53 protein-coding genes and 1 tRNA gene (2 of these 54 running past the window's edge) are annotated in these 55,802 nt (G+C 71.3%); 27 read left to right on the top strand and 27 right to left on the bottom strand.

Annotation, left to right across the window (positions count from 1 at the left end):
• Positions 1-470, bottom strand: the 5' portion of a protein-coding gene (locus OG897_RS02040; RefSeq protein ID WP_266652268.1) for a phosphoribosyltransferase. 34 nt of this gene lie to the left of the window's left edge; the window shows 470 of its 504 coding nt (coding positions 1-470); the start codon lies at positions 468-470; its stop codon lies beyond the left edge, outside the window.
• 8 nt (positions 471-478) lie between these two features.
• Positions 479-1,054, bottom strand: a complete 576-nt coding sequence (gene dcd / locus OG897_RS02035; protein WP_266652266.1) for a dCTP deaminase — start codon at positions 1,052-1,054, stop codon at positions 479-481.
• A gap of 403 nt (positions 1,055-1,457) precedes the next feature.
• Here dcd and OG897_RS02030 point away from each other — a divergent pair.
• A tRNA-Gly gene (locus OG897_RS02030) sits at positions 1,458-1,531 on the top strand.
• 96 nt (positions 1,532-1,627) lie between these two features.
• Here the strand turns inward: OG897_RS02030 and OG897_RS02025 are convergent.
• Positions 1,628-3,151: an ATP-binding protein gene (locus OG897_RS02025; RefSeq protein WP_266652264.1), complete on the bottom strand. Its 1,524-nt coding sequence runs from the start codon at positions 3,149-3,151 to the stop codon at positions 1,628-1,630.
• Positions 3,152-3,307: 156 nt separating this feature from the next.
• Complete coding sequence (locus tag OG897_RS02020) at positions 3,308-4,714, bottom strand: NAD(P)-binding domain-containing protein (protein WP_266652262.1); 1,407 nt, start codon at positions 4,712-4,714, stop codon at positions 3,308-3,310.
• A gap of 114 nt (positions 4,715-4,828) precedes the next feature.
• Between OG897_RS02020 and OG897_RS02015 the strand changes: the two genes are divergently transcribed.
• Positions 4,829-5,191 carry a helix-turn-helix transcriptional regulator gene (locus tag OG897_RS02015; RefSeq protein WP_266652260.1) on the top strand — a complete coding sequence of 121 codons (363 nt, stop codon included), beginning with the start codon at positions 4,829-4,831 and terminating at the stop codon, positions 5,189-5,191.
• A complete protein-coding gene (locus tag OG897_RS02010; protein WP_266652258.1) occupies positions 5,188-5,682 on the top strand; it encodes a GNAT family N-acetyltransferase in 495 nt (164 codons plus the stop codon). Before OG897_RS02015 ends, OG897_RS02010 begins: the two co-directional genes overlap by 4 nt.
• A 45-nt stretch (positions 5,683-5,727) precedes the next feature.
• Here OG897_RS02010 and arsB read toward each other — a convergent pair whose 3' ends face one another.
• Complete coding sequence (gene arsB / locus OG897_RS02005) at positions 5,728-6,822, bottom strand: ACR3 family arsenite efflux transporter (RefSeq protein ID WP_266652255.1); 1,095 nt, start codon at positions 6,820-6,822, stop codon at positions 5,728-5,730.
• On the bottom strand, positions 6,822-7,127 hold the full coding sequence (locus OG897_RS02000; protein ID WP_266652253.1) for a helix-turn-helix transcriptional regulator: 306 nt from the start codon (positions 7,125-7,127) through the stop codon (positions 6,822-6,824). Before OG897_RS02000 ends, arsB begins: the two co-directional genes overlap by 1 nt.
• A 91-nt stretch (positions 7,128-7,218) precedes the next feature.
• Here OG897_RS02000 and OG897_RS01995 point away from each other — a divergent pair, with 91 nt between their 5' ends.
• On the top strand, positions 7,219-7,686 hold the full coding sequence (locus OG897_RS01995; RefSeq protein ID WP_266652251.1) for an arsenate reductase ArsC: 468 nt from the start codon (positions 7,219-7,221) through the stop codon (positions 7,684-7,686).
• 48 nt (positions 7,687-7,734) lie between these two features.
• Here OG897_RS01995 and OG897_RS01990 read toward each other — a convergent pair whose 3' ends face one another.
• Genes OG897_RS01990 through OG897_RS01970 form a run of 5 tightly spaced genes read right to left on the bottom strand, consistent with a single transcriptional unit; the run spans position 7,735 to position 15,125 of the window.
• On the bottom strand, positions 7,735-8,955 hold the full coding sequence (locus OG897_RS01990; RefSeq protein ID WP_266652249.1) for a type III PLP-dependent enzyme: 1,221 nt from the start codon (positions 8,953-8,955) through the stop codon (positions 7,735-7,737).
• A complete protein-coding gene (locus OG897_RS01985) occupies positions 8,952-10,826 on the bottom strand; it encodes an IucA/IucC family siderophore biosynthesis protein (RefSeq protein ID WP_266652247.1) in 1,875 nt (624 codons plus the stop codon). The genes OG897_RS01990 and OG897_RS01985 overlap by 4 nt, the downstream gene beginning before the upstream one ends.
• Entirely contained in the window at positions 10,826-12,115 is a 1,290-nt protein-coding gene (locus tag OG897_RS01980) for an MFS transporter (protein WP_266652245.1), read from the bottom strand. The genes OG897_RS01985 and OG897_RS01980 overlap by 1 nt, the downstream gene beginning before the upstream one ends.
• Positions 12,112-13,890 carry an IucA/IucC family siderophore biosynthesis protein gene (locus OG897_RS01975; protein WP_266656496.1) on the bottom strand — a complete coding sequence of 593 codons (1,779 nt, stop codon included), beginning with the start codon at positions 13,888-13,890 and terminating at the stop codon, positions 12,112-12,114. Before OG897_RS01975 ends, OG897_RS01980 begins: the two co-directional genes overlap by 4 nt.
• A 44-nt stretch (positions 13,891-13,934) precedes the next feature.
• Positions 13,935-15,125: an acetyl-CoA carboxylase biotin carboxylase subunit family protein gene (locus OG897_RS01970; protein ID WP_266652243.1), complete on the bottom strand. Its 1,191-nt coding sequence runs from the start codon at positions 15,123-15,125 to the stop codon at positions 13,935-13,937.
• A gap of 319 nt (positions 15,126-15,444) precedes the next feature.
• On the opposite strand from OG897_RS01970, the gene OG897_RS01965 reads away from it, so the two are divergent.
• Positions 15,445-16,314: a (2Fe-2S)-binding protein gene (locus OG897_RS01965; protein ID WP_266652241.1), complete on the top strand. Its 870-nt coding sequence runs from the start codon at positions 15,445-15,447 to the stop codon at positions 16,312-16,314.
• A 109-nt stretch (positions 16,315-16,423) separates the two neighbouring features.
• On the opposite strand, the gene OG897_RS01960 is transcribed toward OG897_RS01965, so the two are convergent.
• Entirely contained in the window at positions 16,424-17,443 is a 1,020-nt protein-coding gene (locus tag OG897_RS01960) for an ABC transporter substrate-binding protein (RefSeq protein WP_266652239.1), read from the bottom strand.
• A 156-nt stretch (positions 17,444-17,599) separates the two neighbouring features.
• Between OG897_RS01960 and OG897_RS01955 the strand changes: the two genes are divergently transcribed.
• The 6 genes from OG897_RS01955 (at position 17,600) to OG897_RS01930 (ending at position 23,179) form a co-directional block, all read left to right on the top strand.
• On the top strand, positions 17,600-18,670 hold the full coding sequence (locus tag OG897_RS01955) for an iron ABC transporter permease (RefSeq protein ID WP_266652237.1): 1,071 nt from the start codon (positions 17,600-17,602) through the stop codon (positions 18,668-18,670).
• Positions 18,667-19,722 (top strand): iron chelate uptake ABC transporter family permease subunit, encoded by a 1,056-nt coding sequence (locus OG897_RS01950; RefSeq protein ID WP_266652235.1) that lies wholly within the window; start codon positions 18,667-18,669, stop codon positions 19,720-19,722. The genes OG897_RS01955 and OG897_RS01950 overlap by 4 nt, the downstream gene beginning before the upstream one ends.
• A 1-nt stretch (position 19,723) precedes the next feature.
• Positions 19,724-20,569 carry an ABC transporter ATP-binding protein gene (locus tag OG897_RS01945; RefSeq protein ID WP_266652233.1) on the top strand — a complete coding sequence of 282 codons (846 nt, stop codon included), beginning with the start codon at positions 19,724-19,726 and terminating at the stop codon, positions 20,567-20,569.
• Positions 20,570-20,747: 178 nt separating this feature from the next.
• Positions 20,748-21,581 (top strand): PIG-L family deacetylase, encoded by an 834-nt coding sequence (locus OG897_RS01940; RefSeq protein WP_266652231.1) that lies wholly within the window; start codon positions 20,748-20,750, stop codon positions 21,579-21,581.
• 57 nt (positions 21,582-21,638) lie between these two features.
• Positions 21,639-22,508, top strand: a complete 870-nt coding sequence (locus tag OG897_RS01935) for a sulfurtransferase (RefSeq protein ID WP_266656494.1) — start codon at positions 21,639-21,641, stop codon at positions 22,506-22,508.
• A gap of 140 nt (positions 22,509-22,648) precedes the next feature.
• A complete protein-coding gene (locus tag OG897_RS01930; RefSeq protein ID WP_266652229.1) occupies positions 22,649-23,179 on the top strand; it encodes a hypothetical protein in 531 nt (176 codons plus the stop codon).
• Positions 23,180-23,227: 48 nt separating this feature from the next.
• Here OG897_RS01930 and OG897_RS01925 read toward each other — a convergent pair whose 3' ends face one another.
• Positions 23,228-24,778 (bottom strand): alpha/beta hydrolase, encoded by a 1,551-nt coding sequence (locus OG897_RS01925; RefSeq protein ID WP_266652227.1) that lies wholly within the window; start codon positions 24,776-24,778, stop codon positions 23,228-23,230.
• Positions 24,779-24,954: 176 nt separating this feature from the next.
• On the opposite strand from OG897_RS01925, the gene OG897_RS01920 reads away from it, so the two are divergent.
• From OG897_RS01920 to mnhG, 6 genes are read left to right on the top strand one after another with little or no spacing between them, the layout of a single operon-like run.
• Positions 24,955-27,933 (top strand): Na+/H+ antiporter subunit A, encoded by a 2,979-nt coding sequence (locus OG897_RS01920; protein WP_266652225.1) that lies wholly within the window; start codon positions 24,955-24,957, stop codon positions 27,931-27,933.
• A complete protein-coding gene (locus tag OG897_RS01915; RefSeq protein WP_266652223.1) occupies positions 27,930-28,532 on the top strand; it encodes a Na(+)/H(+) antiporter subunit C in 603 nt (200 codons plus the stop codon). Before OG897_RS01920 ends, OG897_RS01915 begins: the two co-directional genes overlap by 4 nt.
• Complete coding sequence (locus OG897_RS01910) at positions 28,529-30,115, top strand: Na+/H+ antiporter subunit D (RefSeq protein ID WP_266652221.1); 1,587 nt, start codon at positions 28,529-28,531, stop codon at positions 30,113-30,115. The genes OG897_RS01915 and OG897_RS01910 overlap by 4 nt, the downstream gene beginning before the upstream one ends.
• On the top strand, positions 30,112-30,822 hold the full coding sequence (locus OG897_RS01905; RefSeq protein WP_266652219.1) for a Na+/H+ antiporter subunit E: 711 nt from the start codon (positions 30,112-30,114) through the stop codon (positions 30,820-30,822). Before OG897_RS01910 ends, OG897_RS01905 begins: the two co-directional genes overlap by 4 nt.
• The gene (locus OG897_RS01900; protein WP_266652217.1) at positions 30,819-31,115 is read left to right on the top strand and encodes a monovalent cation/H+ antiporter complex subunit F; all 297 of its coding nucleotides are present in this window, start codon (positions 30,819-30,821) and stop codon (positions 31,113-31,115) included. Before OG897_RS01905 ends, OG897_RS01900 begins: the two co-directional genes overlap by 4 nt.
• Positions 31,112-31,459 (top strand): monovalent cation/H(+) antiporter subunit G, encoded by a 348-nt coding sequence (mnhG, locus tag OG897_RS01895; RefSeq protein WP_266652215.1) that lies wholly within the window; start codon positions 31,112-31,114, stop codon positions 31,457-31,459. The genes OG897_RS01900 and mnhG overlap by 4 nt, the downstream gene beginning before the upstream one ends.
• 167 nt (positions 31,460-31,626) lie before the next feature.
• On the opposite strand, the gene OG897_RS01890 is transcribed toward mnhG, so the two are convergent.
• Positions 31,627-32,676, bottom strand: a complete 1,050-nt coding sequence (locus tag OG897_RS01890) for a PRC and DUF2382 domain-containing protein (RefSeq protein ID WP_266652213.1) — start codon at positions 32,674-32,676, stop codon at positions 31,627-31,629.
• A gap of 352 nt (positions 32,677-33,028) precedes the next feature.
• On the opposite strand from OG897_RS01890, the gene OG897_RS01885 reads away from it, so the two are divergent.
• Positions 33,029-35,467: a LuxR C-terminal-related transcriptional regulator gene (locus OG897_RS01885; RefSeq protein ID WP_266652211.1), complete on the top strand. Its 2,439-nt coding sequence runs from the start codon at positions 33,029-33,031 to the stop codon at positions 35,465-35,467.
• A gap of 37 nt (positions 35,468-35,504) precedes the next feature.
• On the opposite strand, the gene OG897_RS01880 is transcribed toward OG897_RS01885, so the two are convergent.
• A complete protein-coding gene (locus tag OG897_RS01880) occupies positions 35,505-35,702 on the bottom strand; it encodes a hypothetical protein (RefSeq protein WP_266652209.1) in 198 nt (65 codons plus the stop codon).
• 176 nt (positions 35,703-35,878) lie between these two features.
• Here OG897_RS01880 and OG897_RS01875 point away from each other — a divergent pair, with 176 nt between their 5' ends.
• From OG897_RS01875 to OG897_RS01860, 4 genes are all read left to right on the top strand, one after another.
• Entirely contained in the window at positions 35,879-36,379 is a 501-nt protein-coding gene (locus tag OG897_RS01875) for an ATP-binding protein (RefSeq protein WP_266652207.1), read from the top strand.
• Positions 36,380-36,505: 126 nt separating this feature from the next.
• Positions 36,506-37,003: a cation:proton antiporter regulatory subunit gene (locus OG897_RS01870; protein ID WP_266652205.1), complete on the top strand. Its 498-nt coding sequence runs from the start codon at positions 36,506-36,508 to the stop codon at positions 37,001-37,003.
• 17 nt (positions 37,004-37,020) lie between these two features.
• On the top strand, positions 37,021-38,271 hold the full coding sequence (locus tag OG897_RS01865; RefSeq protein WP_266652203.1) for a cation:proton antiporter: 1,251 nt from the start codon (positions 37,021-37,023) through the stop codon (positions 38,269-38,271).
• Positions 38,272-38,404: 133 nt separating this feature from the next.
• On the top strand, positions 38,405-38,860 hold the full coding sequence (locus OG897_RS01860; RefSeq protein WP_266652201.1) for a tellurite resistance TerB family protein: 456 nt from the start codon (positions 38,405-38,407) through the stop codon (positions 38,858-38,860).
• A 141-nt stretch (positions 38,861-39,001) separates the two neighbouring features.
• Here the strand turns inward: OG897_RS01860 and OG897_RS01855 are convergent, their stop codons facing one another.
• The 3 genes from OG897_RS01855 to OG897_RS01845 form a co-directional block, all read right to left on the bottom strand.
• On the bottom strand, positions 39,002-39,667 hold the full coding sequence (locus tag OG897_RS01855; RefSeq protein WP_266652199.1) for a CatB-related O-acetyltransferase: 666 nt from the start codon (positions 39,665-39,667) through the stop codon (positions 39,002-39,004).
• 89 nt (positions 39,668-39,756) lie between these two features.
• Entirely contained in the window at positions 39,757-40,290 is a 534-nt protein-coding gene (locus OG897_RS01850; RefSeq protein ID WP_266652197.1) for an N-acetyltransferase, read from the bottom strand.
• Positions 40,291-40,327: 37 nt separating this feature from the next.
• Positions 40,328-41,470, bottom strand: a complete 1,143-nt coding sequence (locus OG897_RS01845; protein ID WP_266652195.1) for a M23 family metallopeptidase — start codon at positions 41,468-41,470, stop codon at positions 40,328-40,330.
• A 209-nt stretch (positions 41,471-41,679) separates the two neighbouring features.
• Here OG897_RS01845 and OG897_RS01840 point away from each other — a divergent pair, with 209 nt between their 5' ends.
• Positions 41,680-41,997: an NIPSNAP family protein gene (locus tag OG897_RS01840; RefSeq protein ID WP_266652193.1), complete on the top strand. Its 318-nt coding sequence runs from the start codon at positions 41,680-41,682 to the stop codon at positions 41,995-41,997.
• A gap of 27 nt (positions 41,998-42,024) precedes the next feature.
• On the opposite strand, the gene OG897_RS01835 is transcribed toward OG897_RS01840, so the two are convergent.
• From OG897_RS01835 to OG897_RS01815, 5 genes are all read right to left on the bottom strand, one after another.
• Positions 42,025-42,579, bottom strand: coding sequence for a hypothetical protein (locus tag OG897_RS01835; protein WP_266652191.1), 555 nt, complete (start codon positions 42,577-42,579; stop codon positions 42,025-42,027).
• 37 nt (positions 42,580-42,616) lie between these two features.
• Positions 42,617-43,333: a methyltransferase domain-containing protein gene (locus OG897_RS01830; RefSeq protein ID WP_266652189.1), complete on the bottom strand. Its 717-nt coding sequence runs from the start codon at positions 43,331-43,333 to the stop codon at positions 42,617-42,619.
• Positions 43,334-43,376: 43 nt separating this feature from the next.
• Positions 43,377-43,943, bottom strand: coding sequence for a Uma2 family endonuclease (locus tag OG897_RS01825; RefSeq protein ID WP_266652187.1), 567 nt, complete (start codon positions 43,941-43,943; stop codon positions 43,377-43,379).
• A 156-nt stretch (positions 43,944-44,099) separates the two neighbouring features.
• On the bottom strand, positions 44,100-45,107 hold the full coding sequence (locus OG897_RS01820; RefSeq protein ID WP_266652185.1) for a hypothetical protein: 1,008 nt from the start codon (positions 45,105-45,107) through the stop codon (positions 44,100-44,102).
• A gap of 163 nt (positions 45,108-45,270) precedes the next feature.
• Complete coding sequence (locus OG897_RS01815; RefSeq protein WP_266652183.1) at positions 45,271-45,765, bottom strand: ATP-binding protein; 495 nt, start codon at positions 45,763-45,765, stop codon at positions 45,271-45,273.
• A gap of 175 nt (positions 45,766-45,940) precedes the next feature.
• Between OG897_RS01815 and OG897_RS01810 the strand changes: the two genes are divergently transcribed.
• A complete protein-coding gene (locus OG897_RS01810) occupies positions 45,941-46,774 on the top strand; it encodes a helix-turn-helix transcriptional regulator (protein ID WP_266652181.1) in 834 nt (277 codons plus the stop codon).
• A gap of 5 nt (positions 46,775-46,779) precedes the next feature.
• A complete protein-coding gene (locus tag OG897_RS01805) occupies positions 46,780-47,037 on the top strand; it encodes a DUF397 domain-containing protein (protein WP_266652179.1) in 258 nt (85 codons plus the stop codon).
• Between the two features lie 56 nt (positions 47,038-47,093).
• Here the strand turns inward: OG897_RS01805 and OG897_RS01800 are convergent, their stop codons facing one another.
• The 3 genes from OG897_RS01800 to OG897_RS01790 all read right to left on the bottom strand — a co-directional run bounded on the left by OG897_RS01800 (position 47,094) and on the right by OG897_RS01790 (position 49,766).
• Positions 47,094-47,885: a class I SAM-dependent methyltransferase gene (locus OG897_RS01800; RefSeq protein ID WP_266652177.1), complete on the bottom strand. Its 792-nt coding sequence runs from the start codon at positions 47,883-47,885 to the stop codon at positions 47,094-47,096.
• A gap of 508 nt (positions 47,886-48,393) precedes the next feature.
• Entirely contained in the window at positions 48,394-49,200 is an 807-nt protein-coding gene (locus tag OG897_RS01795; RefSeq protein ID WP_266652176.1) for a hypothetical protein, read from the bottom strand.
• A 56-nt stretch (positions 49,201-49,256) separates the two neighbouring features.
• A complete protein-coding gene (locus OG897_RS01790) occupies positions 49,257-49,766 on the bottom strand; it encodes a SigE family RNA polymerase sigma factor (protein WP_266652175.1) in 510 nt (169 codons plus the stop codon).
• 312 nt (positions 49,767-50,078) lie between these two features.
• Between OG897_RS01790 and OG897_RS01785 the strand changes: the two genes are divergently transcribed.
• Together OG897_RS01785 and OG897_RS01780 are read left to right on the top strand one after the other, a co-directional pair.
• Positions 50,079-50,294 carry a type II toxin-antitoxin system VapB family antitoxin gene (locus OG897_RS01785; RefSeq protein WP_266652173.1) on the top strand — a complete coding sequence of 72 codons (216 nt, stop codon included), beginning with the start codon at positions 50,079-50,081 and terminating at the stop codon, positions 50,292-50,294.
• Positions 50,291-50,713 (top strand): PIN domain nuclease, encoded by a 423-nt coding sequence (locus tag OG897_RS01780; RefSeq protein WP_266652171.1) that lies wholly within the window; start codon positions 50,291-50,293, stop codon positions 50,711-50,713. Before OG897_RS01785 ends, OG897_RS01780 begins: the two co-directional genes overlap by 4 nt.
• A gap of 36 nt (positions 50,714-50,749) precedes the next feature.
• On the opposite strand, the gene OG897_RS01775 is transcribed toward OG897_RS01780, so the two are convergent.
• Positions 50,750-55,802, bottom strand: the final stretch of a protein-coding gene (locus OG897_RS01775) for a GEVED domain-containing protein (protein ID WP_266652169.1). It continues 17,276 nt past the right edge of the window; 5,053 of the gene's 22,329 nt are visible here — the last part of the coding sequence; its start codon lies off the right edge, out of view; it ends in the stop codon at positions 50,750-50,752.

Genomic DNA, 55,802 nt, shown 5'->3' with positions numbered 1-55,802 from the left:
ACCGGCTTCTCCACGGACCACGGGAAGTTAATCCACTCGTCGGTCCGCTTCCACACGTACTCACACTTCACCAAAGAGTGCGACTTCTCGTACACCACCGCACTGCGCACCTCCGCCACATGTTCCAGGCAGAAGTCGTGCACCAGCTTCAGCGTCTTCCCGGTGTCCGCCACGTCATCAGCGATCAGCACCTTCTTGTTGCTGAAGTCGATGACATTCGGAACCGGCGCCAGCATGACCGGCATTTCCAGAGTCGTCCCGACCCCGGTATAGAACTCGACATTCACCAGATGAATGTTCTTGACGTCCAGCGCGTACGCGAGCCCACCCGCCACGAACACCCCACCACGCGCAATACTCAGCACGATGTCGGGCTCGTACCCGTCATCCGCGATCGTCTGCGCCAGCTCGCGCACAGCGTGCCCGAACCCGTCGTACGTCAGATTCTCCCGCACGTCACTGTTACCCATACCGGCTATCACACCTGCGTCCGATGGAAATTGAGGAAGGACCGCGAGGCCGTCGGCCCACGCTGCCCCTGATAACGGGACCCGTACCGCTCGGACCCGTAAGGAAACTCAGCCGAGGAACTCAGCTGGAACAAACACAGCTGCCCGATCTTCATCCCCGGCCACAACTTGATGGGAAGCGTCGCCAGATTCGACAACTCCAGCGTCACATGCCCCGAAAAACCAGGATCGATAAACCCGGCCGTCGAGTGCGTGACCAACCCCAACCGCCCGAGCGAACTCTTCCCCTCCAACCGCGAAGCGAGATTGTCGGGCAGGGTAATCGTCTCGTACGTCGAAGCGAGCACGAACTCCCCGGGATGCAGGATGAACGCCTCGTCCCCCTCAGGCTCCACCAACCGCGTCAGATCGGCCTGCTCGACGGCAGGATCGATGTGCGGATACCGATGGTTCTCGAACACCCGGAAGTAGCGGTCGAGCCGCACGTCGACACTCGACGGCTGCACCATGGAATCGTCGAACGGATCAATACGTACGCGTCCGGCGTCGATCTCGGCCCGGATGTCCTTGTCTGAGAGAAGCACTCACCGAGGATACGCAGAGCGCGCGGGCCCGCCCCAATCGGACAACCCCACGCGCTCGACCAACTACCCACAGCTCCTACTTCTGACCCCCCACCGGCACGGCATGCCTGAGCCGCGCACACCGAGGACACCTGACCAGCCTCCCGGGCCCGATCCGCCCTTCACCGAGCTGCCGCAACGGGAACGAAGAGGTGCTGAACACGTGCCCTTCGGCACAGCGGACGACGGTGCGATCCATCAAGTCCCTTCCCCAAACCACGCGTGGACGAAGCTGCCACATTAGGGGATAAACAGGACCCCTCACCAAGCGGCACTCCGCACTCCACGGCAACCCCCTGGACACCGATCTCCCGACATGGGGTACAGTGTCCGACGATGCGGCAGAAGCTCAACAGCCGCTTCGGCGGGTGTAGTTTAATGGTAGAACATGAGCTTCCCAAGCTCAGAGCGCGAGTTCGATTCTCGTCACCCGCTCCACGCAGTACACGCGAAAGCCCCAGGCCAGTGGCCCGGGGCTTTGTTGTTGTCTGGACCGGATAAGGAACCGCTTCCCGCGCCGCATCTCGCGCTCGGTCAATGGAGCGGTGCGCGGAACGCCCCGCCGTAGAGCTCGTCGAGACCGATGAGCAGCACGCCGTCCTCGCCCTGCACTCCACGCGACACCTCGCGTCGCAACGAGTCGCTGAAGCCGGCCGCGCTGAAGCAGGCCAGCTGACATCGACTGGTGTCCATGCCTCGTGCGGTGAGTACTTCCCGTGCCCGAGCCAGCCTCTCCAGGTGGCTCAACCCCATGACGGTTCCCCACTTCGCCTCCCCAAGCAGGTGAACCGCTTGCTTGCTTCCCCCGGACCCGGGTTCCACCACGGCTACGTCGATCTGCGTCTGCCGCCGCGCCACGGGGTCCGTCACCACGCCACCGCCCACCTCCCCCAGGGAGGAGCGGAGCAGGGCCCGGCCCGGCCCGAGGATGTACTCGCGGCACATCGTCTCGAAGTGCGGTCCGGCCACCTGCGCCGCGAAGCGTTCCGCGGACTGTGCCCACACGTCTCGGGCCTGCCCGCTTTCAAGTCGCGCCCAAGCGGGTCGCATCACCGCTTCGTAAAAGTTGATCAGCGGCTCGGTGATTCGGTACTGGGACTTCCCGGCGCGGAAGACGTCCGCTTCCCGCGCCAGGAGGTGACTGTCCTCCAGGACGTGGAGGGGGTGTGAGATGTCCACCGACTTACGGCCGATGTACCCCGCGATCCCTCCACGCGTGGAATTCCCCTGCGCCACCGCGGCGAGGACCGAGTGGTACAAGGCCGTGTCCCGGATGTCCGCTTCCTCGGCCAGCAGGTACCGGGCTTCCCGGAAGAGAGGGCTGAAGGGCGAGAGGACCGTACGGCAGATCCAGTCGTCGAACTCCTCCAGCCCGGTGGGGACGTCGTCCGCGAGGAACTGCCGACGGTACGCAGGCGTGCCACCGAGCACCGCATGGAGACGGGCAGCGAGCGCGGGGTCATCCGCGACCCCCCAGAACTCAGCGGCCGCCCGGTACCCGAAGGGCCGTACGACAAGCTCCAGTTGAGCCCGCCCCCGCAAGGGTGCGGTACTCGCCAGCAGTCCGCCCATGACGGACATCGCCGACCCGCACAGGAGAAGCCGCATCCGGCTCTGCTCAACCTGGAACCGGTCGACCTCCCGCTGGATTATCGACGGAAGCTCCGGAGCGGTCTTCGCCAAGTACGGAAATTCATCAATGACCACAAGCAGTGGCGCCTGAGAACTTCGCGGCGAGGCCAGCCCGAACAGGTAGTAGATCGCGTCGTCCCAGGTGGCAAAGGAGAAAGGAACCGGCGACCCCACGTGCTCGGCAAGAGCCGCGGCGAACTGGCGCAGGGATTCCGTCTCCGTCGCCGCCGTGGCTCCGAAGTAGAAGCCCCCCTGCTGCTCCACCAGGGCACGCAGCAAGTAGGTCTTGCCCATCCGCCGCCTGCCGCTGACGATCCCGAGCATGGCGTGCGGCAGCGGCCGGCTCACGAAGGCGGCGAGGGCGTCCCACTCGACGCTCCGGTCGAAGACATGGACCGGCTTGGTCGGGTGTGCGGAACCAGGCACGAAGGCACTCCTTAGGAACGTACTCCTATGGAGTGTACTCCTAAGGATTGCGGCCGAGCTGGTCGATGCGGGATCGGGCGCATTGCCTCCGTCGGCACGGACCTACGGCCCAGGAGTGGCCCGGGGCTTCTTTGTTGTCTGGGTTGTCTGGGTCTCTCAGGAGCCGCAGCAGCCGCCCGGTGATGCTTCCTCCGTGAGGGGCGAGGGTGAGGTGTGGGGGGCGAGTTGCGGCAGTGCGGGGGCGGGGGCGCAGCAGGACCCGGTGGCGGGCTCTTCCGTCGGTGGGGGGTCGGAGAGGCCGGTGCCGCCGCACACTCCGGTTTCGGGGAGGGTGAGTTCGATCCGGTCGGCGGAGTCGGTGTGGCCCGCGAGGGCGGCGGCGATGGAGCGGACCTGTTCGTAGCCGGTCATGGCGAGGAAGGTCGGGGCGCGGCCGTAGGACTTCATGCCGACGAGGTGGATGCCGGGTTCGGGGTGGGAGAGCTCGCGGTGGCCGTGGGGGTAGACGGTGCCGCAGGAGTGCTGGTTGGGGTCGATCAGGGGGGCCAGTGAGATGGGGGCCTGGAGGCGTTCGTCGAGGGCGAGGCGCAGTTCGTCCAGGAAGGTGAGGTCGGGGCGGAAGCCGGTGAGGACGATGACCTCGTCGACCGGGTCCAGGCGGCGGCCGTCCTCGCCGACCAGGACGAGGCGGGCGGCGTCGTCGCGCTCGACGGCACCGGTACGGAAGCCCGTGACGGCGTCGGCGTGGCCGTTGTCGACGGCGGCCTTGGCGGCGAGACCGAGGGCACCACGGGCGGGGAGCTGGTCGGCCTCGCCGCCGCCGAAGGTGCTGCCGGAGATGCCTCGGCGCAGGACCCATACGCCGTGGGTGCCGGTGCCGTCGTCGGACGTCGCGAGGTCGGCGAGGTGGGCGAGTGCGGTGAAGGCGGAGGCGCCGGAGCCGATGACCGCGGTGCGCTTGCCCGCGTAGCGGGCACGGACGGCCGGGTCCCTGAGGTCGGGGACCCGGTAGGTGATGCGGTCGGCGGCACTCCTCTCGCCGAGGGCGGGCAGGCCGCTGCCGCCGGCCGGGCTCGGAGTGTTCCAGGTACCGGAGGCGTCGATGACCGCGCGGGCCAGGACGCGCTCCTCGCTGCCGTCCGTGCGGGTGAGGTGGACGACGAACGGCTGTGCCTCGCGGTCGGCGTCGACGACGCGGTCGCGGCCGGTACGGGAGACGCCGGTGACGGTGGCGCCGGTGCGGACCCTGTCGCCGAGGGCGTCGGCGAGGGGCTGGAGGTAGTGGTCGGCCCAGTCGCCGCCGGAGGGGTAGCCCGATCCGTCGGGGCGTACCCAGCCGGTGGGGGCGAGGAGCTTCTCGGCGGCCGGATCGACGACCTCGGACCAGGGGGAGAACAGACGCACGTGCGACCACTGGCGTACGGCCGCTGCGGCGGTGGAACCGGCCTCCAGGACGAGCGGCCGAAGCCCCTGCTCGACGAGTTGGGCAGCGGCGGCGAGACCGATCGGACCTGCGCCGATCACGACGACGGGCAGGGCTTCGGCAGAGGTGGATGCGTTCACGGCGGGCTCCCCTTGATTCGACGGTTGTCGATGTCTTGGTGAGTGCCACCATGGCGCTGTGTATTGGCGTTCGTCAATATAGACATCTGTCGAAGTTCTACGGATGATGGGGGCATGACGACGAAGATGCTGCCGCTGCTGGAAACGGGAGCCGTCACCCCGTGCTGCCCGCCGCTCTCCGAGCGCCCGCTGACGGCGGAGGAGGCCGAGCGGACCTCGGTCATGTTCAAGGCGCTGGGGGACCCTGTGCGGCTGCGGCTGTTCTCCCTGGTCGCCTCGCACGAGGGCGGCGAGGCGTGCGTGTGCGACATCTCCGACGTCGGCGTCTCCCAGCCGACCGTCTCCCACCACCTGAAGAAGCTCCGCGAGGCCGGACTGCTGACCTCCGAGCGGCGCGGGACGTGGGTGTACTACCGAGTGGAGCCTTCTGTACTGGCCGCCATGGGCCAGCTCCTCACCCGCGCGGTCCCCGCGTGAGCGTCACCGTGGTGCCGCTGACCGCCGTGCACGCGCAGGAGGTCCTAACGATCTACCGGGCGGGCATCGACGAGGGCAACGCCACCTTCGAGACCACCGCCCCGACCTGGGCGGAGTTCGACGCCGTAAAGCTGGACGCACACCGCTTCGCGGCGCTCGACGACGACGGCAAGCTGCTCGGCTGGGTCGCCGCCACCCGGGTCTCCGACCGCTGCGCGTACGCGGGTGTCGTGGAGCACTCCGTCTACGTCCACCCCGGCGCTCGCGGGCGGGGCGCCGCCGGTCAACTGCTGCTCGCTCTGGTGGAGTCGACGGAAGCTGCGGGGATCTGGACGATCCAGTCCGGGATCTTTCCCGAGAACGCCGCCAGCCTCGCCGTCCACCAGCGGGCCGGATTCCGGGTCATCGGCACCCGCGAGCGGATCGGCCGCCACCACGGCGTCTGGCGTGACGTGGTCCTGGTCGAGCGCCGCAGCCCCGTTCTCCGGTAGGAGAGGGGGAGATGGGGAGACGAGAAGGCCGTTGCGTCCGCGCCCTCAGGACGCCACCTTGTCGGGGGCGAACTTCCGGCGCCAGGCGAGCGCGACGTACACCAGGCCGATGAGGACGGGGACTTCGATGAGCGGGCCGACCACGCCGGAGAGGGCCTGACCCGAGGTGACGCCGAAGGTGGCGATGGCGACCGCGATGGCGAGCTCGAAGTTGTTGCCCGCCGCGGTGAACGCCAGCGTCGCGGTGCGGTCGTAGGCCAGGCCGAGGCTCTTGCCGAGGAGGAAGGTGCCGAAGAACATGACCGCGAAGTACACCAGCAGCGGCAGCGCGATGCGTACGACGTCCAGCGGCTGGGAGGTGATGGTCCTGCCCTGGAGGGCGAAGAGGACGACGATCGTGAAGAGCAGCCCGTAGAGCGCCCAGGGGCCGATCCTCGGAAGGAACGTCGCCTCGTACGTCTCGCGGCCCATCTTCCGCTCGCCGATGCGGCGGGTGAGGAAGCCCGCCAGGAGGGGGACGCCGAGGAAGACGATGACGTTCAGGGCGATGTGCCAGACGGACACGTCGAGGCCCTGGCCGTCGCCCAGGTGCAGCCAGCGGGGCAGCAGGTCGAGGTAGAGCCAGCCCAGCAGGCCGAAGGCGAACACCTGGAAGACGGAGTTGAGGGCGACGAGGACGGCGGCGGCCTCGCGGTCGCCGCAGGCGAGGTCGTTCCAGATGATGACCATCGCGATGCAGCGGGCCAGGCCGACGACGATCAGGCCGGTGCGGTACTCGGGGAGGTCCGGCAGGAAGATCCAGGCCAGGGCGAACATCACGGCGGGGCCGACGATCCAGTTGATGACCAGCGAGGAGATCACCAGCTTGCGGTCGCCGGTGACGCGGTCGAGCTGGTCGTAGCGGACCTTGGCCAGGACCGGGTACATCATCACGAGCAGACCGAGCGCGATCGGCAGGGAGATGCCGCCGATCTCGATCTTCGCGAGCGCGTCGTTCATGCCCGGGACCAGGCGTCCCAGTCCGAGCCCGACGGCCATGGCGAGCAGGATCCACACGGCGAGGTAGCGGTCGAGGGTGGAGAGCTTCTTGACGACCGACGCCTCACCGGGCGGTGCGGTGGTGGGTTCTGTGGCGGCCATCAGCAGGCCCTCTTGTTCTGGGCGGCACCTCGGGCGGAGGCGGCGAGCTCGGCGAACTGTGCGGAAAGGCCGTCCAGGACCTCGGGCTTGAGCTTGTAGTAGGTGAACCGGCCGCACGGCTCGGTGTCCACGATCCCGGCCTCGCGCAGCACCTTCATGTGGTTCGAGAGGTTGGTCTGCTTCGCTCCGGTCTCCTCGACCAGGTGTGTCGTGCAGAGCGTCTCGCGGGCCAGCAGGGTCACGATCTTCAGGCGGAGCGGATCGCCCAGCACCCGGATCACATCAGTGTCGACTGAAGTCAGCATGCGCTGATACTTTCACGTCACCGTCCGCTGACAGCGGCGGGGGATGATGCCGTCGGCAGTCGCGTGCCGCCTTGCGAGAGAGACCTTCACCATGGCCGACAAGCCGTCCGTCCTGTTCGTCTGCGTCCACAACGCCGGCCGCTCCCAGATGGCCGCCGCCTGGCTCGCCCACCTCGCCGGGGACCGTATCGAGGTCCGTTCGGCCGGTTCCGCGCCGGGGGCGGCCGTGAACCCGGCCGCCGTGGCAGCCATGGCCGAGGTCGGCATCGACATCTCGCGGGAGACGCCGAAGATCCTCACCGTCGACGCGGTGAAGGAGTCCGACGTCTGCATCACCATGGGATGCGGCGACACCTGCCCCGTCTTCCCCGGCAAGCGCTATCTCGACTGGAAGCTGGAGGATCCGGCCGGTCGGGGCGTCGAGGCCGTCCGTCCCATCCGCGACGAGATCAGGAGCCTGGTGGAGGGGCTGATCGCCGAGATCGCGACGGACACGCCGGACGCGCCGGACACGGCGGACACAGCGGACACGGCGGATATGCCGGACACGACTGTGTGAGCAGGGTGTGCCGCCGCACGTCGGAGTGCTGGTGCGCGTGAGGAGCGGTCAGGTCTGGGGCGTCCGGTCGAGGAAGTGGAAGGTCGGGCGGGGGTGCATCAGGAAGTCGTGGTGGGAGATGTTCCAGGCGTAGGCGCCCGCGAGGGCGAAGGCCACGCGGTCGCCCGCGCGCAGGCCCGGGGCCGGGACGTGACGGGAGAGGAGGTCCTTGGGGGTGCAGAGCTGGCCGGTGAGGGTGACGCGGGAGTGCTGGGCGGTCGGGCGCGGCCAGGGGTGGGGCCAGGCGTCGACCGGGAGGACGGTGCAGGGCTGGTCGTGGTTCTTGGTCGCGGGGGTGCGCAGGTGGTGGGTGCCGCCCCGGACGACGGCGAACTCCTCGCCGTGGCTGAGCTTCACGTCCAGCACCTGGGTGACGTACCAGCCGCAGTACGCGGTCAGGGCGCGGCCCGGCTCGATGCGCAGGGTGAGGTCGGGGTGGGCGACGGCGAGACGGGCGAGCCCGGTGCCGTAGGCGGCCCAGTCGAAGAGCTGGTCGGGGGCGGCGTAGTCGACGGTCATGCCGCCGCCGACGTTCACCTCGGCGAGGCGGACGCGGTGGCGGGCGGCCAGGTCGGCTGCCCAGGTGACGATGGATGCGGCGATCGCCAGTTGGGCGGGGGCGTGCAGGCCGCTCGCCAAGTGGGCGTGGACGCCGAGCAGCCGAAGGTGGGGGTGGGTGCCGTCGGTGAGGAGGCGGACGGCCGTGTCCGCGTCGGCGGGGTCGAGGCCGAACGGGGTGGGACGGCCGCCCATCGCCAGGGAGCTGTCCGCCAGCGAGTCGCCGGGGACGGGGAGGTTGAAGCGGAGCAGGACACCCACGTCGCGAACGTCCGCGCGCCGCGCCAGGGCTGCCAGTACGTGCAGCTCGTGGATGCTTTCCACGTGGAAGCGCGCCACGCCCAGTTCGAGTGCCGAGGCGATCTCCGCCGGGGTCTTGCCGGGGCCGCCGAAGGCCAGGGGGCGGTCGGGGGCCGCCTTGCGGACGTGGGCCAGCTCGCCGCCCGAGGAGACCTCGTAGCCGTCGACGTACGGGCCGAGCGCGGCGAGGATCTCCGGCTCGGGGTTGGCCTTGGCGGCGTAGTACAGCTCGATGGACGGTGGGAGGGCCGCGCGGACGGTGGCTGCGTGGGTGCGCAGGGCACTCACGTCGTAGACGTAGGCGGGCAGTTCGTGGGAAGGGAGGGAGAGGGTGCGGTCGCGCACCGCAGGGGTGGGGGCAGGGGTGGTCATCGGGTGCTCCAGGTGTCGTGGGCCGTCTCGGACAGCACGGTGTCGGACAGCAAGGTCTCGGACAGCAGCGTCTCGGACAGCAGGGCCTCGGCCAGCGGGGAGGGGAGGCGGACGTAACCCGCCTCGCGGTCGGCCTTGCGTTCCCAGCGGGTCAGCAGGTTGGCCTTCGCGGGTAGCGGCACCCCGGCGAGCAGCGCCGCGAGCCGTGGCGGGCAGCCGTACCGGTCGGCGTACGTCTGGAGGGTGGACCGGACCCGGGCCCACAGGGCGCGCTCGGTCTGCGGGTGCAGGTCGGCGAGGGCGGCGAGCAGTTCGGCGACGTGGTTGACCAGCAGGCAGTAGACGACCCGGTCCCAGCCGCGCTCGGCGTCGTACGTCATGGGGCCCGCGACCTCGGCGGGCAGTGCGGCCAGGGTGTCGGCGTGGTGCTCGGGGAGGAGCTTGGTGCCCTCCAGGTCGCGGAGGAGGAGCTGTGCGGGCATGCCCTCCTCGTCGACGCAGACGACGACGTTCTGGAGGTGCGGTTCCAGCACCAGGCCGTGGTCGAAGTAGGCGGCCAGGACGGGCGGGACGAGCAGAGTGAGGTACGCCGACCACCAGGCGAGGACGGTCTCGGGGGCCGCCCCGGCGAGCAGCCGGGAGACGTGTCCCGGGCCGGTCGGGTACTCGTCGGCGACGGCCGCCGCGAGCAGCGGGGTGGTGCCGGGCAGCAGCTTCTGGGCCAGGCCCTCGCGGACGATCACGCCGAAGCCTTCGAGCAGGGCGTGGTCCGGGGTGCCGTCGGGGCCCGGCAGGTGGAGGGTGCGGTAGGCGGGTTCGCGGAGCATCGCGGTGCCGGGGAAGCGGTCGGCCAGGTCGGTGAGGGCCGGTTGCAGGAGGCGGGTCAGGGCGACGGCCCCGGAGAGTTCGTAACTGGCGTTTTTGCGCAGGCAGTTGGTGATGCGCACGTTCAGGCTGAACTTCAGGAACGTGTCGCCGTCATACAGGGTGCGTACGGACGCGGTGGCGGCGAACGGCCTTCCGGCCAGGCCCAGGTCGAGGATGTCGCCCCGCTCGACGGCCTCGCGCAGCCGGGGGTTCTCGCTCAGCATCTCGTACTGCCACGGGTGGGCGGGCAGCAGCCGGTAGCCGTCCGGGACGTCGGGGCGCAGCCCGTCGAACACGTCGGCGGCGCCGGGCTCGGCGGTCTCCTGGCCGATCAGGTACTCGCGCACCGCGAGGTGGCGGAGGGGGAAGGAGGACCCGGTCTCGGGGGCGTAGGAGAGCCAGGAGGCGATGGAGCCGGTGCGGGCCTTCGGGGTGGGGTGGAAGCGGTGGCCGAAGAGGAGGGACTGTTCGGAGGAGAGGTAGGCGGCGAGACCGCCGTCCGTGGGGGCGAACGCGGGGTTCGTGGTGGCGTACGCGGGGTCCCGGACCGCTGATCCGCCGTCCGTGGCGGCGGTGTCGTCCTTGTCGGGGCGGGTGGCGCGTACGTCGAGGGCTGCCGTGATCGCCTGGTGGCTGGAGGCGATCTGGTCCAGGAACTCCTCGTTGTGCACGCCCGTACGCGACGACAGCTCGTCCTGCGTGTACACGGCGAGCCGACGCCAGTCGATCTCCGCCCAGTCGCCGCCCTGCTGCTCCCGCACCGGCCCGGTGAAGCGGTGGGCGCCCAGCAGCGACGTGCGGCGCAGCGCGACGCGCAGCAGGACGCCCCGGCGGGGCAGGCGCAGCAGCAGGTGGCCGTCGGTGACCGCGGTCTGGTGCTCGGGGCCCGACACCTCTCTCAGGAGGCAGTTGAGGAGGGTGTGGGCCACGGCGTCGTCAGCGGTGGGCAGCCCCCCGGGAGTGGCGGTGACGGAGGGGGTGACGAGTGAATCGGTCAGGGACATCAACGACTCCAGCGGATGCGCAGAGAGCGGAGCTTCAGGGAGCGGAGCTTCAGAGGGCGGAGCTTCAGGGACGAGAGGGCGACCGCGCACACGGTGAGCACGGCCACGGCGGTGCCGGTCAGCACGGGTGCGGCGGGGCCGAAGAGGCTGTTGCCCACGGCGGCGGCCACACCGGCGGCGACCGCACCGGCCTTGGAGAAGAACTCGATCGAGCCGAACAGCCCGCCGGGGGCCCGCCCCTCGGCGCACTCGGCCGCCAGCACCGACAGGCAGACCAGCCCGAGCGTCAGGCCCGCGCCCAGCAGCAGCCGTACCGCCGTCAGGGACAGCAGCGAGTCGGCCGGGCCGTGCCCGGCCAGACCGAGCGCGATGCAGGTGAATCCCAGGGCGATGCCGAGCCGGGGGCGGCGGTGGAAGGCCGAGTGCACCGCCATGGCGGCCAGCAGGTAGCACAGGTGGGGCAGCGCGAAGAGGACTCCGGCCAGGGCGGGCGAGGTGCCGGGAACGCGCTGCTCGATGAGCGTCATCAGGTACGGGAAGGAGATGACGGTGGAGAAGACGAACGCGAACTCCAGGGCGTACAGCGCGTACAGGGAGGTCCGAGGGGCAGCGGTCGGGGCTGCCGTGTCCTCGGCGGCCACCGGGTCCGCAGGCTGCCCGGTGCCCCGCTCCCTCGACCCCCGCGACTCCGGCAGCGCCGCGATCAGCAGGGCCGCCGTGAGCGGCAGCACGGCGAGCAGGGCGTACTGCCGGTGCGGTGACACCCAGGGCGACAGCGAGCCGACCACGATCGGGGCGAGGACCAGTGCGGCCCGCGCGGCCCCCTGCATCAAGGTGAGCGCCCTGGACAGGGCCGGTCCCTCCAGCGCCGCACCGAGGTAGCCGTTCGACGCGGCGAACGTGCCGCCGAGGATGCCCTGGAGCACCAGCGCGGCCGTGAAGGTGGCGATCGAGTCGGCCCACCCCGCGATCAGGAAGGACAGGGTGAGGCCCAACTGGGCGCGCAGCAGCAGCCGTTTGCGGCCGAAGCGGTCGGCGAGCCGCCCCCAGAACGGGGCGCCAACCGCCGCGAAGACGGTGGGGACGACGTAGAGCACTCCGGCCCACTGGGCGGTGCTGTCGCCGAGGCTCGGCAGGATCTCGGTGAAGTAGGGCGGCAGGCCGAGGGCGGCGAAGGACGCCACGAAGTAGCACCCGGCCACGGCGTGCACCTGGCGTCGCCCGAGGGGCTGCGGTGCGGCGGCGCTCTCTTCCGGGGGCCGGACCTCGGGGAGTACGGGGGCACTCATCGCGCGACCGCCGTCCGCAGCAGGTAGTTCGGGCCGGTGGTGTAGTGCTTGTTGATGTCGGCGGCGCCCGAACGCTCCTTGGTGAGCAGCGATCCGGCGCTGACCATCGCCTTGACCGGCAGCTGCGGGGCGTCCAGCACCCGGGCGCGCAGCACCGCGCCGGGCTCCCCCGCCCCGGTGCCGAGCCGCTCGACGGCTTCCGTGAGCCTGTCGCGTACGAGAGCGAGCAGCGTGTCCAGCGGGGCGCGGCCGCTGCGGGCCAGTCCGAAGGCGTACGCGCCCGCGCACAGGTGGACGGTGATGGTGGTGAACAGGTCGGTGACCGCCTGGTCGTCCGGGCCGAAGATCCGGGCGTCGTCGAAGTCGGACGGGTCCGGCGCGTCGGTCCCCAGGGTCGCGCGCATGCGGTCGGTGTGGATGCGCGGGCCGTCGTTGTCCTTGAGCAGCAGCCGCAGCCGGGTGCGGCCTTCCGCGTCGCGGTCCAGGACGACGGAGACGTTCTGCTGGTGGGACTCCAGCGCGATGCCGTAGCCGAAGAGCGTGGTCTGCCAGTCGAAGAGCAGGGTGAGGCAGGCGTCGAGCAGGGCGAGCGGATCGCCGCCGTAGAAGCGGTCGGCGAGGCGGTCGAGCACCGTCGCGCCGCCGGGAGCCTCGCTCAGCAGGGCGGCCATGGGGGTGATCACGGCGTCGTCGAGTCCGGCGGGGTAGCGGCGGGCGAGTACGGCGAGGAGTTCGTGCCCCGCGTGGGCGTACACCGTCTCGTCGGCGTGCAGGACCGTGTCGACGAAGCGCGCTTCGCGGGCGGTCACGGCTTCCAGCAGGCGCTGTCCCGCAGCCCCGTCGACGAGGGTGCCGGGCTTGATGGTCCGGCGGTTGCGCAGCCCCAACGTCGCGGTGGAGAGCGGCAGTTTGAGGTGGAGGTCGGGGTCGGAGGTCAGTGCGACGGTACGCATCGACAGGGTCGGTACGGCGTCCCGGTGCGGGTGTTCGGCAAGCACGGCCCGGCCGTCGAGTCCGGTGGCGCGCAGGGCCTCGGCCAGGGGCTCGCCGACCGTCAACGGGTGTACGGGGAGCGCGACATGGTGATGGAAGCGCTCCGGCAGGCCGAGCAGTGCGGGCGTGGGCCACTGGTCGGGCAGCCGGGCGTGGCCACCGGGCACGGTGACCGCGTCGCGCGGTACGGCCAGCCAGTGCAGTGCGAAGCGGGGGTGGAACTCCGGTGCGTACGCGCGCAGTTGGGGCTCGGTGAGGCCGGAGCGCCCTCGGGCGGCCGGGTAGACCGGGTGGTCGTGGCGGGCGGCGAGGGTGTCGTGGGCGAGCGCGCCGGTGAGGCCGGTCCAGTCGGCGGGGTCGGCGCCGTAGCGGTCGGCGAGGCGTCCGGTGACCTCGTCGCGGGTGCGGTCGTGCAGCCGCATGGTGGCGAGGGTCTGGCGGCACTCCTCGGCGAAGGCGTCGAAGCCGGGCCGGTCGGCGGGGTGGGCGAGCGCGGCCAGGGCGGTGAGCACGTCGTCGTGGGTGGTCAGCTCGCGGTCGTCCGACTCCCTTACGAGCAGGGGCAGTCGGGCGGTGTACGTGCTCTGGAAGCCGTCCTCGACGACGGGGAGCAGCAGGGCGCCGCCACCGCCTTCGGGGGCCAGCCGCAGCCAGCGGCCGTCCTCCCGCTCCACCTGCGTGGAGCGGGTGCGCAGGCCCACGACGTCCTCACGGAGCAGTGCGCCGAGCACGCGCAGCAGCAGGTCCGCCTCGGCGTCCACCGCCGTGGTGAGCGCCGTCACGGGCGGCTTCGCGGGCACCGGAACGCGCGGCGACACGGCCGCCGTCACGGGGTGATCACCCAGCGCTGTGCGGCGAGGAAGTCGTTCGCGACGCGGTCCACCGTCTCCTGGTCGGTACCGGTGGCCCGGAGCACGCCGACGTAGTCGCGGTTGGTGTGGTGGAGGTCGTGCCGCTCACCGACCTGGCGCAGCGGCCGGTACGTCAACCGCACCCCGTCCACGCTGAGTTCGGTGGCCTCGGGGGCGGACGTCAGCGTTCCCGCCCGGTCGACGCACGGGTACTCCAGCCGGGCGGCTCCGTCGGTGCGCAGCCCCAGGTCGGCGGGGAGCGGCTCGCCGAGGTGGGTGCGCAGGACGTGCTCGAAGAGCGGGATGTCCAGCAGCTCGGCCAGCAGCAGGTCGCACTGGTCGCCGATGGCGCGGTAGTTGACCTCGATGATGCGGGCCCGGCCCTCGTGCACCACGAACTCGGTGTGGCAGGCGCCGAACCCGACGCCGAGCGCGTCGAGTTGGGCGAGGATCTGCGCCACGACCGGCTCGGGGTGGGCGGGGACGAAGGCGAGGCGCTCCTCGATGAAGTACGGCGGGGCCGACACCTCGGTGTGGAAGCCGCCCAGGACGTGGCGGACGCGGCCGTCGCCCAGCGTTTCGAGGGTGTACAGCTCGCCCGCCAGGTACTCCTCGACGACCAGCGGGGCCTGCGGACGGCGGCCCTGGATCTCCTTGCAGCGCAGCACCAGGTCCTCGGGGGTGCCGACGAGCACCACGTCCTCGCTGGCCACGCCCTCGCGGGGCTTGACGACGCACGGGTACGGCACGTCGAGGCCCAGGAGTACGGCCGGATCCTGACCGGCGGCCAGCTCCGTCGACCACACCGTGTCGGCGCCCGTCGCGGTGAGGTGGCGGCGCAGGTGCGCCTTGTCCTTGGCGCGCAGCGCGGCCTGCCAGGGCTTGGCGGGCAGGCCGAAGTAGTCGGCGGCCAGGGCCGTCTGGGTCTGGAGGTGGTCGCTGTTGCTGAATACCGCGTCGGGCGCGTGATGGGTCGCGATCCGCGTGATGACCGCGCGGAAGTCGCGTACGTCGCACTCCAGGACTTCGACGTCCGGGTACGTGGCGCGGTGGGCCCCGGGCTGGTCGGTGAGGACGGTGACGTCGAGGCCGAGCCGGGCGGCGGCGGGGAGGAAGCCCTCGGTGACCGAGTCGGTGGGGTTCAGGGTGAGCAGGTACAACCGCATCGGCGGTGGCCCTTCCGGGTCGGGGGTGGGGCGGGAGCGGGTCGGGGGTGGGGCGTGAGCGGGTCGCGGGTGGGGCGGGAGCGGGTCGGGGGGTGAGGCAGGAGCAGGTCGTGGGTGAGCCGCGCGTGGGAACGAGCGGCGCATGGGGCACGACGGTGGCGGCGGGACGCCGGTTCACCTGTGGCCACATCGACGGCGGAAGCTTAGGTTAGGCAACCCTAAGTAATCAACTTCCGTTCGACGTGCGGGGAGTCCGCTGGACCGACGGCACCCCATCGTGATTAAGGTAAGCCTTACCTTTCCAGATCAAGGAGCGCGGATGACCCTGGCCATGGAGCCCACGACGGCCTCCCCCGCCACGTCCACGGAGCTCCCGCTCTCCGACGCCTACCTGCGCCTCACGGCGGCGTGCGCAGCGCTGGACGTACGTGTCCTGCACACGGAGCCCGCCCCGCACCCGGAGCCTGACGGGCGAGGACGCCTCGACGGGGCCGAACTCGCGTGCAGCGAGGAGGCGATGGCCGCCTTCGTCGACGCCGAGGCCGCCCGCATCGCGGCCCGCCACGGCCACGCCCCCCGCAGGGACGTCGCCGCCTCCCGCGCACTGCACGACTACCTCTGGTCCGTCAGCCTGCTGATGAGCGGCCCCTGGTACCTGGAACGGCGCGTTCCGCGCATCGCGCCGCAGGACGTCCGCCTCGTCCTGGCCACGGCCGCGTTCGAGCTCGTCCCGGGGGCGGACTTCGCCTGCCTCCCCGGCGACCCGGCGGCCGGGTCGCCCGGCGCACGGGTGGTGGCCGACGAGGAGGCGCTGCGGGCCGAGTTGCGCGCGGCGGTCGCCGACCACGTACGCCCGTTGCTGACGGCCGTACGACCGCACGCACGCCGGGGCCCGAGGGTCCTGTGGGGCATGGCGGGCGACGACCTGGTCTCCGGGATCTGGTACCTCGGCCGGATGCTCGGCCAGGAGGAGCGGGCCCTCCAGGCCGCCACCGAGCTGCTGCCGACCGCCGTCGCGCCCTTCCCCGGCGGTGCCGACTTCCGCAGGCTGACCACCCCCGACGGCCGACGGCACCCGACCCGTACCCGTATCGGCTGCTGCATGTACTACGCCGTCGAGCCCGACCAGGCGTGCGCGACGTGCCCCAGGACCTGTGACGCGGAGCGCCTGCGGAGGCTGACGGACTAGGACTCCCAGGGGGCCCGGAAGAGCCCCCTGGAAAGCCGTCGGGCCGCCAGCGGGGCGTACGGCTTCTCCGTACGCGTCCGGTGGCGGCCCGTCAGCGGTGGGGCGACGCCTACTTCGCCGCGTCGACCTGGAAGGTCTTCGCCATCTGGTCGAGGACGAGTTCCGCGCCCTGAAGCGAGACGGAGGTCATCCAGACCGCGTCGTCGACCTCGTGGACCTGGCCCTTCTGCACCGCGCCGAGCCGCTTCCACAGCGGGTTGGCGAGGAACTTCTTCTTGCGGTCCTCACCGCCGGAGAAGGTCGTCATGAAGATGTGGTCGGCGTCCGCCTGCCCGATCTGCTCCTCGCTGATCTCGATGTTGAACTCCTTCGGGTCCTGCTGGTTGGCAGGGCGCGCGAGTCCCATGTCCTTCAGGATGATGCCGCTGAAGGTGGCGGGCAGGTAGATGCGCGTGGGGCCGTCGACGAAGCGGACCAGCGAGAAGGTCGCGGGGGACTTGCCGTCCTTGCCCTTGACCTTGGCGTTGATCGCGTCACCGATCTTCTTGGCGCGCGTCTCGTACGCCGCCAGCTGGGTCTTCGCCTTCTCCTCCGCGCCCAGGACCTGGCCGAGGAAGCTGACGTTCTCCTTCCAGATCGGGCCCGTGGTCTTCACGAAGACGGTCGGCGCGATCTGGCTCAGCTGGGGGTAGAGGTCCTCGTGGCGGACGGTCGCCGAGACGATGAGGTCCGGCTTGAGTGCGGCGATCGCCTCCAGGTTCGGGGTGGCGATCGGACCGACGTCCTTGGTGTTCTTCACCGCGTCACCGAGGTACGGGGGGAAGCCCTTCTGGTCGCGGTACGAGCCGATGCCGCCGACCAGCGGGGCGTCCAGCGCGACGACGGCCTCGACCAGGCTGTTGTCCAGCGCCACCACGCGCTGGGGCTTGGCCTTGATCTCGGTCTTGCCCTTGTCGTGCGTGATCGTGCGCGGGAAGGAGCCGGCGGCCGCGGCGGGCTTGTCGGCCGCCGCCTTGTCGGCCTTGTCGGCCGTGTCGCTGCCGCAGGCGGCCAGCGAGAGGGCCATGGCCGCCGTGAGGGCGGCGGCGGCGATCCGGCCCGGCCGGCGACGCTGAGGGAAGAGGTGCATGGGTTCTCCAGGAACGGCGGCAGCACGAGAGACGGCGGCAGCGCTTAGGTAAGGCTTACCTGTGTAAGGGCGCTGTGAGAATAGCTCCTCTTCGTGGCTGAATCCACACGGGGGGTGGCCGACAGGTGAGATTAGGCATGCCTTACCTTGAGCTCCGTGTCTGTGAAGCCCGTCACCGGCGGGGCCGTCTCCCCGGCCCGCCCCGCCCCACCGCCCCCGCCGTCACGGCAGGTTGCCGCGCGCCTCACGGTCGTCGCCGCACTGCTCGCCGTGGTCGTCGCCCTGGTCTGCGCCTCGCTGGCGATCGGTACCAAGTCCGTGCCGCTCTCCGACGTACTGGCCGCGATCGGCGGCAGCACGGACGGTGACGCGGTGGTCGTCCGGGAACTGCGCATGCCGCGCACCCTCCTGGGCCTGCTGGTCGGGCTGGCGCTGGGCGCGGCCGGGGCCGTCGCCCAGGACATCACCCGCAATCCGCTCGGCGACCCCGGGCTCATCGGGGTCAGCGCGGGCGGCGCGTTCGCGGTCGCGGCGGGCATCGGCATGCTGGGGCTGACCAGTTCGTACCAGTACATCTGGTTCGCCTTCCTCGGCGGGGCGCTGGCCGGGCTCCTCGCGTACGCGGTCGGCGGCACCGGGTACGGGGGTGCCACTCCGGCCAAACTCGCGCTGGCCGGGGCCGCGGTGAGCGTGCTGCTCGACGCGGGCACCAACACGCTGGTGCTGCTCGACGTCCGCACCCTGGACCAGTACCGCTTCTGGGCGGTGGGCTCGCTGGCGGGCCGCGACGCCGGACTCGCCGTGGAGATCCTTCCGTTCGTCGCCGTCGGCCTGCTGCTCGCCTTCGGGCTCAGCGGGCGGCTCAACGCGCTGGCCCTCGGTGACGACCTCGCCACCACCCTGGGCACCAAGGTCAGGACCACCCGCGCGCTGGGTGCGGTCGCGGTCATCGTCCTGACCGGCGCGGCGGTCGCCGCCGCCGGACCCGTCACCTTCGTCGGCCTGGTCGTCCCCCATGTCGTACGGGCCCTCACCGGGCCCGACGCGCGCTGGCTGGTGCCCTGTTCGGCGCTGGGCGGGGCGGCGCTGATGCTCGCCGCCGACGTCACGGGCCGGATGGTGGCCCGCCCCGGCGAACTGGAGGCCGGTGTGATCACCGCCCTGCTGGGCGCCCCCTTCCTCGCCCTGCTGGTCAAGCGCGGCAAGCTCAAGGAGCACACCCGATGAGCGGCCTGCGCGTGGAATGCGGCCCCTTCGGCGCGTCCGTGAGGCCCCGCGTCGCCCTCGTCGTGCTCGCGCTCGCCGTCCTCGGCTTCGGCGGACTGATCGCCTCCGTCTCGATCGGTACGTACGCGATCCCGGTCGCGGACGTACTCGGCGCGGTACTGGGCACCGGGGACGGCGCAGCCGACCTGATCGTCCACCAGCTGCGCCTGCCCCGAGCGCTGACGGCGCTGCTGGTGGGAGCCGCGTTCGGCCTGGCGGGCGCCGTGTTCCAGGCCGTCACCCGCAACCCGCTGGCCAGCCCCGACCTGATCGGGATCGCGGCGGGCTCCGGAGCCGGTGCGGTCGGCGCCATCCTCATCGGCGGGGTGACCGCGGCCGGTGCCGGTACCTTCGGGGCGGTACCGCTGGGCGCGCTCCTGGGCGCGCTGCTGACGTCGGGCGTCATCTACCTGCTGGCGTACCGGGACGGCACCATCACCGGCTACCGCTTCGTGCTCGTCGGCATCGCCGCGAACGGCGCGCTCATCGCCCTCACCCGCTGGATGCTCGCCCGCGCCGACATCGACCAGGCGTCCCGCGCCATGGTCTGGCTCACCGGCAGCCTCAACGGGCGCGGCTACGACCACGTCCTGTGGTCCGGACTCGCGCTCGCCGTCCTGGCCCCTCTGGTCCTCGCCCTGGCCCGCCCCTACCAGTTGCTCCAGTACGACGACGACACCGCGCGCAGCCTCGGCATCCCGCTGCGGCACTCCCGGATCGCCCTGCTGCTCCTCGCCACCGCCCTCACCGCGCTGGCCACCTCGGCGGCCGGGCCGATCGCCTTCGTCGCGCTCGGCGCCCCGCAGATCGCCCGCCGCCTGACCGGCACCGCAGGACTGCCGCTGATCACCAGTGCGTTCACCGGCGCGGTGCTGCTGATCCTCGCCGATCTGGCCGCACGCACCGTGCTGGCCCCGATCGAACTGCCCGTGGGCGTGCTCACCGGCGCCGTGGGCGCCCCGTACCTGCTGCTGCTCCTCGCCCGTACCAACCGGGCCGGAAAGGGAGGCTGACATGACCGCCCCACTGGACGCGCCCGTACCCACGGCGCGGACCGGCACCGACCCGCGCGGCACCGCCCTGCGCGGCACCGGACTGCGCCTGGCGTACGGCGAGAGGACCGTCGCCGAGGACCTCGACCTGGACATCCCGGCGGGCAAGGTCACCGCCCTGGTCGGCCCCAACGCCTGCGGGAAGTCCACCGCCCTGCGCGCCCTGGCCCGCCTCCTCAAACCGGCGGGCGGCACCGTCCACCTGGACGGCGAGGACATCGCGTCCCTGTCCGCACGCGACTTCGCCCTGCGGCTCGCCCTGCTGCCGCAGACGCCCAGCGCGCCGGACGGCATCACCGTGCGGGACCTGGTGGCCCGCGGCCGGACCCCGCACCAGCGCTGGTGGCGGCAGTGGACGTCGTCCGACGAGGCCGCGGTGGACTCCGCCCTGGCGGCGACCGGCTGCGGCGACCTCGCCCACCGCACCCTCGACGAGCTGTCGGGCGGCCAGCGCCAGCGGGTGTGGATCGCGATGGCCCTGGCCCAGGACACCCCGGTCCTGCTCCTGGACGAGCCGACGACCTACCTGGACCTCGCCCACCAGGTCGACGTCCTGGAACTCGTCGCGCGGCTGAACCGCTCCGAGGGCCGCACCGTGGTGATGGTCCTGCACGAACTCAACCTGGCCTGCCGCTACGCCGACCATCTGATCGCCATGCGCGACGGCGCCGTCGTGGCGGCCGGGCCGCCCTCGGACATCGTCACCCCGGACCTGGTGCACGAGGTGTTCGCCCTGCGTGCGGCGGTCATCGACTGCCCGGTCGCGGGCACGCCCCTGGTCATCCCCGAGGGCGGCCTCAGGACGTGACCCGGCGGGGCCCGGGGACGCGCGACGCCCGCTGACCCGCCGGTTCGTGGGAACAGTCCGTGGGAACAGTCCGTGGGAACAGTCCGTGGGAACAGTCCGTGGGAACAGTCCGTGGGAACAGGAGGGCGGGTCGGCGCGGTTGCAGGGACGAGACCCGTCTCTTCAGGAGGACACCCGCATGACTGACCGGCCCTTGACCCTCATGGCAGTGCACGCCCACCCCGACGACGAGGCCACCAGCACCGGTGGGGTCCTCGCGCAGTACGCGGCGGAGGGGATCCGCACGGTTCTGGTGACGTGTACCGACGGGGGCTGTGGTGATGGACCGGACGGCGCCAAACCAGGCGATCCCGGGCACGACCCGGCGGCCGTCGCCGCGTTGCGCCGCAAGGAGCTTGAGGCGAGCTGCGAGGTCCTGAAGATCAGCGATCTGGAGATGCTGGACTACGCCGACTCCGGGATGGTGGGCTGGCCGAGCAACGACGCCCCGGGGTCCTTCTGGCAGACCCCCGTGGAGGAGGGCGCCGCCCGGCTCGCGGAGCTCATGCGGCACTACCGGCCCGACGTGGTCGTGACGTACGACGAGAACGGCTTCTACGGCCACCCCGACCACATCCAGGCCCACCGCATCACGATGGCGGCCGTGGAGATGACCGAGCTGACGCCGAAGGTCTACTGGACGACGATGCCCAAGTCGGCGATGCGGCGGTTCGGGGAGGCCATGGGCGAGCTGAACGAGGACGCTCCCCAGCCGGATCCCGCCGAGGCCGCCGCGCTGGCCGAGATCGGGCTGCCCGACGACGAGATCACGACGTGGGTGGACACCACGGCGTTCAGCGGCCAGAAGTTCGACGCGCTGGCCGCGCACGCCAGCCAGGGCGAGAACATCTTCTTCCTCAAGATGGGCAAGGAGAAGTTCGGCGAGCTGATGGGCATGGAGACCTTCGTCCGGGTCAAGGACTCCACCGGTGCGGCCGTACCCGAGGAGGACCTCTTCGCCGGACTGCGCTGACCCGCCCGAGGACACGAGGGACGACGTGAAGGAAGAGGAGGGGCGCAAGTGAACGGCATGCCGGGGGCGTTGGTCGGAACCGAGTGGCTGGCGGAGCGGTTGGGGGTGGAGGGAGCCGGGGGAACCGCGGGCGCCGGGAGGGTCGTGGTGCTGGATGCGTCCGTGGGGGCGCATCGAGGGAAGGGGCCGTGGATTCCCGGGGCGCTCGTCTTCGACATCGACGGGGAGATGTCGGACGGGGAGAGCCCCGTCCCGCACACGATGCCGGGGCCGGAGCAATTCGGTGCGCGCGTACGGGCGTTGGGCGTACGCAGCACCGATCGGGTGGTGGTGTACGACGCCGTGGGGATCTACTCCAGTGCGCGGGCCTGGTGGATGCTGCGCGCGGCGGGGTTCGAGCGGGTGGCCGTGCTGGACGGCGGGCTGCCGGGTTGGGTGGCGGGGGGAGGGGCCGTGGTGGATGCTCCGGGCTCGCCTTTCGTACGCACGGGAGACTTTCGGGCGCGCAGGGCGCCTGACGCGTTCGTCGGGCGGGAGGAGGTGCGGGCCGCGCTCGGCGATCCGGGCGTGCGGGTGCTGGACGCCCGTTCGCGCGGGCGGTTCGCCGGTACGGAGCCGGAGCCTCGGGCGGGGCTCCGTGCGGGGCACATGCCGGGAGCGGTGAACGTACCGTTCGGCGAGCTTCAGGACGGGGCGGGGCGGATGCTGCCGGAGGGGGAGCTGCGGGCCCGGTTCGACGCGGTCGTGGCGGGGGCGGACCGGGTGGTGGTGAGCTGCGGTTCGGGGGTCACGGCGTGCGTGCTGGCGCTCGGGGCCGAGATCGCCGGGTACGGGGAGAGGGTTTCGGTGTACGACGGGTCGTGGAGCGAGTGGGGGCTGGAGGGGGCGGCGGGGGCCGGGACGCCCGTCGTGACGGGAAGCGAGTAGGGCGACCGGACGTGCGGGAGGGGCCGGGGCGGCGGGTCCGCGTCAAGCGCACATCAAGGTATGGCCAGGACTTGGCCGCATGCGTCAGTGAACCGTCAACTCCCGACGGCCTGCCCCGTTTTCACGCCTAACCTCCCCGCATGGGACCCGAGGAAGGACCGCCCCACGAGACGGCGTACGACACCGAGTGGGGCGACGGCGTACGGCACGCCGCGCGGTGCGCCGGGGCGTTTCTGGTGATGCTGCTGTCGGTCGACGCCGCGGCCGATGCGTCCAGTTGGGCGCGTTCCGCGCTGTGGGCGGGGCTGGCTCTGGTGTTGCTGGTGATCCTCGTGCCCGCCCGGGTCGCCGCCGGGGACGGGTGGGTGTCCGTACGGGGACTGCTCGGCGAGCGCGTCGTACGGACGGACCGGCTCGTCGCCGTGCGGTGGGCGGACGGGGTCGCGGGGCGGGTGGTCCTGCGGGACGCGGAGGGCGGTCGGGTGGAACTCGACCCCCACATCCTGGAGGCCAATCCGGAACTGTGGCGGCTGCTGGACGCGGGCGCCCGGTCCTCGTGCGCCGCACCGGACGGGACGCTGCGGTGCGGCACGGCGGAGCTGAGGAGGCTCGGGGCGCGGGTCGACGGGGAAACGGCGAGGACGGTGTTCCGGTTGTCGGGGCTGGAGTGACCGCCCCGGCGCACACGGGCAGCACGGGCAGCACCCCCCTTACGCACCTCAGCAGTCGATGTCTCCGGCAGGCCGGACCCCCTTCGTCAGGAAGTCCGTCACGCGCTGGTCGCCGCAGGCGTTGCCCGTGCCGAGGTACGCGCCGTGTCCGGCCTCGTCCACGCTGACCAGGCGGGCGCGGTCGCCCAGCGCCTCGCGCATCTTCAGGGCGCCGAAGTACGGGGTCGAGGGGTCGCGGCGGTTCTGGACCACGAGGATGTTGGAGGGGCCGGAGGAGGTGATCCGGGTCGGCTTCTCGGCCGGGGCCCACTTCCAGAAGGAGCAGGGGGTGATGTTGGCGGGGAAGCCCGCGGTGAGGGGGTGGCGGGCCCGGTCGGCGCGCACGGCGCGGCGGTAGGAGTTCGTCGAGGTCTCGCCTGCGGGCCAGCTGATGTCGTTGCAGATCACGCCGATGGTGGTGGCGGCGTCGGCGTCCGGGAGCGGGCCCGCCAGGTCCGGGGGGAGGACGGGCTTCGTCTGCGGGTCCGTGCTGAGGGAGGCGGCGATCAGCTTGGCCAGGGCCGGGTAGTTGGCCTCGCCGTAGAGGGAGTTCTGGAGGGCCTGGCGGAGGTGGTTGCCGGTGACGGGGACGCCGGGTTCGCCGGTGGGGGTGACCGAGTCCTGGGGCGTACGGTCCAGCCTGGCGGCGAGGGCGAGCACCAACGGCCTTATCCACGAGGGGTGTTGGGCCAGGCGCGGACCCTTGTGGTCGGCATCGCGGGCCGGGTCGGAGGCCCAGGCGGCGAAGTCGGGGAAGGCGTCCTCGACGGCCTGGCCGGTGTTCGCCATCCAGGTCCTGGCGAGGCGGGCGGGGTCCGGGTCGGCGACGCTGTCGAGGATCCAGCGGTCGGTGTGGTTCGGGAACTTCTGGGCGTACACGGCTGCGACGTACGCGCCGTACGACGTGCCCCACGCGGAGATCTTCTCCTCCCCCAGGGCGCGGCGGAGGCGGTCCATGTCGCGGACCTGGTTGGCGGAGGTGAGGCTGCGGAGGACCGCGCCGCCGTTCTTGGCGCAGAGGTCGGCGGTGCGGCGGGAGCGGTCGATGTTGGCGTCGATCCGGCCGCCGGGGGCGGGCCAGGAGCGCAAGGTCACCAAGTGCCGGTCCACTTCCGGGAGTTCGCAGCTCGTACGGCTGCTCCTGCCGGTGCCACGGGGGTCGAAGGCGACGAGGTCGTAGGTGTTGGCGAGCTGGGCCCGGAGCTTGGCGCCCTTCTGGGTGAGGCGCTGCACGCCCGAGCCGCCGGGGCCGCCCGCCAGGACGAGGAGGGCACCTCTGCGGAGGCCGGGGTCTTCGCTGCGGACGCGGGAGACGGCGAGGCTGAGGGTGGGGCCGGTGGGGTCGGAGTAGTCCACCGGGACGGGGAGGGTGGCGCACTCCTGGGTCGGGGGGCCGCCCAGGTCGGGACGGGCGCAAGGAGTCCAGGTCAGGACGGGGATCTCGGCCCGGTCGGCCTGCGGACGGGCGGAGGCGGGGGTCCCGGCGGCGGTGGTGAGGGTGGTGACGGCGGCGGTGGCGGCGAGGGCGACGGCGAGGCTCTTCGAACGGTAAGAGGGCATGCCAGGACGGTAGTTGGGCGGGCCGGGCGGGCCCATCGGGGCGGCCGGTGAGTCGGGGGTGGGGGTAACCCCCCGGGGGCCGCCGCCGGGGGCGGGAGGGACCGGCCGGGCGGTTGCCGGAGGGGAGGCGGCGTGTTGGCGGGGGGTGGGGGAAATGCGCTGGTAATTGTGTGTTTATGACCTTTTTGGTCCTTGGCCATTTCGTTCTCGCGCTGTGCGCCGCCCCTCTCGTACGCCGAAGGGGGCCGCGCGCCTTCGTCGTGCTCGCCGTTCCGCCGGTCGTCGCGCTCGGGTGGGCCCTCGCGCAGTGGGACAGAGTCGTGGCGGGACGTCCCACCGACGAAGCGTGGACGTGGATCGAGGACTACGGGGTCGAGGTCGCGTTCCGGCTCGACGCGCTGGCGATGCTCATGGTGTTGCTGGCGGCCGGGATCGGCGCGTTGGTGTTGTTGTACTGCGTCAGCTACTTCGACGTGGGAGAGCCGCGACTCGGGCCGTTCGCCGGGCAGTTGCTGGGGTTCGCCGGGGCGATGCTGGGGCTGGTGCTCGCCGACGACCTCCTGGTGCTGTACCTGTTCTGGGAGCTGACGACCGTGCTGTCGTTCCTGCTGATCGGGTACGACTGCGAGAAGCGGGCGGGGCGGCGGTCCGCGCTCCAGGCGCTGCTGGTGACCTCGACCGGTGGGCTCGCGATGTTCGTGGGGTTCCTGATGATCGGGGAGGCCGCCGGGACGTACCGGATCTCGCGGATCATCGAGGAGCCGCCCCCGGCCAGTACGGCCCTCTCCACTGCTGTCGTGCTCGTGCTGTGCGGGGCGATCGCGAAGTCCGCGATCTGGCCGCTGAGCGTGTGGCTGCCCAACGCGATGGCGGCGCCCACGCCCGTGAGCGCGTATCTGCACGCCGCGGCGATGGTGAAGGCCGGGGTGTATCTGGTGGCGCGGCTCGCGCCCGCGTTCGCCGACGTTCCGCCGTGGCGGCCGGTTCTGCTCACGCTCGGGACCGTGACCATGCTGCTCGGCGGGTGGCGGGCGCTGCGGCAGCACGACCTCAAGCTCGTGCTGGCGTACGGAACCGTCAGTCAGCTGGGGTTCCTGGTGGTGCTCGCGGGGGTCGGGACGTACGACGCGGCGCTCGCGGCCTCGGCCATGATTCTCGGGCATGCGCTGTTCAAGGCGCCGTTGTTCCTCGTGACCGGAATCGTCGATCATGCGGCGGGGACCCGGGATCTGCGGGAGCTGTCGGGGGTCGGGCGGGCGCTCCCCCGGGTCTGTGCGACCGCCGTCGTCGCCGGGGCGTCCATGGCCGCGCTGCCTCCGCTGCTCGGGTTCGTCGCGAAGGAGGCGGCCTTCGAGGCGCTGCTGAACGGGACGCCCGGGGAGCGGTGGGTGCTGGCGTTCATCGTGGTCGGGTCCGCGCTGACCGTCGCGTACACCGTCCGGTTCCTGTGGGGGGCCTTCGCCCGCAAGCCGGGGCGGGCCGACACCCACGTCCATCGTGTGGGAGCCGCCTTCCTCGCGCCCCCCGCCCTCCTCGCCGTCGCCTGTCTCGTCCTCGGGCCGGCCGTCGCCTGGCCCGCCGGGCTCTTCGAGCGGTACGCCGCCCAGTACCCCGTGCCCGAGCACCCGTACCACCTCGCCCTCTGGCACGGGTTCGGGCCCGCCCTCGGCCTGTCGGCGCTCGCCTGGGTGCTGGGGGCGGCACTGTTCGTCCTGCGCGGGCCGGTGGCGGCGCTCGGGGCGCGGCTGGCGTGGCCGTCGGCGGAGCGGGCGTTCGACGGGACCGTGCTCGGGGTGGAGCGGGGCGCCCTCCAGCTCACCGGATACGTACAGAAGGGGTCGCTTCCCGCGTACGTGGCGACCGTGCTGTCGGTCGTGGTGTGCGGGCTGCTCGCCGTGTTCGTCGTGGACCGGCCGTGGCAGGAAGGACCGCCCGCGCCCCGGCCGTGGGACTCGCCGTGGCAGGCCGTCGTCGCCGCGCTGACCTGCGCTTGTGCGCTGCTGTGTCTCACCGTGCAGCGGCGCATGCAGGCGGCCGTGCTGGCCGGGCTCACCGGGTACGGAACCGCGCTGCTGTACGTCGTGCACGGCGCGCCCGACCTCGCGCTCACGCAGTTCGGGGTGGAGACCGTCTCGACGGTGGTGCTCGTGCTGGTGCTGCGGCGGCTGCCGCTCTTCTTCGGGGACGGGGATGCGCGCAAGCGGTACCGGCGGGTGTGGGGGCTCGTGCTCGCGCTGTTCAGCAGCGTGGTGGCGGCGGTCGCGGTGTGGCTCGCGGCCGGGGCCCGGCAGGGCACCCCGATCGGGGCCGCCATGGTCGGGGCGACCGCAGAGCACGGGCTCAAGGACGTGGTGGCCACGATCCTGGTGGACTTCCGGGCCTGGGACACCCTGGGCGAATCGGCCGTGCTGGTGGCGGCCGTCGCGGGGGTGACCAGCCTGCTGTTCACGGACAGCGGGCAGGAGGACCCCGAGGCGCCCGGCGCATGGCGGGCGTCCTCACGGGTGTCGCGGGAGGAGCGGGCAGCGCAGGTGCGCGAGCACGCCGAGCACGACCCCTCCCCGTACGACCTCGCCGCCCCCGAACGGGACTGGCTCGCGGCCGGAGGGGCGACCGACCCCCGGCACCGGTCGGTGGTCTTCGAGGTGATCGCCCGGCTCATCTTCCATCCGATCCTGATGCTGTCGGCGTATCTGCTCTTCTGCGCGGAGAACCTGCCCGGCGGCGGGTTCGTGGGCGGGCTGGTGGCCGGGATCGCGCTGACGATCCGTTACCTCGCGGGTGGGCGCTACGAGTTGGAGGCGGCGACCGGCTTCCACGCGGGCTTCTTCGTCGGGCTAGGGCTGGCCGTGTCGACCACGGTGGCGCTCGCCGGGCTCCTCGGCGGCACCGTGCTGCGCTCCTGGTCCTGGCACGGGCACCTGCCGCTCGTCGGCGACTGGCACGTCGGCACCTCCGTCTTCTTCGACATCGGCGTGTACCTGCTGGTGACCGGGGTCGTCCTCGATACGGTCCGGGCGCTCGGGGCGTGGATGGACCAGGGGGCCGAGGACGCGGCACTCGCCGCCGAGACCGCTGAGACCGCCGAGACCGCCGAAGCCCCCGCCCCGGACAGCGCGGGAACCCGCACCCTCACCCCGGAGGCGAACCAGTGACCGTCAGCGCCACCCTGCTCGTCTGCGCCGTCGTCCTGACCTTCGTCGGCAGCGTCCTCGTCCTGACCCGCAGCCTCACCCGCGTCCTGATGGGCATCATCATCTGCGGCAACGGCGTCAACCTCTTCGTGCTCGCCGGGAGCGGGCCCGCCGGGGTGCCGCCGCTGCTGTACCCGGGGGTGCCGCCCGAGACGATGAGTGACCCGTTCCCGCAGGCCATCGTGCTGACGGCGGTGGTCATCACGCTGGGCACCACCGCGTTCGTGCTGGCGATGGCGTACCGCAGTACGCAGCTCACCGGGTCGGACTTCGTACCCGACGACCTCTCCGACCGGAGGGTCGCCCTGCGAGCCGAACTCGCCACCGAGCGGAGCCAGTTGAGGGCGAAGGCGCGCGCCGGGGAGACCGACCGGCGCTCCGTGCGCCGCTCCGTGCGCGAGCTCTGGCGCGAGCAGCGCCGCCGCCTGCGCGACGACCGCGCCTACCAGGCCCGCGCCGGGGACTACGCGGACGACCGCTGGGACGACGTCCTGGGCGCGGACCCCGAAAGCCCACCCACCCCCCAGGACCCCCCAGCCCCCCACCAGGAGTCCCGGTGAACGCCCTCGTACCTCTCCCCGTCATCCTCCCCCTCGCCTTCTGCGGGTGGTCCGTCGCCGTCGGGCCGCGGCTCATCGCCCTTCAGCGCATCGCCTCCGTCACCATGCTCGCCGCCGTCCTCGTCGTCGACGTCGTCCTCCTCGTGCAGGCCGACCGGAACGGGCCCCTCGTCGTGCACCTCGGCGACTTCGGGCCCCCGCTCGGCGTGACGCTCGTCGCCGACCGGCTGTCCGCGCTGATGCTGACGGTATCCGGCGCGGTCACTCTCCTCGTCCTCCTCTACGCCATGGGGCAGGAGGGGTCGTCGCGCGGGCCCCGGGCGATCTCCTTCTTCCACCCGGCCTATCAAGTCCTCATCGCCGGAGTGTCGTTGACGTTCCTCGCCGGTGACCTGGTCAACCTCTACGTCGGCTTCGAGATCATGCTGATGGCGAGCTTCGTACTGATCACCGTGGCCAGCAACGAGGCCCGGCTGCGCGCCGGGTCCACGTACGTGATCGTCTCGCTGGTCTCGTCGCTGGTGTTCCTGGCCGGGATCGCCCTCACCTACGCCGCCGCCGGGACCGTCAACTTCGCCCAGCTCTCGGAGCAGCTCGCCGAACTCCCCCTGGGAGTGAGGACCCTGTCCGAAGCGCTGCTCCTCACCGTCTTCGGCGTGAAGGCCGCCGCCTTCCCCGTCGCCGCCTGGCTGCCGGACTCCTATCCGACCGCCCCGGCCCCCGTCACGGCCGTCTTCGCGGGCCTGCTCACCAAGGTCGGCGTGTACTGCATGATCCGCACCGAGACCCTGCTCTTCCCCGGCAACCGGCTGTCCCACGTCCTCATGGCGGTGGCCATCGCGTCGATGCTGGTCGGCATCCTCGGGGCGGTCGCGCAGACCGACCTGAAGCGGCTGCTGTCGTTCACCCTCGTCAGCCACATCGGCTTCATGCTGTACGGGCTGGCGCTGGGCAGCGCGGCCGGGATCGGCGGGGCGATCGTCTACACGGCACACCACATCACCGTGCAGACGACGCTCTTCCTCGCCTGCGGGATGCTCGAACAGCGTTACGGGACGACCGAGTTGACGCGGCTCGGCGGTGCGATCCGGTCCGCCCCGCTGCTCGCCGCGCTGTGGTTCGTGCCCGCGATGAGCCTCGCCGGGATTCCGCCGCTCTCCGGGTTCCTCGGGAAACTGGGGCTGATCCGGGCGGGCGTCGCGGACGGCGGGGCGTGGGCGTACGCGGGGATCGGCGCGGCCATGGTGACCAGCCTGCTGACGCTGTACGTCGTCACGAAGGTGTGGAACCTGGCGTTCTGGCGCACGGCCCCGCTCCCGGACGCCGCCCCCGCCCCTGCCAGGACCGAACCGGCGTCGCCCCCGCCGCTGGGGCGCGGCGCGACCCTCGTCCTCACCGAGCCCCGTCAAGCCGCCGCGCCCGAACGGGCTCTGCCCCGGCTGACCACCGCCGCGACCGTCGCCGCCGTGCTGCTCGGCCTCGCGTACACCTTCCTGGCCACGCCCCTGACCGGGGTCGCCGACCGCTCCGCGGCCGAACTCCTCGCCCGTACCCCCTACATCGAGGCGGTGCTCGCACCATGAGCGCACCCCCACCCGAGTCCGTCCCCTGCGGGCGGCGCGGGCGCATCGACCTTCCGCTGATCGCCTGGCTGACCGTGATCTGGATGCTGCTGTGGTCCGGCGCGACCTGGGGGAACCTCATCAGCGGCATCGTGGTGGCGCTCGTCCTCTGCGTGCTCTTTCCGCTGCCGCCCGTCGAACTCGGGCTGCGGCTGCGCCCGTTGGGCATCCTGCTGCTCGCCAAGTACCTGCTGCGCGACATCGTCGCCGCCAGCCACGCCGTCGCCCTGCTGGCCTGGTCGGGGCGGGTCGGGCCGGCGGCGGTGGTGCGGGTGCCGCTGCGCTGCCGTACGGACCTGATGCTCGCGGCGACCGCCGTCGCGGTGTCCAGCGTGCCCGGCGGTGCGCTCGTCGAGGTCAACGCGGCGACCGCCACCCTCTACCTGCACGTGTCCGACGCGGACGACCCGGCGGTCGTGGCCCGCACCCGCCGTGACGTGTGGCGGCTGGAGCGGCTCGTGGTCCGGGCCTTCGGGCCGCGCGACGAGCTGGACCGGGTCCGGCTGGAACCGCCCCCGGTCAGCGAGCGGCCACCGACCACCGGGCCGTCCCCGGACACCGGACCGTCCCCGGACACCGGACCGTCCCCGGACACCGATCCGCCCCCGACCACCGATCTGCCCCCGGACACCGATCCGCCCCCGACCGGAGAGGCGCCCCGCCCGTGACCCAGGCCGCCGACATCCTCCTCAACGCCGCCCTCGCGGTGCTCGCCCTCGCCGGGGCCCTGCTGCTCATCCGTATCGCGCGCGGCCCCTCCATGCTGGACCGGGCCGTGTGCATGGACGTCGCGGCGGCCCTGATCGTCGCCGGGATCGGCGTCCAGGCCGCGCTGACCGAGACCCGCTACTACCTGTCGATCATGCTGGTGCTGGCGTTCCTCGGCTTCACCAGTTCGGTCTCCATCGCCCGGTTCATCGCCCGCCGGGACCGCCCCACGGCGAAGGAGCGCGCGTCATGAGCAACTGGTCCAGGGCCGCCGACCTGATCAGCTCGATCCTGCTCCTGATCGGGGCGGTGAACTGCCTCTCCGGAGTCATCGGGCTGCTGCGGCTGCCGGACGTCTTCACCCGCAGCTACGCGGCGACCAACCCGCAGACCTTCGGCATGCTGATGCTGCTCGCGGGCGTCGCCCTGCGACTGCGCTCCGCCTTCGACCTGGGGACGCTCGCCCTGGTCGCCTTCTTCCAGCTCCTCACGAGCGCGGTCGCCGCACACCTGGTGGCGCGGGCCGCCTACCGTACGGGGCTGACCGGTGAGACCCCGCTGCTGTACGACGAGCTGGGCGAGCACCCGCGACAGTGACCGGGACCCGCGCCGCCCCGCCCCGCCCCCGTAGCCGCGCACCCGAAGGCGGGGAGGCGTCCCGTCACACGACGCCTCCCCGCCCGAGCACCTCAGCACCTCACTCGTGCACCCCGTACGTACGGGACACCAGTGCGGGACACCAGTACGGGGACAACCAGTACGGGCTACCGCTTCCCGCGCCCGCCGAGCCCACCGTCCGGGCCGTCCGCGTACTTCGCGCGCACCCCGTCGTTGTACTCGACCTCCTCCTTGCGCACCTCGCCCGACATCTCCTTCTGCTCGGTGACCTTGTAGACCTCCAGGCGCACCCGCTCCACCGGCACGGTCTCCTTGCGCATCACCGCGCGCTCCTCGTGCAGGACCACCTCGACCTGACCCTCGCCGATCTGCGCGCTCGTACGGCCCGTCCGCCGCTCCTCGTCGGTGATCGGCACACGGGTGACCCGCACCTCCTCGTGGCTCACCTCGACCGACTTCGTGACGTTCTCCGTCACCACGCGCTTGCGCAGCTGGGCGCGCCCGGCCTCGCGCTCCTCGGTCGCGAAGCTCAGCCGCTCCTCGGAGAGCAGCATCTCCTCGGTCTGGCCCTTGCTGCCGGTCGTGCCGGGGGCCGTACGGCCGGAGATGTCGGTGTCCACGCTGCGGCTCGCCGCGCCCGCTCCTGCCAGCGTGCGGGCGCCACCGCCCGACGCCGATCCGGCCAGCGGGCGGACCGTGGCCTTCGTGCGGTCGGCGAAGCCGCTCGACGCGGCGGCTGCCGTACCGGCGACGCCTGCGGCACCGGCGGCGTGACGGCCGGTCGAGGTCGCCGACGTCGTGGCGGAGGTCGTGGCGGAGGTCGTCGCGGACCTCGTGTCGGCGAAGCCGTTGCCGTCGGCGCGGCCCGTGTCGCCGGGACCGGACAGCCCGTAGTGGCGGTACAGCTCCGCCTCCTCCGTGCGGTCCAGGTGCCCGTCCACGTCGATCCTCGGGGCGTCCTTGATCACGTCCTTGCCGTGCGGGACGCGCACGCCGCCGTCCGTGCGGGTCGAGCCCGCCAGCGGCACGAACGTCTCCTTGGTGCCGAACAGCCCGGTCCTCACCGTGACCCACTCCGGTTCTCCGGTGGTGTCGTCTCGGTAGACCTTCTGGACGGCCCCGACCTTGTTGCCCTCGGCGTCGACGACGTTCGCGCCGGACAGGTTCTCGGGGGTGTAGCCGTTGGGAGCGGTCATGGGCTTCTCGTCTCCGTTCCGCGCAGCACCGATGCAGCACCGTTCAGTGCGTTGCCCTGCGCATACGTCCAGTGCGCCCCTCTCCGGTCCGCGCCGCGACCGCAGTGATCGCCCCGGCACCCTCCGCGAGCGCCCCCCGAAACCGCCGGGGAGCCGCCCCACCGGCCGTATCAGGCCCTTCTCACCCCTCGGGTCACCTTCCGTCCCATGTACTCCGTTCGAGTGAACCCGCTCCAGGAGGCGGTCTTGCCCCGGGCCGTCACGACCTGTCACCGTGCGGTCCGTACGCTGACACGTGATGTCCTAACGGGCCACACTGGTAAGCACATTGAGAACCGCGTGTGGGGGCGACATGGCACTCGGCTACACCCGACGCACCGGCACGCTGCCCTTGGAAGTGACCGGATTCGTCGGGCGGGTCTCGGAGCTGGACCACGTACGGGAGCTGCTCAGGCGCTCCCGTCTCACGACACTGATCGGGCCGGGCGGTGTCGGCAAGAGCCGACTCGCGCTGCGCACGGCGCTGTCGCTGAAGGGGGACTACGACGACGGCGTCGTGCTCGTCGAGCTGTCCGCGCTGCACGACCCGGAGCTTCTGACGGGCGCGGTGGCGAACGCGCTGGGCCTGCCCGAGCAGTCGGGGCGGGTCGTCGTGGACGTCGTCGTCGAGCATCTGGCGGAGCGGCGCATCCTGCTCGTACTGGACACCTGCGAGCACCTCCTCGACGCGTGCGCGCTGCTCGCGGACCTGCTGCTGCGGGAGGCGCCGGGCGTGACGGTGCTGGCGACGAGCCGCCAGCCGCTGGACGTGCCGGGTGAACACACTCTGCCCGTACCGCCGTTGGGCGACGACGACGCGGTCGAGCTGTTCGCGCAGCGGGCCTCGGCGGTGGTCCCCGGCTTCGAGGTGACCGACAACAACCGCCCCGACGTGCTCGCCCTCTGCCACCGTCTGGACGGCATCCCGCTCGCCATCGAACTGGCGACGGTACGGCTGCGAGCACTGCCGCTGACCCAGCTCACGGCCCGTCTGGAGCACCGCTTCCAGGTCCTGACGGGCGGGCGGCGCAGTGCGGTGCTGCCCCGCCACCAGACGCTGCGTACGGCCATCGACTGGAGCTACGAGTTGTGCTCCCCGCAGGAGAAGCTGCTGTGGGCGCGGCTGTCGGTGTTCGCCGGGTCCTTCGACCTGACGGCCGTCGAGGAGGTCTGCTCGGAGGACGAGGCCGACGAACCCGACGAGGCCGACAAGCCCGATAAGCCCGACAAGCCCGGCGACGCGGAGCCCGGCGAGAGCCCCGAGGGGGACGCCACCGGGCTGCTGCCCCGCGAGGTGATCCTGGAGCACCTCATAGGGCTGGTCGACAAGTCCGTCGTGCTGCGCGACGGCGACGAGGGCGCCCGCTACCGGCTCCTCGACACGATCCGCGAGTACGGCGCGGACAAGTGCAGCGACACCGAGCGCGAGCGGTGCAGACGACGGCACCGCGACCACTACCTGGGCCGGGCCTCGTACTTCTTCGAGATGCTGCTGAGTGCCGAACAGGTGCCGCTGTACTGGCAGTTGCACCGCGACCTCGCCGATCTGCGCAGCGCCCTGGAGTACTCGCTCTCGCGCCCCGACGGGGTGCGGCCCGCGCTCGTCATGGCGGCCCGGCTGTGGCCGTTCTGGTCGACGGCCGGACTCTTCACGGAGGGGCGGTACTGGCTCGACAAGGGCCTCGCCCAGGAGCGGGAGCCGTCCCGGGAACGGTCCCAGGCGCTCCTGTGGGGCAGTCTGCTGGCCGTGATGCAGGGAGACGTCGGCGTGGCCCACGCGGGCTTCCTGGAGACCATGGAGGTCGCGCACGCGGCGGGTTCGGAGCTCGACCGGATGCTGGCGCTGGGCTACCTCGGCGGCATCTCCTGGCTGTTCGGCGACGCGGACGGCGGCCGGGAGTCCCTGACCGAGGCCCTCTCGGGACTGGTGCGGATCGGCGACCCGCTGGGCCGGGTCGTCCACCACTACCAGAGCAGTTACGTCCAGGCGCTGATACGGCGCTCCGACGATTCGGACGCGCACGCGGATGAGGCCCTGCGGCTGATCACCGAGGCCCCCGGCGGCGGGGTCGGCGAATGCATGATCACCAGCCAGGTCCTCGGCATCAAGGGAATGGCCGCCTGGACGCGCGGCGACGCGCCCGAGAGCGTCCGTTTCGCGCGCGAGTCCCTGCGGCTGAGCCGGGAGCTGAGGGACCACTTCGCCGCGACGAACTCCCTGGAACTCCTCGCCTGGGGTTCGGCGGACACCGGCCGCCACAAGCTGGCGGCGTGGCTGCTCGGCACCTGTTCCGAGCAGTGGCGGAAGATCGGCTCCCCGATGATCGGGGTCGCCATCTACCAGGACGACCACTCCCGGGTGGAGACGACGGTGCGCGACCGGCTCGGCGAGGCGGAGTACCGGCTGCTCTTCGAGCAGGGCTCCACCCTCCCCCTGGAACAGGCCGTCGAGCTGGCCCTCGCGGGGGCGTCCCGCCCGGTGACGAGCGCCGCGCCGTCCGAGGGCACCTCGTCCCTGGACCATCTGACGCGGCGCGAGAGGGAGGTGGCGGCGCTGATCTCGGCGGGCCTGACGAACCGCGAGATCTCCGAGCGCCTGGTCATCTCGAAGCGGACGGCGGACGCGCACGTGGAGCACATCCTGGCCAAGCTGGGCTTCTCGTCGCGCACGCAGATCGCGGCGCTGGCGGGCGAGGCGGCGAACGCGACGGGGACGCCGTGGCTGCGGTCGTTCGACGGTCGGCGGCAGTAGGACGTGTCCGGCGGATTCCGTCCCGGTCGGGCCGCCCCTATTCGGCGGCGGACTGCCGCCGTCCGCAGCGTACGTAGCGTGCGGCGGCGCTGAGGATCGCGTACGCGAAGAACAGCGCGAGGACGATCTGCGCGGCGACGGGCAGATCCGGGAGGAGACCGGAGCCGGAACCGGAGACCGGGCCGGAACCCGTACCGGGACCCGCGGCGAGGACGATGCTGCTGACGGTGTTCATGGAGCCCGTGTGCCCCCGTACCGGGCACGGGAACACCAGGAGTCCCCACTCCCCCCTTACGGACGACGGCGGACCGTCCCCGTTCGACCGTCCGCCTGGCGCGTTCGACGCCTCTCGCCACGGTTTCAGGTCGGCCGGGATTCGCACGACTGAAAACGCGATGATGGGGAAAGCGCGTGAGCAGAGCACCGGACATCACGGGGGACGTCAGGTGTGCGACAGGACGGATGGTGCTTACGGTGCGGGAAGCGACGATGACGGTGACCATCCCCTTCAGTGCCAGCGCGACCTACGACGGAGCGCCCGGCACGATCGGGGAGGCCCGGGACTTCGCCGGGGACTTCCTCGTGCGGGCCGAGGCGCTGCACGGCGTTCCGGTCACGACGGGGACGGCCGGGACGGTGAAGCTGGTGGTCAGCGAGCTGGTCACGAACGCGGCGAAGTACGCGCCGGGTCCGTGTCTGCTGGACCTGGCGATCGGCCGGGACCGCACGGGCCTGCCCGATCTCCAGATCACGGTGTGGGACACGGACGACAGCCTGCCGCGGCCCGGCGCACCGGACCCGGAGCGGATCGGGGGCCACGGCCTGGAGCTCGTCCTCGCGCTCTGCACCCGGTACGACATCCAGCGGCTGGCCGGGGGCAAGCGGGTGCGGGTGCACGTGGCGCTGCGGTAACGCGCCGCAGGGGCTCCCAGGGCCCCGCCTTTCACCCCGTATAGCCCCTTAAAACTGCACAACTCCGGCGGGAGTAGGGTAATGGAAACGTAAAGTTGATCAGTTTCCGCTCCCCTGGAGGGCCCCATGGGAACCCGCCGCTCCACCCTGCCCGGCATCGGCACCCAGTACGACTTCATCACCGAAGGCGGCCGCCACCTCTCCGTCGTCGTGCACCACGACGGCCGCCGCTTCCTCGGCTTCTACGACCAGGACGACCCGGACGCCTGCCAGCAGGCCGTCCCCCTCTCCCAGGACGAGGCCACCGCCCTCGCCCACCTCCTGGACGCCGCCCCGATCGACGCGGTGCGCACCAGCGGCATCGACCTGGTCACCGAGCACATCCCCGTCACCTCCAAGTCCCCGTACGGCGGCAAGCTCCTCGGCGACACGAAGGCGAGGTCCCGTACCGGAGCCTCGATCGTGGCCGTACTGCGCCGGGCCAGCGCGCACCCCTCCCCCGAGCCGGGCTTCCGCCTCGCCATCGGCGACACCCTGGTCGCGGTCGGCACGCGCGAGGGCGTGGACGCGCTCGCGGAGATCATCGCGGGCACCGCCCCGCTCACTGACGCCGACGAAGACTGAGGCGGACGGACCACACCATGCACGACACCACCGCCCTCCTCATCGAACTCGGCGCGGTCATCCTCACCCTGGGGATCATCGGCCGCCTCGCCGGGCGCATCGGCCTCTCCCCGATCCCGCTCTACCTGCTGGCCGGGCTCGCCTTCGGCCACGGCGGGCTGATACCCCTCGACGCGAGCGAGGACTTCACCGCCGTCGGCGCCGAGATCGGCGTCATCCTGCTCCTCCTGCTCCTCGGCCTCGAATACAGCGCGAGTGAGCTGGTCAGCAGCCTCAAGACGCAGTACCCGTCCGGGATCGTGGACTTCCTGCTGAACGCGGTCCCCGGCGCGGTCGCCGCCCTGATCCTCGGCTGGGGCCCGGTCGGCGCGGTCGCCCTCGCGGGCGTCACCTGGATCTCCTCATCGGGCGTCATCGCGAAGGTCATGACCGACCTCGGCCGCCTCGGCAACCGCGAGACCCCCGTCGTCCTGGGCGTCCTGGTCATGGAAGACCTGGCCATGGCGGTCTACCTCCCCCTGCTGACCGCGATGCTCGCGGGCGTGGGCCTGGCGGGCGGCTCCGTCACCCTCCTCATCTCGCTGGGCACGGTCGGCCTCGTCCTGTACGCGGCCCTGCGCCACGGCCGTCTGATCAGCCGCGCGGTGTCCTCCGACAACCCCGAGATGCTCCTGCTCGTCGTCCTGGGCCTCACCGTCCTGGTCGCGGGCGTCGCCCAGCAGCTCCAGGTGTCGGCGGCGGTCGGGGCGTTCCTCGTCGGCATCGCCCTCTCCGGGGAGGTCGCGGAGGGCGCGCACAAGCTGCTCGCCCCGCTCCGGGACCTGTTCGCCGCGGTCTTCTTCGTCTTCTTCGGCCTCTCCACGGACCCGGCGGACATCCCGCCGGTCCTGGTCCCGGCCCTGATCCTGGCGATCGTCACGACGCTCACGAAGATCGGCACGGGCTGGTACGCAGCCCGGCGCGCGGGAATCGGACCGCGCGGCCGCCTCCGGGCGGGCGGCACGCTCGTCGCCCGGGGCGAGTTCTCGATCGTGATCGCGGGCCTGGCGGTGGCCACGGAACCCCGAATCGGCCCGATCGCGACCGCGTACGTCCTCATCCTCGTCATCATCGGCCCGCTCGCGGCCCGCTGGACGGAACCCCTGGTCATGCGCGCGCAGGGCCGCCGACGCCGGAACAAGCCGGTGGCGGGGCCGCCGACGATGGAGGACATGATCGCGGCGGAGTCGGCTCACCCGACTCCCCAGGGCGAGCCCACACGCTCCTGACCGCACCCTGAGGCCCAGAGAGCTCTGAGAGCACTGGGAGCACTGGGAGCACTGAGAGCCCTTAGAACGCCTTTATCCGACCCCCTGTTAGTTTCTACACTCCTGTAGAAACAACACCGACGGAGACGACGCCATGGCCCTGTGGGACCGCCTCAAGGAAACCGCCTCTTCGATGCAGACCCAGCTGGAGTCCAAGAAGAACGAGCTGAAGAGCGGTGCGTTCCGCGACGCGAGCATGGCGATGTGCGCGCTGGTCGCGGCGGCGGACGGCACGATCGACGCCGCCGAGCGGCAGCGCGTGGCGGCCCTGATCGGCACGAACGACGTCCTTCAGAACTTCCCCGCCGACGACCTCCAGCGCCGCTTCAACGCGTACGTCGGCAAGCTGGAGGCGGACTTCGCCTTCGGCAAGGTGAGCGTCCTCCAGGAGATCGCCAAGGCGAAGAAGAAGCCCGCGGAGGCGCGGGCGGTCATCCAGATCGGCATCGTGATCGGCGGTGCGGACGGGGACTTCGACGCGTCGGAGCAGGCGGTGGTGCGGGAGGCGTGCTTCGCGCTGGAGCTGCCGCCGCACGAGTTCGACCTCTGAGCGACGCCGTGAGGCCGGGCCCCGTATCCGACATGTCGATACGGGGCCCGGCCTCACGGCATGCCAGCCGGTCTCACGGCGTCAGCAGGTCTCGCGGCGTCAGCAGGTCTTCACGGCGTGCCAGCCGGTCTTCACGGCGCGTCAGCCGGTCTTCACGGCCTCCAGCTCGTCCACGGTCCCGGCCATGATGGTCCGCACGTGCTCGGTGATGAGCTCGACCGGCCAGTCCCACCAGGCGACGGCGAGCAGCCGCTCGATGTCCTCGTCGCTGAACCTCTTCCGGATGAGCTTGGCCGGGTTCCCGCCGTGGATCGCGTAGTCCGGGACGTCCGAGGTCACGACGGAACCGGTCGCGATGATCGCCCCGTGGCCGATGCGGACGCCGGGCATGACGGTGACGCCGTACCCGATCCAGACGTCATTGCCGATCACGGTGTCGTCGCCCGGGGGACGGCCCATGAACAGGTCGACGTTGGGCGCCCAGGCGCCTTGAAGCGTCGTGAACGGGAAGGTGGACGGGCCGTCCATGAGGTGGGTGGCCCCGTGCATGATGAACCGGACTCCGGTCGCGAGGGCGCAGAACTTTCCGATGCGGAGGCGGTCGGGGCCGTAGTGGTAGAGGACGTTCTTCGTCTCGAAGGCGAGCGCGTCGTCCGGGTCGTCGTAGTACGTGTAGTCGCCGACCTCGATCAGGTCGGACGTGACCAAGGGCTTGAGCAGGACGACGCGGGGCTGCTCGGGCCAGGGGTGCACGGTATTCGGATCGGTGATCGCCAACTCGGGCGTGGTACGCACGTTCTCACTCATGGTCATCCCTCACTCACTCGCGACTTCACATCTTTCGTACGACGCCCCGCCCACGCGGCGGAGCCGCACATCGGCACAGCCCCGCGCCCCTAGAAGGGCCCGCCGAAGCACTCCACCTTCACCATCTCCCCGGCCCCCCAGTCCTGCTCCCCCGACCCCAGCCTCTCCCACCCCACCCGTTCGTAGAACGCCACCGCTCCCACATCCTCCGCCACCACATCCAGCACGGCCCGCCGCCCCTCCCCCGACTCCGACCCCAACTCCCGTGCCCGCAGCCCCGCTTCCGCCAAGAGCACGCGGCCGACGCCCCACCCCCTCGCCCCCGGCCACACGAAGAGCCGGGCCACCACCGCCGCCTCCCCCTTCCACAGCCCCGGAGCGACGTCCCCCTCCCCGGCCGGCCCCAGCGCCACATGCCCGACGACCCCGACGCCCTCCACCTCGGCCACCCACGCCCCGAAGCCGTCGCCGCCCTTCAGCCAACCCGCCGCATCCTCGGGCCAGTTCCTCGGATACCCGCTCACCTCATGGACGCGGCGCAACACGTCCACACACGTCCCGAGATCGGCCTCCGCCCGCTCCCGGACCACCACCGCACCAGCCCCACCCGCATCAGTACTCATCCCCCCACCCAACAACACCCCACCCACCCCCCGCCCCTTAAATAGCCACCCCGTGCTCCCGCAGCCACGGCATCGGGTCGACCCCCGACCCCAACTGCGGCGTCACCCGCACCTCGAAGTGCAGGTGCGGCCCGGACACGTTCCCCGTCCGCCCGCTCAGCCCGATCGTCTGCCCGGTCACGACCCTCTCCCCCACCCGCACCCCGAACACCGACAGGTGCGCGTACTGCGTGAAGTAACCGTTCCCGTGCCGCAGGATCACCTGGTTCCCGAACCCGTCCCCGCACCCCACGAACTCCACGGTCCCCTCCCCCACGGCCCGCACCGCCGACCCGTCGAAGACCGCGAAGTCCTGCCCGGTGTGCCGGTGCTTCCACCGCCCCCCGGCCTCCGCGTACCCCGACGACAGCGGAGCCGGATCCACCGGCTTCACCCACTGCGGCGCGACGGACCGGTCCGAGGAAGCAGCGGGGGGCGGCGGCCCCAGCGGCACCACCTCCGCCGCGCCCCCGCACGCGGGCCCGGGAGCACCCCCGGACACCACCCACCCCCGCCCCTCCTTCGCGGCCTTCGCCGCGGCCTCGGCCGCCAGCGCCGCCCGCCGCGCCTCCTCCGCCGCCCGCAGCCGCTCCTGCGCCTCCTTGAGCTTCTTCTCGATCTCCTCCCGCGCCGCCGACTGCCGGGCCAGCTCCCCCTTCAGCCTCCCCAGCGCCGCCGCCGACGCCGCCCGGTCCCGGGCGAGCCGCGCCTGTGACTCCCGTACCCGCGTCATCAGCGTGTCCGTGGCGTGCCCGCCGCGCCGTGCCAGCGAGATCCGCTCCATCAGCAGTTCGGGCGACGGCGCGGTCAAGAACCGCACCGCGACCCCGACCCCACCCCCACCCCCCCGGTACTGGCTCCGTGCCAACTCCCCCATGGCAGCCCGCAGTTGATCGAGCCGCACCCGCTCGGCCTCCTCCGCGACGCGCAGCCTCTCGACCTCCCCCCGCCCCGCCTCCACGGCCTTCCGCGCCACCTCGTGCGCCTTCACCGCCACCGACGCCTCCCGGTACAGCCGATCCACCTCGGCCGCCTCCGGTACGGGCTCCAGCCCCCGCGCACCTCCACCCGCCCCCACCACGAGACAGCCCGCAACCGCCACCGTCACCGCACACCTTCGTGTGAATTCGATTCGTCGCATTGACCGACTGTGACAACCCGACACCCGATCAGCCCCGCACCAACCCCGAGGACGCGCGACAGCCTCACTCCGGTGCAGCAATCCGGGCATTCCATCCCATTCCACCCACCGCGCCGCACTGACCCCGGACCCGGTCCCGACGGTCGCCGTCTCCCGCAGCGGCACGGACGTCACCGACACGGGCCGCAGCTCAGGCAAGATGTGATCCCATGATCACCGTTCATCTGAAGTACGAGATCGATCCCGACCGCATCGAGGACTTCGAGGAGTACGGCCGCCGCTGGGTCGCCCTCGTCGACCGGTTCGGGGGCACGCACCACGGCTATTTCCTGCCCAGCGAGAGCGACAGCGACATCGCGTACGCGCTCTTCTCCTTCCCCAGCTTCGCCCTGTACGAGCAGTACCGGGCCGACAGCGCGGTCGACCCCGAGTGCCAGGAGGCATTCGAGCTGGCCCGCCGCACCCAGTGCATCCGCCGGTACGAGCGCCGCTTCCTCCGGCCGCTCGACCCCACGCCCACCTCGTAGAGAACCCTCAGTCCGACGGTGCCCGGCTCATCGCGTTCCCGGCTCGCGGCTCCTGGACCGGTTCGCCGCGATGTTCCGGATCTTCCTCTCGCTGCCCGACTCGGCGAGCAGGGCGAGCACGGGCAGCGACCTCGACCCCTCGGCGAGCAGCCGCTGCATCCAGTACGTGACGTCCGCCAGCTCGCTTGCCGTCGGCACCTGACCGTCCTCGACGGACAGGTAGAACAGCCAGTCGTGGACCCGCCCACGAATGAATTCGCGGTACGACTCCCCCGTGAGCCGGTCGGTCTCCGGCAGCAGTTCCGCCGACCACCGCCGGAACTCGGCGGCACCGGTCGCCTTCCTCGCGATCCTGTCCACGAGGTCGACCACCGCCGTCTTGGAGGCCATCTCGTCCGGATCGCGCAGGATCGCGGCCACGATCGCGCGGTCCCCGTCGCGGCTCCGCGCCGCAGCGGTCACCTGCACGACACGTCGGTACGCGCACGAGCGCACGTGCCCGTCAGCGACGGCCTCGTCGACGTCCACGTCGATGATGGCGGCCCCCGCCAGCAGTGCGGCCACATCCGCATGCAAGGTCATCGCTCCTTCCCCTTCCCCCTCCCCCCCCCCTCCCCCGTCACGCGGCCCGCAGGACGAAGAACAGGAAGCACACGAAGGCCCCCGAGGGCTTGTCCACGAAGGCTTCGGGGAACTTCTCGCGGGCACCGGGCGCGGGGAACGGTTCGCTGATGACGTCGATCCGGAAGCCCGCCGAGGTGAAGGCGTCGGTCATCGCGTGTAGCGGCCGGTGCCAGAAGGACATCACGGCGGTGTGCCCGCCCATCGTCCATTCCTCCGAGCGCCGGTACGTCGCGAAGTAGTCGGCGGCGTCCGGCTGTACGAGGCCGATGACGGGGTGGTCGACGGACACGAGCAGTCGGCCGCCCGGAACCAGCACGCGCCGCAGTTCGGCCAGCGCCGCCGTCCAGTCCTCCAGGTAGTGCAGGACCAGCGACGCCACGACGTCGTCGAACGCGGCATCGGGAAACGGCAGCGGGCCGCCCAGCTCCGCGAGGTGCAGCTCCGTGTCGTCCCCGAGCCGCTTCCTGGCCAGCTCCAGCATCTGGGCGCTGGAGTCGAAACCGGTCACGATCGCACCCCGCTCGCGCAGCGCCGCCGCCAGCGGCCCGGCCCCGCAACCGGCGTCGAGCACGCGTCGCCCGGTCACGTCCCCGGCCAGGTCCAGCATCGCGGGCCGCTCGTAGTAGGCGTTGTGAAGACTGGTCTCGTTCTTGGCCGCGTACGCCACGGCGAAGCTGTCGTAGTCGTTGGGTTCAGCCTGAACGGAAGTCATACGGTCGATCTTGACACGCATGTCCCGTCCGGTGCCGGGGAGTTCAGCTCCGGCCGAGGTCGATCTCCACCGGGAAGGGGGCCGCGACCGTGACGAGACCGCTGAACACTCCGCCGTCCCGGTAGGTCCCGGTCGCCGGGTCGAGGACGTACGCGTACAGCATCGGCGCACCGGTCACGGCCTGCTCGACCCGCCAGTAGAAGGCGATACCGGCCTTGGCGTACTGGTCCGTCTTCACGATCCGGTCGGTGGTCTCGGGCCCCGGCGAGACCACCTCCACGACCAGCAGTACGTGCTCCGGCCGCGTGGGCGTCACGTCGATGGTGTCCGCGCGGTACACCACGACGTCCGGACGCCGGTTCGTGAGCGGGACATCTTGCAGGCGTACGTCGAAGTCGGTGTCGGCGTTCCAGTCGGACCCGGCAGCGGCGTCCAGGGCGTTCGCCAGCAGCCGGGCGAGCCGGTCGTGACGCTTGGACGCGCTGGGGCTCACGACGGCCATCCCGTCCACGATCTCGATACCCGCACACTGCTCCTCGGACCAGGACTCGTACTGCTCCGCCGTGATCTGTTCGTGCATCCACGCAGGGGCTGCCGTCTCAGCAGTCATGACGCACCTCCCGGCCACCGTGCGAGCGGGTCCGATCCCGCCCGATTCTCCGTACTGCCCCGGCTTCGGCCTCGTCGTTCCCCACGACGGGCCGGGATCCGCCACCCTCGTCGTCCCGGGCCGGACCGTCGCCGGGGCGCGACGAGCGCCCGGCGCTCAGAAGACCGGGTCCGGGGACGGAACCGGGCCGACGGCCGCCCAGTCCTGGCCGGAGCACTCCTCCCGGAGGGCGTCTTCGAGCTGGGGGTACGCCCGACGACAGGGTGCGCACAGGGTCTCGTCGGCGACGGGGCGGAAGGCGTGGTCGCCGGGGCCGTCGCAGGTACGCATCGCCTTGGGCGGCCCCGGTACGGCGATCGGCGGCGGGGTGGCTGCTCGCATCGCCTCGGAGGCGGCCAGGGCGGCTCCGTCGGGGACGTTCCGTCGCAGCCGGACGGTGACGAACCCGGCGGCGTTGTCGATCGGCTTGTCGGGCAGGCCGTGGGTGAGCGCGTGGTGGATCTCCCAAACCGGAACCCCGCTGCGGATCTTCTCGGCGACGATCCCGGCGAGGTAGCGGACGTTGCGGAAGGTCAGGCGCAGGTCTGCCCTGTCCATCCACAGCTCCCTCAACAGGCGCTCCGCGATGGCGAATTCGGGTGCGGAAGCGAGCTGCGGCTCGTTCGCATCCTCCGCGACCGCGACCGCTGCTTGCGCTGCGGGCCGCCTGGGTGGGCGGGTGGGGTATGTCTTGCTCTTCGTCTGAGAAGTACCGGTAGAGCCGCCGCCCCTCCGAGACCCCGGCTGTCCGACGGTCGGCTGCCGCCCGTCGGAGAGCGGGACCACATCGGTCTCACCCGCCCGCAGCGCCCGGAACTGGTCCTCCGTGAGGGGCACGTTGCTCACCCACTGCTCGGTGTACCAGAGGCCACGGGCCCCCTGCGCCCGGTAGTCGTGCACGTACCCGTACCGCACGAGTTGCTTCTTGATGCGCTTGTACGCGGCCGGGGTGATGCCCAGCTCCTCCGCGTAGTCGCCCAGGGGGAGGTACTTGTCGTCCGAGGGCCTCAGATCGCCCACGTATGCGAGGAGAAGGCGCGCGTCGGTGTCGAGTTCGGTCCGAGTCAGCAGACTCTTGGCGACCTTCGCGAACGCGCGAGTGGGAGAGATAGCATGCAGGAACATTCTGCGGGCTCCTTTGGAGAGCTTCGTTGGGTGAGGCCCTCGCCCGGTGCGTCTAACACCGACGGGGGCCGCTCTACGCGCCACAGTGGGCGCGGAGAGTGATGACGCGGTCACCGTAGCGCATCAACTCCACTCTCTGTAACCAGAGTTGAGAAGCGATCGTTTACGGACGCAGACGCACCCGAACGGTCTTCCCCCGATCACTTCCCGCCCGCAGGAACCAGCTCAGGTCACCCAGCCGCCGGACCAGCTGGAGCCCTCTCCCGCCCTCGTCGTCATCGACGGCGCGCACGAACCCCGCGACCGGGTCCGATACGTCCACCAGCAGCGCGCCGTCCTCCAGTACGGCCAGCCGCAGCCAGCCCACCCGGCCTGATTCGCAGCCGTGCCGGACGGCGTTCGTGACCAGCTCGGAGACGACGAGTACGGCGTCGTCGATGTCACCGGTCCACCCGAGGACGGTCAGGTACGTGCGGGTACGCGTCCGGGCGAGAGCAACCGCGCGCGGGTTCAGGGCACACTCCGTGGACCACTCGCGGGCGACTACGGCGAGGCGCTCCCCGCCCGTTTCGGATGCATGTCCGAACACCGGTTCCCGCTGCACGTCCATGGATTTTCGGTCTGCGGCCAACTCAGCCTGGGTATCGGTGAGTTCCATGCCAGCAGGTTCGCTCATCATGAGTGGAAGCGTGTCAGCGGACGGCTACTGTCGGTAGTTCAACTGGGGCGTCAAAGTGAACTTGCGGTTCGGGTGAGAATCCGCTGCGGCCCAAGTGGGGATTTTTGCAACACCATTGAGGGCTCGGTGCGGTTCGCTGCGGGAGGCGAGACACATGGGAGAACAGAGCAAGGGCAGGAGCGGGAAGCCGCTCATCTGGAAGGTCTTCGGGCTTCAGCAGAAGGCACTGCGGACTCATCGCGGGCTGACCCAGGAACAGTTGGCCGCGCTCACCGCACGCAGGTACTCCCTGTCAACGGTCCAGAAGATGGAGGCCGGATCGCTGCGGCCCCAGCCTGACTACGTGACGGACGTGGACGAAGCGCTGGGAGCGGAGGGCATGCTCGTCGCGATGCTTGAAGAGTTGGGCAAGCCGGGATATCCGGACTTCTTCCAGGGCTATGCCGACACCGAGGGCCTGGTGCAGCGGCTCTACAAGTACGACACGCACGCTATCAATGGCCTGTTGCAGACCGAAGCACACGCCCGTGCAGTCCTCAGCGCTCGCATTCCTCTACTAGAGGAGGACGAGATCGAATTCCGCGTCCAGGGACGCCTCGAACGGCAGACCCTGCTCACGCGGAAACCATCCGCGACCCTGTGCTTCGTCATCGAGGAACACGTGCTCCGGCGTCCGATCGGCGGCCAGCGCGTCCACAAGGAGCAGTTGGACCACTTGGTGGCCTGCGCCAAGATGCGCAACATCTCCATCCACGTCGTACCGACCGAGGTCGAAACCCACGCAGGTCTCGACGGGCCCATGACGCTCCTGACGACCGAGGAGGGGCGGTCCGTCGCGTACGTGGAGTACCAGGGTGGCGGGTCCGTCTTCTACGCGAGCCCCAAAGAGGTGGACGCGCTGGAACAGCGGTATGCGATGATCCGATCCAATGCCCTTCGGGCACCGGAGAGCATGAAGTTCATCGAGGAACTGGCAGGAGCACTATGAACAACGTGCCCCCGAACTCAGCTTGGTTCAAGTCGAGTTACAGCGGCAACGAAGGCGGCGACTGCATCGAGGTCGCCTACGACGGCTGGCACAAGTCCAGCTACAGCGGTAACCAGGGCGGCGAGTGCGTCGAAATCGCCACCTGCGCCTGCGCCGACGTCCACGTCCGCGACAGCAAGCTCGGCGATGCCTCCCCCACCTTCGACGTGAAGCCCGCCACCTGGACGGCGTTCGCCACCTTCGCGGCGGCGCACACCGTCTGACCCCGGCTGGGAAGCCGTAAGCGGGGGCGGCGGCGCGGCCCCCGCCACGGCGAGGGTCAGCCCGGCTTGACTGCCCGGGTCGCGAAGTAGTTCGACAGGTAGGCGGCGGACGCGTTGGACTGATGCGGCGCTTCCGCGAAGCCGGTGACGACGAAACCTGCGGCGAGCTGCCCGCCGATCTGGTCGGTGAGGGTGTGGCTGTATTCGAGAGCGGCCTCCGCGCCGAACTTCGTGGCGCGTTCCTCGGCGGAGTACTGCGTGACATCGCTGTAAGGCAGCTTGTGCACGACGATCAGCTCGCCGCGCTCGTCGAGAGCCTCGTGGTCGAACAGGTACGCATCAGGGTTGAGGAAGCCCGCGAGCAGCGTTCCGCCCGGTCGCAGGACGCGGAAGCACTCGCGCCACACCGGGGCCAGGTCCGGTACGAAGAGGTTCGAGACCGGATGGAACACGACGTCGAAGGTCGCGTCGGCGAAGGCGCTCAGGTCGCGCATGTCGCCCTGGACGGTGCGGAGTTCGAGCCCGTCGCGTGCCGCCACCTTCTCGTCCTGGCCGAGCTGGCCGGGTGAGTTGTCGAAGACGGTGACCCGCGCTCCCGCTGCGGCGAGGATCGGGCCCTGCTGGCCACCGCCGGAGGCCAGGCACAGCACGTCCTTGCCGGTCAGGTCCTTCGGCAGCCAGGAGCGGTCGACGGGCGCATGCCCGATGAGGACGATCGACCAGTCGCCCTTGCGGGCACGCTCGACGGCCTCGGCGCTCACCGGCCTCGACCACTCGTTGCCCTCTTGGACGTACTTGTCCCAGGCTGCCCGATTGTGGGCAACGGGGTCGACACCCTTGTCCTGCACGATTGACTCCCTGCTGCGGCCGAGCGGATATGTGTGGTGCTGACAGTTCGGCGTCGCCAGCCAACACGATCGCGGGGCGCGGGCTCAACGGAATTGGCGGGCGTCGAGGCGTTCACGGCGGCCGACAGGTCTCGCAGCCGTACGAGCACCGCAGCGGTTCACCCTCGCCGCCGCGTCCCCGACGTCCACCGCCGTCCAGGCACCGCATTTCCCTGCCGCTGCCTCCCCGCACGCAGCATGGGCAAGAGCTACCCGTACAGCGATCAGCTCGGACCGGCCCGGCTGCACCGCCACCGGGGACATGGCCGGGCCCCGTCTGCTCCCGGAGCTGTTGGGCGGGGGGTGTCGGGGGTTGGTCCGGGTCGGGTGGTTGGTGGGGCCGCTCCCTTGCCCGCCCGTCCCGCCCCCGGGGGGGGCGGCTACAGCGTGTGCGCCCAGCTCGTCTCCCCGGCAGCCCGGGGGCCACGCCTTCTGGAAGTCGCTCGCGTCCTGACCGTACGGGAGCGGATCAGGCGACGGCGCCCAGAATCGGTGACCATACGGAGCCGGTCAGGACGGCCGCGGCCTGCTGCGGGGAGAGCGGGGGCGCGGGGCGGGTCGGCTTCGGGATGCCGGTGTTGAAGTCGCCGCCCGTGTTCCACTGCACCAACTGCACTTGTGCACCGGTGGACTTCACGGTGAGCGTCGTCGTCCAGCGGTGGGCCGGCTCGCGGCCGTCGGCGTGCTTGTCCGCGATCTTCTCCTGCATCAGCAGGGCCCCGCCGGGGAGAGTGGCACTGCTCGGCAGCTCCTTCAGCTCGCAAGTGTCGCCCTCGGCGCGCGGAGGTGTCTGCTCGGCCTCGCAGCTCAGGCCCTCGCCGTCCTGGAGCGGCAGCTTGAGGCGCATGGCGGAGACGCCGACGTTGGCGAGGCCGCGGCCGTCGTCGAAGGTGAAGCCGCCGTTGGCGACGTAGCCGCCGGACGGGTCGGAGGGGTTGTTGCTCTGCCCCTCCTTCTTCGCGTACGTGCCGCCGGGGAACGACTTCTCCACGGCCTGGATCATCTGCGCCCCGGTGATCGCGGAACGGGGCGCCGCGAAGGCCACGGCCTCCATCCCCTCCCCCTCCCCGCCGTGCCGGGCCCGGTCCAGTACGCCGGGCATGACCAGACCCGCCACCGCGATCACGGCGCAAGCCCCCACGCCCGCACCGAGGTTGCGCCGATTGCGGCGGCTGCGGCCGCGCTTGACGGCTCCGCCGACGAGGTGGTCGAGGTCGGGGTCGAGGTTGTCGGTCGAACGGTCCAGAGCGTCTGCGAGGTCTGCTTCGAAGGGCATGCGGATGTCACCTATTCGCTGGGTGGCGGGAAGGGGGGCTCCTCGTACGGGAGCGCTCAGTGCGTCGGTACGAGGTCGGAGAGGGTGTCGCCGAGCAGGGCACGCGCCCTGGCGAGGGCCCGGGTGCCCTGGGAACGGACCGCGCTGCTGCTCAGCTTGAGCATGTGGGCGGTCTCCTCGATGCTGTGCCCCTCCCAGTAACGGAGCAGCAGAACTGCCCTGTCCTTGGGCGGGAGTTGACCGAGCGCGTCCAGCAGGGTCAGCCGCAGTGCGGTGTCCGGACCTTTCGCCGCGCTGTCGGGCATGGTGCCCGTCGGGCGCTCGCCGGAACTGCTGCGGCGCTTGAGCGTGAGGAAGGTCCGTACGAGCACGGTCTGCGCGTACGCCGCCGGGCTCTCCGCCCGGGCCACCTTCTTCCAGTGCACGTACACCCGGCTCAGGGTCTCCTGCACCAGGTCCTCGGCGAGGTGCGAGTCACCGGCCGCGAGCACGTACGCCGACCGGTACAGCGGCCTCGCCCGCGCGCTCACGAACTCCAGGTACTGGTCCTCCTGTGCTGGCTTCACTCGGCCCCCGCCTGCTCTCTTGTGCTGTGATCCCCGTGCATACCCCTTTGACTACGCGGGTCGCCAAGATGTCGCGCGCCGACGCCACAATTCTTCGCGGGCGTCTCGGCACCCCCTCAGCAGACCTCCCCGGGCACCTCGCCCAGATACCCGTCCACATCCACCGCGCTGCTCCGCACCATGCCACGACCGTACGCAGGGGATGCGGGCCCGGCAGGGGAACGGGGCCTTAGGGTCTGACGCCGTCCGCCCAAGGGAGGCATCACCAGGGATATACTTGGTTACACGTTTGATATCTCCGGAGGTGCAGCTATGAGCAGGACCGTAATAGATGTCGACGACACCCTCCTCGCTGCCGTGGCCCAAGCCCTCGGCACCAGCACCAAGAAGGACACCGTGAACTCCGCTCTGCGCGAGGTTCTGGAGACGCGGCGACGGGCGCTGGCCCTGACCCGGCTGCGGGCCTCCGCTGCGGAAGGCGCCTTCGACCTGGAGTCCCTGGAGGACAAGAGGAACTACCGACGGTGAGCGCGGCCCAGTTCCTCATCGACACGAGCGCCCTGGCCCGCCTCCTGCGCGGTGATTCCGAGCAGCACGGCTGGGATCAGGCCGCCGCCGCGGGGCTCATCGCCACCTGCCCGCTGACGGACCTCGAATTCTTCTTCAGCGCCCGGAGCGCGGCAGACCGCGCGCGGGGCGTCGAGGACATACGGGTGCTGTTCGGCTGGGTGCCGGTCGATGACCGTGCGTACGACCGCGCCTGGCAGGTGCAGCAGCTTCTCACCGAACGCGGTCAGCACCGCAGCGCGGGCCCCGTCGACCTCGTGGTCGCCGCCACCGCGGAACTACAGGGCCTCACCCTCCTGCACCGCGACCGCGACTTCGAGTGCGTAGCCGCCGTCACGGGGCAGGCGCTCCAGTGGTACGGGCCACAGGGGGCCAAGTAGGACGGGCCCGCACTGGCCCCGGTCACCGTTCCGCGGCTACGAGCTGGAGTTGCGCCGCCTGCGGGTGATCACGATCAGGGCCCCTCCGACCGCGAGGAGGAGTGCTCCCGCGCCCGCCGCCGCAGCCGTGCGCCAGCCGTCCGTGCCCGTGTCGGGGAGGGGGTGAGGGTCGTGGGGCAGCGGGCCCGGCTTCGGATGGACGGGCTTGACGGGCTTGATCGGCTTGATGGGGAGTTGGGTGATCTTGGTGGAGGTGGAGCAGGACGCGTCGCGGGTGGACCTGGGGCAGTTCGAGCCGAGGGTGGCTGTGGAGTCGAGCGTGTTCGTCAGGCGGCCGTCGCCCGTGCGGGCGCCCACGACCGTCACGGGGTAGCTGACCGTGGCTGCCGCACCCGCCGGGATGTCGCCCTTCCAGGAGAGGACCGGGGCGGAGTACGTCACCTTGCCCAGCGAGGACGTGACGGCAGACGGCGTGAAGCGGACGTCGTCCAGGATTTCGCGGAGGTCGTCCGCGAAGGCCGCGCCCTCGTACACGCCCGTGCCCGTGTTCTTCATCGAGACGGTGTAGGTGAGGCGGTCGCCCGGCTTCGGGGTCGCCGGTCCTGTCACCTTCTTCGCGTACGTGACGAAGGGGATGAGGACCTCGTCCGCGCACTCGGTCTCGACACCCTGCCGCCGGGAGCAGTTGGAGGCGTGGCCGATGATGTGCGCGTTCAGGTGGCGGTTGCCGCCCGGCGGAGTGTCGATCACGGCGGACCAGGTGATGGTGGCCGTCTCGCCGACCGGGAGGTCGCCCGTCCAGGACACCACGTCCCGGGGGGACGGGATCGCGCGGTCGCGCAGCTCCGCGGGGAGCTGGGCGCGGGGGATGCGGGCCGCCGTGCCCTTGTCCGTACGGACGTCGTCCGCGACCGTCGCGGAGTCCATGACCTCGGCGAGGTCGACGTACGCCTTCGCGGCGGGGTAGGGGGCCGTGCCCGTGTTCTTCACGCGGGCCGTGTACTGGACGCGTTCGCCCGGCTTGGCGACCACGTGGTCGTCGACCAGGTTCACGTACAGCTTCGGGATTCCGCCGTCCTCGCCGTGGCCCGTGCCGCACTCCTCCGTCTGCTCGCCCTCGACGCAGTTCGAGCCGGGGTCGGTGGAGGTGAGGGAGTTGGTGAGCTTGGCGTTGCCCTGCGGCGGGGCGCCGACGGTGACCGAGTAGGTGATGACGACGGCGGTGGCGTCGCCGCCGTGGCGGACCGGGCCCGTCCAGGTCAGCTTGCCGGTGGCCGGGTCGAAGACCGGGGCCGGGTTGCCGGGGGTGACGGTGAGGTCGTCGTTCCACCGCGCGTCGTCCAGGACGTCCGTGAGGTCGTCGGTGAAGTCGGCGTTCGGGAAGTCCGCCCTGCCCGTGTTGAAGACCTTGACCGTGTAGGTGACCTTGTCGCCGGGGAGCGGGTTCCGCTTGTCGACGGTCTTCGTCAGGGCCGGGTTGGCGATCGGGACCTCGACGCCGCACTCCGCGCCGGGGGTGGTCGGCTTGCAGTTGGAGCCCGCGTCGGCGGAGAGAGCCGTGTTCTTGAGGAGGGCCGTCGCGGTCGGCTTGGTCCTCGTCGGGACCTTGACCGAGTAGGTGACCTTGACCTTGCCCCGGGCCGGGACGTCGCCGGTCCAGGTAAGGACCGGGGCCGTGTAGGTCAGCTTCCCGCCCTTGTCGGACGCCGCGTCGTCGTTGTAGTCGGCGTCGGTCAGGACGGCGCTCAGGTCGTCCGTCACGGTCACGTTCTCGTAGGCCGCACCGCCGTCGTTGGTGATGAGGATCGTGTACGTCACCTCCGAGCCCGGCACCGCGTGCACGTGGTCCGCGCTCTTCTTCACGTCGAGCTGCGGGAAGCCGCCCTCCTCGTCCGGACTCAGGCCGCCGAAGGTGTTGCCGCACTCCGCGTTCGCCGCGCCCGCCTTGCAGTTGGAGCCGGGGTTCGACGAGACGATGCCGTTGAGGAGGCGGCCGGTCGCGCCCGGCTTCGGACGCTCGTGGACGGTGACCGAGTAGGTGACGGTGACGGGGGTGCCCGCCGGGACGTCGCCCTTCCAGGTCAGCTTCTTCGCGGCGGCGTCGTACGTCGCGGAGCCCGCCGAGGCCGTCGCGTCGGCGTTGTAGTCGGCGTCGCCGAGGACCTTGGTCAGGTCGTCCTCGAACGCCGCGGCCGGGTACGTGCCCTCGCCGTCGTTGACCACCGTCACCGTGTACGTGACCTTCGTGCCGGGCAGCGGCTTCGCCGGGGCCATCTCCTTCCGGAAGTGGAGGTTGGGGTAGGTCACGGTGGTGGTGCAACCCGCTTGTGCCGTACGGCAGTTGGAGCCCGCCTCGGTGGAGCTGACCGCGTTGACCAGCTTGCGGTCGGCACTCGCCCCGGCCCGCGCCGGGTCCGGGATCCGCACCGAGTAGGTGAGGGTCGCGGTGCCCTTGCCCGGCACGTCGCCGGTCCAGGTCAGCTGCGTGCCCGACACGGTGGCCGTGCCCGTCGTGGCCTGCACGTCACCCTCGTAGGAGGCGTCGTCCAGGACCTTCGTCAGGTCGTCGGTCAGGGAGTAGCCCCGGTACGTTCCCGCGCCCGCGTTGGTGAGGGTCAGCGTGTACGTCACCGTCTCGCCCGGGAGAGCCGTCGCCTTGTCCGCGGACTTGGCGAGGGTGACGTACGGGACGCCCGAACCGTCGGTGTCGATTCCGCACTCGGGGTCGGTGGAGCCGAACGGGCAGTTGGAGCCCGGGAGTTCGGAGACGACCTTGTTCCTCAGCTCCTGGTCGCCGCCCGGCTTGGGCTGCGTCGGGATCTTCACCTGGTAGGTGATCCGCTTCGACTCGTGGGGGGCGAAGTCGCCCGTCCACTTCAGGTCGGGGGCCGTGAAGACCGCCTTGCCGCCCGCCTCCTCCGTCACGCCGACCCAGTCCGCGTCGTCCAGGACACCGGCGAGGCTGTCGCTGAACTCGGCGTCCGGGTAGGGGGCGTCGGCGTCGTTCTTGACCGTGATCGTGTAGGTGGCGGTGGCGCCCGGGAGGAGCGGGGTCGGGGCCACCTTCTTGCTGATCACCAGCTTCGGGTCCACGGGCGGCTGGGTGCCGCTCGCGCACGCCTTCGTGGCGTCGTCCGGGCACTGGTTGTCGGTGGGGACGGTGGCTTCCGCACCCGTGGACGTCCACGCCTTGTTGACGAGCTTCTCGGACTTGTTGGCGGCGGAGGTGGCCTTGACCGTCAGGACCAGTTCGGCGTCCGCGCCGGCGGCCAGCGTGCCGACCGTCCAGACCAGCGGACGGGCCGTCTCGGAGGCGACCGTTCCGGCGGTCGGAGCGGCCTTGACGACCTCCACGCCCTCCGGAAGCGCGTCCGTGATCGTGATGCGTTCGGCCTTGTCCGCGCCCGCCGCGTTGGCGATCTTCACGGTGTAGGTGAAGGGGACGCCGACCTGCGGGGCGGTCAGGCTCTGCTTCTTGGTGAGGGTGAGCCGGGGCTCGCCCACGTCCGTGCCGTCGCCGTCCGTGTCACAGACCTTCCCGGGCGTCGGGTCGTCCTTGCACGTGTTCTCGTCGGGGACCTTCGGGTCGGGGCCCTCGGTCACCTCGGCGGAGTTCTTCAGCTTCGTACCCTTCGCGCCCGCAGTGACCAGCGCGGTGAACTTCAGCTCCTTCGTCTCGCCGCCCGCGAGCGCCGGGATCTTCCAGACGATCGGGTCGGTCTTCTCCGCACGCGTACCGGCGGACGGCCGCACGTCGAGCAGGGTCAGGCCGTTCGGTACGTCGTCCTTGATCTCCAGGTCCTTGGCCTCGGTGGCACCGGTGTTGACCGCCTTCAGCGTGTACGTGACCTTCTCGCCGACCTGCGGGTCCTTCGGGTCCGCCGTCTTGGACAGGGTCCACTGCGGCTTGCCCGGCTCCTTGGCGTTCTCGCCGGAGCACGCCTTGGTGGGCTCGCCCGCGCACTGGTTGTCCGTGGGCACCTCGGCCTCGGAACCGGCCGTCGTCCACGTCTTGTTGACGATCTTCTTGGTGGTGTCGGCGTCCTGCCTGACCTTGACCGTGACGGTCATCGTCGCGTCCGCACCGGCGGCCAGGTCGCCGACGGTCCACGTCAGGGTGGGCTTGCCCGAGGCGTCGACCGTACCGGCGGACGACTCGGCCTTGACCAGGTCGACTCCCGCCGGGAGGAGGTCGGTCACCTCGGACCGCTTGGCGGTGTCCGCTCCGGCCGCGTTCGCGATCTTCACCGTGTACGTGAGCGTGGTGCCGATCTGCGGGTCGGACGGGAGCTGCGTCTTGGTGAGGGTGAGCCTGGGCTCCTTCACGTCCGTACCGTCGCCGTCGGTGTCACAGACCTTGGCGGGGTCCGGGTCGTCCTTGCACGTGTTCTCGTCGGGGACCTTCGGGTCGGGCCCCTCGGTCACCTCGGCCATGTTGCGCAGCTTCCGGCCCTTGGCGGCCTCGGTCACCTTCGCGACGATCTTCAGTTCCTCGGTGGTTCCGGCGGCGAGCGTCGGGATCCTCCACACCACCGGGTCCGCCTTGGCGGCGGTCGTCCCCGTCGACGGCCGCACGTCGAGCAGGGTGAGCCCGGCCGGAACGTCGTCCCTGATCTCCAGGTCCCTGCCGGGGACGGCCCCCGTGTTCACGGCCTTGAGGGTGTACGTCACCGTCTCGCCGACCTGCGGATCCGCCGGGTCGGCGGTCTTCGAGACGGTCCAGGTCGGCTTCGCGGGCGGGTCGGTCCTGTCGCCGGAGCACGCCTTGGCGGGCTCACCCGCGCACTGGTTGGCGGCGGGGACCGAACCCTCGGCGCCCGCGCTGGTCCACGTCTGGTTGACCAGCTTGTCGGCGGTGGACGCGTCCTGCCTGACCTTCACCGTGACGGTCATCGTCGCGTCCGCACCGGCGGCCAGGTCGCCGATCGTCCACGTCAGGGTGGGCTTGCCCGAGGCGTCGACGGTACCGGCGGACGACTCGGCCTTGACCAGGTCGACTCCCGCCGGGAGCAGGTCCGTCACCTCCGCGCGCTTCGCCCCGTCCGCGCCGGCCGCGTTCGCCAGCTTCACCGTGTAGGTGAGGGTCGAG

It is taken from the genome of Streptomyces sp. NBC_00237 (assembly GCF_026342435.1).
Classification (GTDB): domain Bacteria; phylum Actinomycetota; class Actinomycetes; order Streptomycetales; family Streptomycetaceae; genus Streptomyces.
Note: the sequence above shows the minus strand (reverse complement) of the source record. Positions and strands in the feature narration are given on the sequence as shown.

Bases quoted from the DNA above. Each gene is read 5' to 3' on its own strand.
- OG897_RS01990 (WP_266652249.1), bottom strand. From the start codon at position 8,955: ATGACCACCCCTGCCCCCACCCCTGCGGTGCGCGACCGCACCCTCTCC.
- OG897_RS01930 (WP_266652229.1), top strand. From the start codon at position 22,649: ATGGGACCCGAGGAAGGACCGCCCCACGAGACGGCGTACGACACCGAG.
- OG897_RS01835 (WP_266652191.1), bottom strand. From the start codon at position 42,579: ATGACCTTGCATGCGGATGTGGCCGCACTGCTGGCGGGGGCCGCCATC.
- OG897_RS02015 (WP_266652260.1), top strand. From the start codon at position 4,829: ATGACGACGAAGATGCTGCCGCTGCTGGAAACGGGAGCCGTCACCCCG.
- OG897_RS01820 (WP_266652185.1), bottom strand. From the start codon at position 45,107: ATGTTCCTGCATGCTATCTCTCCCACTCGCGCGTTCGCGAAGGTCGCC.
- OG897_RS01920 (WP_266652225.1), top strand. From the start codon at position 24,955: ATGACCTTTTTGGTCCTTGGCCATTTCGTTCTCGCGCTGTGCGCCGCC.
- OG897_RS01950 (WP_266652235.1), top strand. From the start codon at position 18,667: ATGAGCGGCCTGCGCGTGGAATGCGGCCCCTTCGGCGCGTCCGTGAGG.
- OG897_RS01810 (WP_266652181.1), top strand. From the start codon at position 45,941: ATGGGAGAACAGAGCAAGGGCAGGAGCGGGAAGCCGCTCATCTGGAAG.
- OG897_RS01845 (WP_266652195.1), bottom strand. From the start codon at position 41,470: ATGCGACGAATCGAATTCACACGAAGGTGTGCGGTGACGGTGGCGGTT.
- OG897_RS01890 (WP_266652213.1), bottom strand. From the start codon at position 32,676: ATGACCGCTCCCAACGGCTACACCCCCGAGAACCTGTCCGGCGCGAAC.
- OG897_RS01815 (WP_266652183.1), bottom strand. From the start codon at position 45,765: ATGGAACTCACCGATACCCAGGCTGAGTTGGCCGCAGACCGAAAATCC.
- OG897_RS01860 (WP_266652201.1), top strand. From the start codon at position 38,405: ATGGCCCTGTGGGACCGCCTCAAGGAAACCGCCTCTTCGATGCAGACC.
- OG897_RS01960 (WP_266652239.1), bottom strand. From the start codon at position 17,443: ATGCACCTCTTCCCTCAGCGTCGCCGGCCGGGCCGGATCGCCGCCGCC.
- OG897_RS01830 (WP_266652189.1), bottom strand. From the start codon at position 43,333: ATGACTTCCGTTCAGGCTGAACCCAACGACTACGACAGCTTCGCCGTG.
- OG897_RS01945 (WP_266652233.1), top strand. From the start codon at position 19,724: ATGACCGCCCCACTGGACGCGCCCGTACCCACGGCGCGGACCGGCACC.
- OG897_RS01840 (WP_266652193.1), top strand. From the start codon at position 41,680: ATGATCACCGTTCATCTGAAGTACGAGATCGATCCCGACCGCATCGAG.
- OG897_RS01935 (WP_266656494.1), top strand. From the start codon at position 21,639: ATGCCGGGGGCGTTGGTCGGAACCGAGTGGCTGGCGGAGCGGTTGGGG.
- OG897_RS01870 (WP_266652205.1), top strand. From the start codon at position 36,506: ATGGGAACCCGCCGCTCCACCCTGCCCGGCATCGGCACCCAGTACGAC.
- OG897_RS01980 (WP_266652245.1), bottom strand. From the start codon at position 12,115: ATGAGTGCCCCCGTACTCCCCGAGGTCCGGCCCCCGGAAGAGAGCGCC.
- OG897_RS02000 (WP_266652253.1), bottom strand. From the start codon at position 7,127: ATGCTGACTTCAGTCGACACTGATGTGATCCGGGTGCTGGGCGATCCG.
- OG897_RS01850 (WP_266652197.1), bottom strand. From the start codon at position 40,290: ATGAGTACTGATGCGGGTGGGGCTGGTGCGGTGGTGGTCCGGGAGCGG.
- OG897_RS01865 (WP_266652203.1), top strand. From the start codon at position 37,021: ATGCACGACACCACCGCCCTCCTCATCGAACTCGGCGCGGTCATCCTC.
- mnhG (WP_266652215.1), top strand. From the start codon at position 31,112: ATGAGCAACTGGTCCAGGGCCGCCGACCTGATCAGCTCGATCCTGCTC.
- OG897_RS01885 (WP_266652211.1), top strand. From the start codon at position 33,029: ATGGCACTCGGCTACACCCGACGCACCGGCACGCTGCCCTTGGAAGTG.
- OG897_RS01940 (WP_266652231.1), top strand. From the start codon at position 20,748: ATGACTGACCGGCCCTTGACCCTCATGGCAGTGCACGCCCACCCCGAC.
- OG897_RS01995 (WP_266652251.1), top strand. From the start codon at position 7,219: ATGGCCGACAAGCCGTCCGTCCTGTTCGTCTGCGTCCACAACGCCGGC.
- OG897_RS01970 (WP_266652243.1), bottom strand. From the start codon at position 15,125: ATGCGGTTGTACCTGCTCACCCTGAACCCCACCGACTCGGTCACCGAG.
- OG897_RS01785 (WP_266652173.1), top strand. From the start codon at position 50,079: ATGAGCAGGACCGTAATAGATGTCGACGACACCCTCCTCGCTGCCGTG.
- OG897_RS01925 (WP_266652227.1), bottom strand. From the start codon at position 24,778: ATGCCCTCTTACCGTTCGAAGAGCCTCGCCGTCGCCCTCGCCGCCACC.
- OG897_RS01795 (WP_266652176.1), bottom strand. From the start codon at position 49,200: ATGCCCTTCGAAGCAGACCTCGCAGACGCTCTGGACCGTTCGACCGAC.
- OG897_RS01905 (WP_266652219.1), top strand. From the start codon at position 30,112: ATGAGCGCACCCCCACCCGAGTCCGTCCCCTGCGGGCGGCGCGGGCGC.
- OG897_RS01880 (WP_266652209.1), bottom strand. From the start codon at position 35,702: ATGAACACCGTCAGCAGCATCGTCCTCGCCGCGGGTCCCGGTACGGGT.
- OG897_RS01965 (WP_266652241.1), top strand. From the start codon at position 15,445: ATGACCCTGGCCATGGAGCCCACGACGGCCTCCCCCGCCACGTCCACG.
- OG897_RS01855 (WP_266652199.1), bottom strand. From the start codon at position 39,667: ATGAGTGAGAACGTGCGTACCACGCCCGAGTTGGCGATCACCGATCCG.
- OG897_RS01825 (WP_266652187.1), bottom strand. From the start codon at position 43,943: ATGACTGCTGAGACGGCAGCCCCTGCGTGGATGCACGAACAGATCACG.
- OG897_RS01985 (WP_266652247.1), bottom strand. From the start codon at position 10,826: ATGTCCCTGACCGATTCACTCGTCACCCCCTCCGTCACCGCCACTCCC.
- arsB (WP_266652255.1), bottom strand. From the start codon at position 6,822: ATGGCCGCCACAGAACCCACCACCGCACCGCCCGGTGAGGCGTCGGTC.